Genomic DNA, 55,990 nt, shown 5'->3' with positions numbered 1-55,990 from the left:
CTTCGCCGTTCCCTTCTCGCCGCTGACGAGCAACCCGTCGATGTCGTCGTTGGCCGCCACCACGAGCAACGCCTGCTTGAACTCCGCCTGGCCGACGATCTCGCCGAACGAGAGCGCCTGCGTCCGGCCCTGCGAAGGTTTTTTGCCGTCGCCGAATACAACCATAGTTGCGTTAAGACAATAGAGGTTTAACAACGTTATGCCGAAGCTTGGGTTATATACGGCGACGGAGAACGAACTGGGAGCCGTCCAGCGAGCGGCGACTGAGGTCGACGTGGACCTCGTCGTCCGCTCGGAGGGGGACATCGACGACGGAACCGACGTGGACGCGTTCGTCGACGAACTCGAAGACGCCGACGCGGTCGTCCTCTGGCTGCACGGCGGGGAGGACAGCATGCCCGGCTACGACCACGCGGTCACACGACTCGCGGACGCGGGCGTCCCCCTGGTCGTCAAAGCCACCGGCGACGCCTTCGCGTTCGAGGACACGACGGTCGCAGACGCCGATCGCGAGCGCGTCTCCGAGTATCTGGATCGCGGCGGGACGAGCAACATCGCCAACTGTCTGCGGTATCTCGCCGACGAGTACAGCGACGCCTCGCGCTCGTACGACGATCCCGTGACGCTGCCGACCGAGGGCGTCTACCATCCGGACTATCCGGCCGCGAGCTACGAGGAACTGGTCGAGACCTTCGAACCCGACCAGCCGACGGTGGCAATCTGGTTCTACGAGTCCCACTGGACGCACGAGAACACGCGATACGTCGACGCGCAGGTCGAGGCCGTCGAGTCGCAGGGGGCCAACGCTCTCCCGATCTTCTGTAATCCGGCGACCGACGAGGACGGGCAGTGGGACGCCGAGACCGTCACCGAGGAGTGGCTGCTCGACGACGACGGCAGCGCGCGCGTCGACGCCGTACTCTCCTCGTTCATGTTCTCGCTCTCGATGGACGAACGCGGTCGCAGCGCCAGTGACGAGGGCACCTCTGCCGAAGACGTGTTCCTGGATCGACTCGGCGTGCCCGTTATCCAGACCGTGACGACGATGCGCTCGCGGTCGCGCTACGAGTCCAGCGACACCGGCGTGATGGGCTTCGAACTCGCACTGTCCGTCGCCCTGCCGGAGTTCGACGGCAACGTCGTCACGCACCCGATCAGCGGCAAAGAGCGGACGGCCGACGAGGCCGACATCGGGAGCGCTCCGAAACAGCACTTCCCGATCGACGACAGGGTCGACCACGCCGCCCGGCTGGCGGTCAACTGGGCACAGTTGCGTCACACCCCGAACGAAGACAAACAGGTCGCCGTCGTCCTCCACAACTATCCGCCGAGCGACGACGGTATCGGAACCGCGTTCGGGCTCGACAGCCCCGAAAGCACGGTCAACCTCCTGGGCGAACTCGGCGAGCGCGGGTACGACTTGGACGACGAGTTCCCGGCGGACGGCCAGTCGCTCGTCGAGCAACTCACCGCCCAGCTCACCCTCGACGACCGCTGGGTCGCGCCCGAAGACGTCCGCGAGCGCTCGGTCGATACCGTCGCGCCCGATCAGTACGCCGAGTGGTTCGATCGCAAGGACGAACGGTTCCGGGAGCACGTCGTCGACGAGTGGGGCGACCCGCCGGACCGCCCGTTCGCCATCCCCGGCGTCGAGTTCGGCAACGTCCTCGTGACCGTCCAGCCCCCGCGCGGGTTCGGCATGGACCCCTCGAAGGTGTACCACGACTCGGACCTCCAGCCGCCCCACGACTACGTGGCCTTCTACGGCTGGCTCCGGAACGTCTTCGAGGCCGACGCCGTGGTCCACCTCGGGACCCACGGCTCGCTGGAGTGGCTCCCCGGAAAGACCGTCGGGCTGAACGGCGAAAGCGCGCCCGACCAACTCATCGAGGATCTCCCGAACGTCTATCCGTACATCATCAACAACCCCGGCGAGGGAACCCAGGCGAAACGGCGCTCCTACGCGGCGATCGTGGACTACCTGACGCCCGTAATGTCGAACGCCGGCACCTACGACGACCTCGCCGAACTGGAAGAACTGGCCGACCGCTACCGCGAGGCCGGGATGGAGGACGCCCGGAGCGACGATGGCCAACAGCTCGAAGACTTGATCCGGGAGAAAGTCGCCGACCTCGACCTGGCCGTCGAATTGGGGATCGCCGGCGAGATAGCCGAGAAAGCCGACGTTCGCGGACCCGACGAAGCCGGCACGACACTCGCTGAAGGAACTGTCGAGGGCGACGACCTCGCTATCGACGACCTCGTCGAACGCATCCACGAGTACCTCACGGACGTCAAGACAACGCAGATTCGCCTGGGGCTTCACACGATGGGCGAACCGCCGGCCGACGAGCGCTTGGTGGAGTACCTCGTCGCACTCACGCGCCTGGAGAACCCCGGCGCCCCGAGTCTCCGTGAAGCCGTCGCGGGCGTCCTCGGCGTCGACTACCAGCGCATGCTCGACGAACCCGGGACCTACGACGAGGACCTCGGAATGACCTACGCCCAGGCGGCCGACGAGGTGTACGAGACGAGTCTCGACCTCGTGACGACCCTGGCCGACCACGGCTTCGACGTGCCCGAGAGTGAACTCGACGGCGGGGACTCGGAGGTGAACATGAACCTCCTCGTCGTCGACATCGACCCGCTCGGTGACGCTCGTGCGAACTCCGGTGCCCACGACGACCTCCGCGAAGTCCTCGCGTTCATCTGCGAGGAGGCCCAGCCACGCGTCGCGGGAGCCAGCGAGGAGATTCCGCGGACGGCAGACGCGCTCGCGGGCGAGTACGTCCCGCCCGGCGGCTCGGGTGCGCCCACGCGCGGCGGCGTCGATCTCCTGCCGACGGCCCGGAACTTCTACACGCTCGACCCCCGGAAGGTCCCGGCCAAGAGCGCCTGGGAGGTCGGCAGTGAGGTCGCCCACGGCGTCGCTGAGCGTCATCACGACGAGGAGGGCGAGTATCCCGAAGAGATCGGCGTCGTCGCCTGGGGGACGCCGACCGTGCGCACGCGGGGAGAGACCATCGCCCAGGTGCTCGCGCTGATGGGCGTCGAACCGGTCTGGACCGACGCCGGTCGCATCGACGACGTGGACCCGATTCCGCCCGACGACCTCGGACGCCCGCGAATCGACGTGACGACGCGCGTCTCCGGGCTCTTCCGCGACGCGTTCCCCCAGGCCGCGAGCGTCGTCCACGACGCCGTCGACGCGGTCGTCGACCTCGACGAGGCCCACGAAATGAACTACGTGAAAAAACACGTCGAGGAAGACGCCGAGGACCTCGAAGCCGAGGGCATGGACGCGTCCGAGGCCGAATCCGCGGCGAAACACCGCGTGTTCACGACCCGGCCGGGCGGCTACGGCGCGGGGACGAACAAGGCCGTCGACGAGGGCAACTGGGAGGACCGTTCGGACCTCGCGGACGTCTACGTCCAGTGGGGCGGCTACGCGCTCGGGTCGCGCGGGACGGTGTCAGAAGCCCACGACGCCTTCGAGCGCCGGCTCGGGAACGTCGACGCGACGGTCAAGATCGAGGACACGGCCGAACAGGACGAGTTCGACAGCTCCGACTGGTACGCGTTCCACGGCGGGTTCGTCTCAGCCGTCGCCGAGACGGCCGGCGAGGAGCCGGCGTCCTACGTCGGCGACTCCTCGGACCCCGACAACGTGGACGTGTACACCAACGAGGAGAAGGTCCGGAAGGCGATGCGCGCCCGCGTTCTCAACCCCGAGTGGCTCGATTCGATGGAAGAACACGGGTACAAGGGCGCCGGCGATCTCTCGACGACGGTCGACGTCGTGCTCGGCTGGGACGCGACGACGGGCGTCGTCTCCGACACGCTCTGGGAGGACGTTGCGGACCGATACGCGTTCGACGCCGACCGGCAGGACTGGTTCGAGGACGTGAACCCGTGGGCGCTGGACTCGATCACCGACACGCTCCTGGAGGCGATCGACCGCGGACTGTGGGACGCCGACCAGGCGACGGCCGACAGGCTGCGGGACGTCAACCTCCAGGTCGACGGCGAACTGGAAGGACGTGCGACGCGCGGTGTGAGCGGAGCGAACGGCACGGACGAGCGAGCGGCCGAAGGCCGCGAGCAGGACGAAGAGGTGACTTCAGATGACGACTAACCGAGACGACGCGACCGACGAGACCGACTTCGAAGCGTACGCCGACCTCGGCGCGACGACCGAGAACGCGATGGACATTGCGGAGACTTCGATGGATCGGGTCCGCGAACTCGTGCCCGACGAGACGCTGGCGGACCGCGTCCGTCAGAAGTCCGTCCACGCGACCGGCGACCCCGAGTTCCAGCACCTCGTGCGATTCTCCGGTGGGACCGACGAGGACCAACCCGTGGTCGCCGGCGCGCATGCGGTGCTGGACGAGCGGCCGATCGTCACCGACATCACGATGGTCAAAGCCGGCGTCACCGGTCGCGGACACGACTGCACAGTGCGAAAGGCCATCGGCAACGGTGCCGAACTGGCCGCCGAGACGGGCATGACCCGAACCGCGGCCTCCGTCCTGGAACTCGACAAGGAAGGGGTCTACGACGACGCCATTGCCGTCGTGGGCAACGCCCCGACGGCGGCGCTCGCGCTGGCGGACTGCATCGAGGACGGAACGCGGCCCGCGGTCGTGGTTGCGACGCCGGTCGGGTTCGTGAAGGCAGCGGAGAGCCGCGAGCGCCTCCGGACGGTCGCCGACGAGCACGGCGTGCCAGCCATCACGAACGTCGGCCGCCGAGGCGGTAGCGGACTGGCCGCCGGGCTGACGAACGAACTCGTTCACGTGGCGAGTGACGCCCGAGACGGGGAGGTCGAACTACCGGAATGACCGACACCGAGAGCGACTACGACCTGGATTCGGGACCGGACCCGGCGACGCTGGCGGCGAGCGCTCCGGAGCCCGAGGAAGACGGCGGTCCACGCGTCCGCGCCGTCGGCATCGGTCCCGGCAACCTCGACTTCTTGACGCCGCGCGGTCGTCGGGCGATCGAAACGGCGGACGTCGTCGTCGGCTTCGAGACCGTCGTCGAGTTCGTCGCGGACATCACCGACGCAGAGCTGTTGACCTGTGGGTACCGGGACGAGGCCGACACCCTCGCAACGTTCGCCGAGCGCGTGGCCGATGGCCAGCGCGGAACGGCCGTGTTGATGGGCGACCCCAATCACTCCGGCTATCAGTTCGTCGGGAAAGTCGAAGCGGTCGTCGACGACCCAGTCCGCGTGATTCCTGGCATCTCCTCGCTCCAGATCGCCGCCTCGCGTGCGCGGACGCCCATGGAGGACAGCGAGTTCGTCACGCTCCACAAGAGCGGCGACCTCTCGCCGGACCTGGCGCGACTCCGGGACGCCGTCGGTGATCGGCACCTGCTCGTGCTTCCGCGACCGTTCGACCTGATGCCCGGTGATCTCGGTGCCGAGTTGCTGGATGCGGGCGGGTCGGCCGACCTGGAAACGCTGGTTCTGGAGCGGCTCACGCACGACGGCGAGTCGATCACCCGAACGAGTTTGGGTGAACTCGCCGAACACGCGGGTGGCTCCGATCCCGACGACTCGCCGTTCTCGGATCTCTCCGTGCTGGTCGTGCGAGCGACGTGAGGGTCCGAGCGGCGTCTTCGCCGCGACTTATCGAACGACGCCTTCGCCGTCGGTCGCGAGCGAGCGGTGATTCTGGACGAGCGTCTCCTCGAACGAGGCGGGGCCAGACGACTCCTCGGCTGCGAACGCGCGCTGTCGGTCTAGTTCACCCTGGATCGCGTCGGTGACGAGTGGGTGATCACCGAGGGGATCGGCGTAGGCGATGCCGCCCCGGCCGAGTTCGAGTTTCGCCGGAATCCGTGACTCCGTCGTCTCGTTGGCGGTCAAAAAGAGCGGGACGGCGACGGCGGTGCTGGTCGAGACGTTGTATCGGACACATTCGACGGCAGGATTCTGCAGGAGATAACAGGTCACGACGTCGGCGTAGGCGGATTCGTCCGCGATGCGGGCCGCGTGATACTCCGTCGTCTGCCGGTTGTACGGCTGGGAACTGCTCCCCTGACTCACGAGGACGAGCGTGGCGTCGTCGTCCGGTGCGACGAGTTCGCCCGCGCGTTCGACGATGAGTCGCGTGAGGACGGGACTCCGACCGATCGGTTCACAGTACCGAACTGTCCCGGGCAGGGCTGGGATGGCTCCGGGGAGAACGTCCGTCGTCTCGCGACTGTGAGCCACCGTCGCCGGCACGACGAAGCATCGGTCCGCCTGCAGTGCCTCGAATTCCGCCCGAAGTTCCCTCGCCGGTTCTTCGGCGTAGGTCACCGCGTGCGCTGCGTCTACGGCCCCACGACGTTCGAGCCTACTGGCGTGCGTTCTGAGCGTCTCCGGTGCGTGCGTCCCCTCTCGACCGATGAGTACGAGTGCGTCCTTTGTCATAACAGCCTCTGTAATACAACCCAACTTTTCTTACCACAATCGAGCTTGTATATTGGGTCGACAGTGAGTCCCAAATAAGTTGTGGTCACCCGACCGCCGAGGGGACGGGAGCCCATCGTCGACTCTCGTGCTCGTGGTCCAACTGAGTTTGCGGTTGCTGGATACACCAGTTGGCCCGAACGTGTTCGGGGCCGTTCTCGGGGGGCAGGAACGCTCCTTTTGCTGTTTATACTACACTCGGCAATATTCAGCTGTCATGAGCGATCAGATGAGTGCGCCCGGAACGGGGTTCTCGCGTCGTGATTTCGTGAAAGCAACCGGTGCCGCTGGCGTCGCCTCTGTCGCGGGGTGTCAGGGCCCAACTGCAGACTCACAAGAGACCATGAACCAGAACACGTCTTCGTCGTCGACCGCCACGGCCGCCGAGCAGCTCCCGGCTGCGGCTCCGCCGCAGGTCGTCGATCTCGCCGCCCAGAACAACGAAGTGACCCTCTCCTCGGAACGCCGGAGCCTTCAGGCCCACCCGGGCGAGGACATGGGTGGACCGATCAACCTCCCCGAAGTGTGGGCGTTCAAAGCCGACGACCGCGAAGCGAGCGTGCCCGGCCCTATCCTGCGTGCCCAGGAGGGTGACACCGTCGAGGTCACCCTCGACAACACCGACGGAATGCATCCCCACACCGTCCACTTCCACGCAGTCCAGAAGACGTGGGAGGACGACGGCGTCCCGACGACGACGGGGATCACTGTCAACCCGGGCGAGACACACACCTACGAGGTCCCCGCGAACGTCCCGGGCACCCACCTCTATCACTGTCACTACCAGACTCACCGGCACATGGAGATGGGGATGTTCGGCATCCTCCGGGTCGATCCGGCGGGCTACGAACCCGCCGACCGCGAGTATTTCCTCACCATGAAAGACTGGGACTCCCGGCTCTCCCGGACGTACGGTGGCGAGGACGTCAGCTACAGCCCCCGCAACCGCAAGCCTGACGCCTTCACCGTCAATGGCCGGTGTGCACCCCGCACGCTCCACCCCGAAGACGGCTCGCCGCTCGTCGTCAGCCAGGGCGACACCGTCCGCGTCCACCTGGTCAACGGCGGGTACATGTCTCACCCGATGCACACCCACAACCACCGGTTCACACTGGTCGAGAAAGACGGCTCACAGATCCCCGAGGCGGCTCGATACGAACAGGACGTGACCAACGTCGCGCCAGCCGAGCGTCACACCGTCGAGTTCGAGGCCGACGCCGATCCGGGTATCTACCTCATGCACTGCCACAAGGTCAACCACGTCACGAACGGACTGGACGCCGCCGCGTCGTATCCCGGCGGGATGCTCACTGGCATCGTCTACGAGGAGGCGATGGACTCGGAAATTTTCAGCAACTTGATGGACTACGCCGGCTACGACGGCTGATCGCTCGCGCGGCTCGATCGCCGTCGAAAACCGGCTCGTCCAGCAGCCGTCCGCTGCTCAGACACGACGTGCACCGCGGTCTGTCGGACGCTGTGCGGTGTCCGGATCAGATGACGAAAAACCCGTCCCGATCTGTGTATCGGTGAGGCAGGAGAAGCCGGGTCGCGGGGACAGAGCAGGCGACTATGCGCTCTGTTCTTCGGCTTCCGGCTCGGTGACCGGGACCTCGACGCTGTCCTGAAGTTCTTCGACGTTTTCCTCGACGTTCTCCTGCAGATCCTCGAAGCGGTCCTGGAGGTTGTCGAGCTGCTCCTGATAGCGTTCGAGCTGGTCCTCGAACTGGTCACCGAACGACTCGGCCTGGTCGCCGATCTGATCGCCGAGCTCCTCCGTCTGCTCTTCGAGCTGCTCCTGGAACTCCTCGTACTGGTCCAGGGCGTTCTCGAAGGCGTCGACGGTCTGCTCTTCGAGTTCCTCGTTGGCGTCGACGAGGATCTCCAGCTGGTCGTTCAGCACGTCGAGCGCGTCCTCGACGCCCTCGTCGTAGGTGTCGATCCCCTCGGCGTAGTTGTCGTCGATGGCGTCGAGCGCGTCCGCGTGCTGGTCGAGCAGCGTCTCGAACCCGTCGTTGACGGATTCGCGGATCTGATCGACGGTCTCGTCGTCGCCCGGGGTCGCCGACTCGACGGTGTCGAGCACCTGGTTGATGGCGTCCTGCGCGAACTCGACGGTTCGCTGCTGTGCCTCCTTCTGGGAGTCGACCGTCCCCCGGATCGTCTCGTTGACGTCCGCGGGAACTTCCAGCGTCTTCTCGACGACTTTCTGTCCGTTCTTGATCGTGTCGCGCTGGACCTTGAAGATCGCACCGATCGGTGATGTGTTGTCGCTCATTGGTCTGACCTCGTGTGATTCTACGCGTTCTTCCCCCCTCTACTTGTTGCCAGTAATATACGGGTCTATTAAGTCAACTGTGTAGAATCGTGAAATTATCTCGCCGCCGCCGTTCCGTCCGGAACTGGCCACGCCCCTTTTGTTCGCTTTGCGAAGTGTCGTAGTTTTTTAAAGGATACTCACTGACAGTACAAGTGAGACTATCAGCGTGCTGGCACCCGAGAGGGCGGCCGCTGTGGCACGCGTGAGTCGAATCCGAGATATGAGTGACGAAGTACCCACAGACGCCGACGTCGGCCGTGACGGGTCGAGCTCGGCCGACGCTGGCGGCGTCGGCCCGCGATCGAGCGGACTGAACGCCACGGAAGTCGATCGACTGTTCTCGGTCCTGGAAACGGCAGTCGACGAGGGCAACCAGCTCGACACGGAAGCGACCGACCGGCTGCTGTCCGTCCTCGAAGCCGCCGTCGTCACGCCGACGCAACTCGATACCGAGGAGATCGATCAGTTGTTCTCGGTCCTCGAATCGACGGTGATGCAAGCACCGGACACGGAGAGCGCGAACCAGGTCCTTTCGGTGCTCGAAGCGGCGATCACCGATCCGGTCCAGATCGATGGGACGGAGAGCGAGGGACTGCTCTCGGTGTTAGAGGCAGCTCTCGTCGACCCGACCGATCCGGCCCCGGCGACAGAGGACGTCTTCTCGCTGCTCGATTCCGCTCTCGGTAACGCGACCGACGGTGAGGAGTCCAACGGCGTCGCCTCGCTGTTCAGCGCGGCCGGACTCGATCCGGACGACGTCGATCGGACTGCTGACAACGTGTTCGCCCTGTTCAATCCGGCGAGCAGACGCGATGCGGACTCGGACCAACCGGCGGCCGACGGCTGGGACCCCAATCAGGACGCGAACGGCGACTGGTCGAACGAGAACGTCGATCCGTATCGGATCGCACGCATCGCCGCCGCGGCTACCCAGCGTAGTACGGAGTACTCGTTGCGGTCCGGCATCCGAACCGGGACGAGCATGGTCCGAGCGGCCTCTACCGCCGAGTCGCCGGCCGACCTCATGGACGAGGTCTCGAAGATCGCGTACAAGGAGATGTCCCGCCTGGGGCTGGACGTGGGCGACTCCGTCGAAGCGGACGAAGAGTGGGGCGGTGCGTCTCGCGTCCAGACGAAAGACGTGCTCCAGGAGCGGGGCTCTCGCCTCCTGGAGATGTCCGCCGACGTCACGTACGACGAGGAGGTACACCCCTCTTATCCGCGGATTCTCGACAGCATGGCGGCCGACGAGGCGCGCATCCTGCGGCTGCTCGCGACCGAAGGTCCCCAGCCCTCGATCGACGTGCGTGACGTCGGCTGGGTGCCCATCTCCTCGGAGTTGATCGGCGCGGGGCTGACGATGATCGGGAGCGAAGCCGGCCTCAGCCAGGAGGATCGCACCCACGCGTACATGAACAACCTCTATCGACTGGGCCTGCTCTGGTTCTCCGACGAACCGGTCGACGACATCAAACGCTATCAGGTACTCGAAGCCCAGCCCGCCGTCGAAGCCGCCATCGAGCAGGCCAAACGCGCTCGGACGATCTATCGGAGCGTCCACCTGACGCCCTTCGGCGTCGACTTCTGTCGGGTGTGCATGCCGTTCGAGGTCACCGCCGAGGACGCGTCGAGCGTCTACGAGACGCCGGAGCGCGTCGAGGAGTGACCACGCCGTCCACCCTGTGACCAGCGGTGACGTGGTGTGTGCGTGTTTGAACCTGCCTGAAGACCAGTGTGTCGCGTCGGCGGACCGCTGCCGGATGGCGAATCCGACGTTTCCTCTGGGTAACCCGGTTACCGATCGGTTCGGGAATCGTTTTAGGTTACCGACTGTAACGTAGTAACGTAGAAATATTCCACCGTCACACGACACGTGAATCCCGATGACGACGAACACCAACGAAACCGACGACCGCCTGCCGACGAGTGGACCCGACACGGAGACGTACGACCGGTACAAAGCAGTGGCCACTGACGACGGTGACCTCATGATCTACGACGAAGAGATCGGCGCCGCGTGGCTCCAATCGTCTACCCCGGTGACACTCGACGACTGGCGGTGACGCCGCACCTGGTCGCGGCTCACCCCTGCAACGACCTCCTGTCCAGACCTGTCACCCTTTACTGTCGCGTTCTGTAAACCCGGTATGGCCGGCCGCGATTCTCACCCGGACGACCGATCCCTGCGGGAGCTCATCCGGTTTTACCTGATCGACCACCGCACACCGATCGGGAAACTCGTCGACGTCGGGGTCCTGGTTCTGGACCTCGTTTTCATCGCCATCGTCGTCGTCGAAACGTATCCGCTGACCGAGACGGCCGAGGCGTATCTCTGGCTCACCGAAGTCACGATCGCGAGCATCTTCCTCGTCGAGTACTTGCTCCGACTGTACAGCGCCCGGAACCGCTGGGGGGAGTTCACCGATCCGTACACGATGGTCGATCTCGTGTCGATTCTCCCGACGTTCGTGGTCCTGGCAGCCCCCGGACTCGTGGCCTCGGCCACGGCGATCGGGCTCTTGCGACTCGCCCGCGTGGTGCGCGTGCTCCGGTTCTTCCGCTTTACCAAAGACGAGCAGTTCTTCTTCGGGACCGTCGAACTCGGGACGCTCCGTGCGATGAAACTGCTCCTCACGGTGCTGTCGATCTTCTTTCTCTACGCCGGCTTTTTCTACAACGTCGAACACGCGGCGAATCCGGCCATCGACACGTTCGGCGACGCGTTCTACTTTGCGGTCGTCTCGCTGACGACAGTCGGGTTCGGAGACATCACGCCCGTCACGCGGACGGGCCGCTGGGTGACTGTCTCGGCCATCTTGATGGGAATCATTCTGCTTCCCTGGGAAGCCAGTCGGATCATCAGAGCGTGGACGGACGACGGCACCGTCGACGTGACCTGTCCGGAGTGCGGACTGACGGGCCACGATCCGGACGCCTCCCACTGCAAGGCCTGCGGGAACGTCATCTATCAGCAGATCAAATCGAAGCGGTGACGCGACGGCGCGGTCGACGACTGACCGGGGTTACGACTGCTCGCGCGCTGCTGCGATGTGTTGGCGCGCTTCTTCGGGCGTCATCCCTCGGACGCCACAGGCGCACGACCGCAGCTCAGGGTCGGTCAGGTCGTTTACCTGTTCTTCGCGCGTGCGTTCGAGCGCGTCGCGTTCCGGATCGTAGTCGTAGTACACGCGGTAGTTGATCTGGACGACGCCCTCGATCTGGTGGTCCGCTTCGGGATCGGGATTCGCGATCGCCTCGGCGTGTTCTGCCTGCATCTCTGCTTTCCACTGATCCAGCGTGGCCTCCGGGTCCCGCTCGTCGGTCATACGTCAACCGAGAAGTCCCGTCGGAAAAAAGTCCGTGTGTTCCCGCCCACTTCTCCACGCCAGCGTTGACCCCTGCAAGAACTGCCGCTATGGGCCGAAAACTATGAATTCGTGTTCCTTGAGCGGGGGCTACGCTTAAGAGTGCGGCGTACAACCGCCCACGTAAGTCATGGCAGACGATACGCCCGTCAGTGAGATCATGAGTTCCCCGGTCGAGACGATCGAGCGGGAGACCACCATCGACGAAGTGGCCCGCGTCTTCGCCGAAGAGGGGGTCGGCTCCCTCATCATCGGCGACGATCCGATCGAGGGCATCATCACCGAACACGACGTCGTCAAAAGCATCGGCAACGGGCAAGACCCCGCGGAGACGTCCGTCGAAGAGCTGATGTCCGATCCCGTGGTGACCATCCGTCCCCACGACACCGTCGAGAACGCGGGCGACCGCATGGGGAACAACGGCGTGAAGAAACTCCCCGTCACCGAGGAGGGCATCCCGGTCGGCATCGTCACGACGACCGACCTCGCGCACTTCCTCCCGCACCACCGACTGGAGATGGCGAGCCAGCCGGAAGAGGACGTGCCGGACGGCGAGTTCGAGTAACGACCCCCGCGGCATCACCTCGTCGACTACCCTGGACGCGGCCCGGGCCTCGCCTTCGCTGCACCAACGCTCCCCCCGACCGACTGGTAGCTTCAGCGATGAACTTCGCAGATGGCCGGAGTTCGAGCGTACGACTGTCTCTGCCAGTTGTTCGAACCGATCGCTGACGACGCTGTACACGTTCGTTTCACGGCTTCACCGAACCGAGATCGAATCCTCCTCTTAAAGCTCCGGGTATGGCTGGCGCAACCCCCATTGAAACGACACACGAATTGTCAGTTGCTGGTGGCTGGACTCCCCAACAGAGTTTCCGTTCCACTGGCATCGCTCCCATCGCTTCCAAGTGGGGTTCTCCCCTCCCATCTCTCCCGAGTGTGACTCCGTGAGTTAACACGTCTGACTGGGTCGCAGTCGCGGGCCTCGGCTGCCGGCTCCTGTTACCCCGGACGAAACCCACCGTGAGAAGAGATTACTGCGTGCCGTTCCAGCGTTGTCGGCAGTCTTCGTCACAGAAGTGTGCAGACTGGACCTGGTCGTCTTCGATCCACGTGATGACGCGGTGGTTCGGTGAGCTGACGATCGGTTCCTCACAGGTCCTGCAGGTGGGGGCGTCGTCTTCCGATACGTCGTCGCCGAGATCAGATGTTGGGTCAACCATTGTTGAATCCTGTGCGACCGACCTACTTAATCCCACATATCGGCGGTGAGTGGTCGGCTGAAACCGGATTATCTTTCGTGGAGTTACTCGGATCGCGCGTAGCCAGGGTCGAAGATCTGGGCGGACATCGGTGCCGGGTCGCCCTCGGTGAGGTTGTACTCGGAGAAGTCTTCGACGCCGGCCTCGCGGAGGAGTTCCTCGTCGTAGACGTAGTTGCCGGTGAACTCGGCCGGGTCGCGGTTCAGGATCTCCATGACCGTGTCCGAGACGATCTCCGGGGTGCGCCAGTCGTCTTCGGTCCCCATGCCGAAGTAGCGCGTCGCGCGCGTGTCGATCGCCGTCACCGGCCAGAAGGAGTTACAGCCGATGTCGTGTCCGCCGAGTTCCTGTGCCAGCGACAGCGTGATGAAAGACATCCCCATCTTCGACCAGGAGTAGGCCGCCTTTCCGGGCGCGCGGTCGATCTTGACCGGCGGCGCGTTCGTGAGGATCCAGGCGTCCTCCTCGACGTCCTTGAGGTGGTCGATGAAACCGCGAGAGACGAGGTACGTGCCGCGCACGTTGACCTCGTTCATGAGGTCGTAGCGGTTGGCCGGCATGTCCTCGACGTTCTGCATCTGGATGGCCGAAGCGTTGTTGATGACGATGTTGATCTCGCCCATCTCGTCGATGGCCTCCTCGATGGCGGCGTTGACGTTGTCCTCGTCCCGGACGTTCAGCTGAATGGCGTGCGTGTCGACGCCCTTCTCGGCACACTCCTCTGCGGTCTTGTGGATCGTCCCTTCAAGGTCGGAGTCGGAGTCGTCGACCGTCTTCCCCGTCGAGACGATGTTACAGCCCTGCTCTGCGAGCGCGAGTGCGAGCTGCTTCCCGATGCCTCGCGTCGTCCCAGTGATAAATGCTGTCTGGCCGCTGAGATCTGGCTTGTCTATCATCTGTGTTTGCTACACACTCCCAACGTACTAATAGTTCCTTGAACGGCGCACTCTACCACTGCGAGTGGAAAAGCGGTATTACCCCGCCGCCAGTAGCCCCGGTCATGCGAACCGTCGTCGTGGCGAACGCCAAACGACTCGTCGTCTGGTCTCTCGCCCTACTCGTCATCGGTGCGACCCTCGGCGTCGCCTGGGCGGCCACGCCACACCAGCCCCGACCCGGCTCTGTCGCTGCAGCGACCGACGGGACGAACGTGACCGTCACGGAGCGATCCGGCAGTTACGTCATTCGAGAACCCGGCGGTGACCCCGCAACCGTCGCCCTCGTGTTCTATCCCGGCGGGCACGTCGCCCCCGAGGCCTACGTGCCGGTGCTCGCGCCCTACGTCGAACAAACGGGGGTGCGAGTGTACGTCCCGAAGATGCCGTTTACGCTCTCAGTGCTCGATCCAGACAGAGCGGCCGCGTTCCGCGAGCAGGCGCCGGAGATCCGGACCTGGTACGTCGGCGGCCACTCGCTCGGCGGGGCGATGGCCTGCCGGTACGCCGGCAACGAACCGGACCAGGTTGACGGCGTCGTCCTGCTCGGCTCGTACTGTGACCGATCGCTCAACGGGACGGGACTTTCGACGCTTCAGGTGCTCGGCTCGCGCGACGGCGTCGTGACGGGCGCGAAGGCCACCGCGAGCGACAAGTTCCTGCCGTCGAACGCCACCGTCATCACCATCGAAGGGGCGAACCACACCCAGTTCGGGAGCTACACCGGCCAGAAGGGAGATCTCAGCGCGAACATCAGCTACGAGGTCGCCCACCAGCGAATCCGCGACGTGCTCTGGGCCTGGAGCGGGTCCGAGAGCGACGCCATCCCGGCACCGGAAAACGGCACGCTGGTTCCCGAACCCAACGAGAACTGACTTCTCAGCGGTCCTTCGTCACCGACTCGCCGGGTTTGGTCACTGCGCCCGCCGAGAGTTTGGTCCCCGCGTTCAGCGACGTGTTGATCGCCGTCTTGGCGCCGTCGCCGGCGACGACGCCGAACTTCCGCCGGCCCGTCGAGACCTGCTCGCCTTTGACCATGAGCGTCACGTCCGCTTCGTCGTGTCGGAGGTTCGCCACCTGGGTACCTGCACCGAGGTTCACGTCGCGACCGAGCACGCTGTCGCCGACGTAGCTGACGTGGGGCACGTTCGATCCGGACATGACGACGGTGTTTTTCACTTCGACGCCGTGCCCCACCTCGGTGTCCTCCGCAAGCAACGTCGCCCCGCGAACGTACGCGTTCGGGCCCACGTGCGCGCCGCTCCGGACGAGTACCGGTCCCTCGATGACGACGCCCGGTTCGATGACCGCTCCGTCCTCCACGACGACGGTCCCCCGGAGTTCGGCGTCACCGCGCACCTCCCCGCGAACCGCAGACTCCATCTCGCCGAGTTTCCACTCGTTTGCCTCCAGGAGTTCCCATGGCCGCCCGACGCCCATCCACCGGTCGATGTCGACCGTTCGGACGTCGAACTGGTCGATGACTCGCTCTAGCACGTCGGTGATCTCGTGTTCCCCGCGCTCGCTCATCGGGACGTCGAGCCACTCCCGGGCCTCGGACGGGAAGACGTACGCGCCGACGTTGATGCGATTCGACGGCGGGTCCGCCGGTTTCTCGACGATCCCGGTCACAGAGTCGCCGTCGATGGCGAAGACGCCGTACGGCGTGGGGTCTTCGACCTCGTACGTCCCGACCGCGGGCCCGCCCGAAAACAGATCGGCGAGGCCGGCGGGGTCGTAGAGGTCGTCGCCGTTCAGCACGGCGAACTCCCCGTCGAGATGCTCCCGGGCAGCCTGCACCGCGTGGGCCGTGCCGAGTTGCTCCTCCTGGACAGCGTAGGAGACTGGCACGCCGCGGTAGCTGTCGCCGAAGTGCTCCCTAACGACCTGCTGTTCGTACCCGACGACCAGAATCAGTTCGTCGACGCCGGCTTCGACCGCGGCGTCGACGGTGTGTGCGACGAGTGGCCGATCGGCGACCGGCAGCATCGGTTTCGGCAGCGACTCGGTCAGCGGACGCATCCGCGTTCCCTCCCCGGCGGCCAGAATCACAGTCTGCATACTCGGCCCGTCCGCTGGCTCCTAAATATGCCTACCGACCGTTCGTCACCGTAGCGACTCCCTTCCGTTCGCCCCCGCTCTGACATGCGCCGTCTTCCGGTGTGTTTCTACACCGATTCGTCCGACTCGTCGTCCAGGTCGGTGCTGTCCCCTCGATCGCTGTACCCCTCTCGACCGACCGCGTCGCTGTCGACCATCGTCAACACAGACTGTCGCACTCCGCCTTTCGACTCGTAGGTCTCCTCACCGAGCGGTCCGAGTATCTCGCGGAGCGGTTCCGATCCGTCGACGAGATCGACCGACGCGTCGCCGTGTTCCGCGAGCAGTTCCTCGAGCGAAATCGGATACTCGTACGCGTCGAGCGCGTCCGCGAGTTCCTCGCCGAACGCGACTCCACTCTCCCGATCGTCCTGGCTTTCGTTTCTCTCTGACATGGTTGGGTTGGCAGGCTTCAGTTGGTGACGCCACCGGTGGCGTCTCCGAAAAACCGCGTCAACAGATACCTGTCTACGCCACGGGATCAGCGCAGTTGTCGCCACGGCTGGCACGTGCAAGCCGGAGGACCGACGCGGCACCGAGCGCGACAGAGGCGGGATTTGGCTGTGGCTCGCCGATGGGGCGGCTCGCCGGACAAATCGCTGAATGGAAGGGGCGGGATTTGAACCACGTCGCCACGTTCCGGGTCACTCCCTTCAGTCGCTTCCCGGGCTGCGTGTCGCCTCATTCAAATCCCACGTTCAACTTCTGCACAGCGATCGCACTCGGCGATAAAACGCCTCGCGGGTGCTGTAAAAAGTGGAAGGGGCGGGATTTGAACTCGCCGAGACGCTCGTGCTCGCTCACTTCGTTCGCTGTGCGCGCTGCGTCTCGTCTGCTCAAATCCCATCATCCATCACGCGATATCGATGTGGCTCGCCGATGGGGCGGCTCGCCGGACAAATCGCTGAATGGAAGGGGCGGGATTTGAACCACGCGAAGCCCTAAGCGGGGTAACCCACGGCCGGGGTTCTGGCACGTCCGACCGTCGGCGCTCTACCACTGAGCCACCCTTCCAAACACCCGAATCTATGGATGCGAGCGGTATCAAGCCTCCGGTGACCCCGATCGGTACCCGCTCGTTTCCCCGTTGGAACCACTACTCTGCCCCAGCTCCAGGTCGTACTCGCGGGCCTGCGCTTTGATGCGCTCGGCGTCAGCGACGACGTGTTCACCGCGGTCGTACAACACGCGGCCGTCGACCATCGTGAAGACGACGTCGTCGCCGTGGGCCGCAAAGACCAGATGCGACAGGACGTCGTTCACTGGCGTCGTCCGGGCCGCGTCCGTCCGCAACCCGACGACGTCGGCTTTCCAGCCCGCTCTGAGTTTGCCGACCTGCTCGAACCCGGCCGCGCGGGCCCCGTTGGCGGTCGCCATCTCGAAGATCGTCGCCGCTGGCGTCGTCGTCGGGTCCAGCGTCTCGACTTTCTGGAGGAGGCTCGCCTGGCGCATCTCCGTGAACGGATCGAGCGTGTTGTTGCAGGGCGGGCCGTCGTTGCCGAGCGCGACGTTGATGCCGCGGTCGAGGTAGTCCACGACCGGCGCGACGCCCGAGGCGAGTTTCATGTTCGAGGACGGGCAGTGACAGACGTGCGTGCCCGTGTCTGCGAGCACTTGCCGTTCGGACTCGTCGGTCCACACGCAGTGGGCCAGGACGACGTCTTCGCCTGTCAATCCGACCTCGTCCAACCAGTGAATGTTTCGTCTGCCGGTCGCTTCCTCGACGGTTTCGACCTCGTCGCGGTTCTCGCTCGCGTGGGTGTGAATCCGGACGCCGTCGTAGGCGTCGGCCAGGTCACGGACGCCCCGCAGACAGGCTTCGGTACACGTCACTGCGAACCGTGGCGTGAGCGCGTACCGAATCCGGCCGTCCTCGTTCCCGTGATACTGCCGAATCAGTCGCTCGCTCTCGGCGAGCGCGTCCTCGGTCGACTCTTCCAGTCCCGGCGGCGAGTTCTTGTCCATCAGAACTTTCCCCATCCGGGCGCGGATGCCCATCTCTGCCGCCGCCTCGAACGCCGACGAGGCGTGGTCGACCGACAGGTGGTCGATCACCGTCGTCGTCCCCGATTCGATACACTCCAGGTAGCCGAGTTCGGCCGCGAGTCGCATGCCGTCGGCACCGAGGTCGGCTTCCATCGGGAGGACGTACTCGAACAGCCACTCCAGGAGTGCCCGATCGTCCGCGATCCCTCTCCCGAGCGATTGGACCGAGTGGACGTGTGCGCCGACCATCCCCGGCGCGACGACGTCGAACGCCCGTCGCTCGCGGTTCGGGTACTGATCGAGCAAGTCCGCTGCGGACCCGACTGCCTCGATGCGATCGCCGGCGACGACGACCGCCCCGTCCTCGATGACCGTGTCGGCGTCGGCGACGACGGTGCCCCGGAGTAACATCCCCTCGTCAGTACTGGACTCGTGTAGAAAATACCTTGGTCGATTGCGCGTTGCGAACCGGTTCGGTTCGCCACGGATATGGTTAGTTACTGAGTGATCGACGAAGACGGCAGCCTTATGCCTTGACACACCATACCAATGATCGTGCGAGAGCACCGGGAACAAGCCGGACGACCTGGTCCAGATCGCCGCATTCGGCGGGACGCATCAGGTTAGGGGCAACAACCGAACTGCCCGTAACAGGGCAACAAGGATACTGCTCCGAAGGAGAACCGCACCGGTCCAGTGCCACTCCACCCGGACCGAGTGGTGGAAGGCCAAGTAACGGACGTCACGTGAGTGGCGTTCGTGAACCTGGGAGACCAGCACAGCCGTGCGGACCGGGGAAAACATCTCCCGTCCGGGTTCTAGCTGGTGTTCTCGCCCCCGGTTCGATTTTATCCAGGCCAGGAACCAACAGCGCCTCCTGTCTGAACCACGTAGCCCGACGCATGTGTGGCCGCACCTCGCTGTTTGCCCCGCGAGCGGAACTCGAATCCCGATTCGACGCGCGCGTGCCCGACGACTACAGACCACGGTACAACGTCGCACCCTCCGATCCGCTCGAAGTCATCACCGCCGACCAGCCGGACGTCGTCCAGCGATTCGACTGGGGATTCATGCCTCGCTGGGCCGATGCTGACGATCAGGGGTTCATCAACGCCCGGGCGGAAACCGCACACGAGAAGCCGGCGTTCAGCGACGCCTGGGAGTCCCGGCCCTGTCTCGTGCTCTCCTCGGGCTTCTACGAGTGGAAAGAGACCGGCAGGGGACGGAAACAGCCGTATCGGGTCTCCCGCGAAGACGACCTGGCGTTCGCGATGGCCGGGCTGTGGCAACGGTGGGAAGACGACGGCGACCGCCGCCAGACTGTGACGATACTCACGACGGACCCGAACGAACTCGTCGAACCACTGCACGACCGCATGGCCGTTGTCCTCCCACGCGAGGCCGAAACCACCTGGCTGACCGCGGGGCCGGACGAACGGGCCGACCTGTGTCGCCCGTATCCGAACGACGACCTCGACGCGTACCCCATCTCGACGGCCGTCAACGATCCGTCGAACGACTCACCGGCCATCGTCGAACCCGATCGATCCGAACAGACCGGTCTCGGAGAGTTCGGTAGCTGACCGGTCAATTCTCCCGGCGTCTGGTCACCAACAGTGCGAATCCGACGAGTGCGATCCCGGCAACTGCGCCGGTAAAGCCGGGCCCCTCGGCCGTCGTCGCCTGTGCCGTCGTGCCTGCCGGCTCGTTGCTGGCCGCTGCCGGACTGGCCGTGACCGTCTCGGTCGTGGACGCTCCCGCTGACGCGTCCGTTTCCTCGGTCGTCGGTGTGTTCTCGGTGGTGGTCGGCCGCGCGGTCGTGTTCGTCGTCCGCTCGTCCGCTTCCGTCGGTGTCGGCTCCACGGTGGTCGCGAGCGGTGGTTCGGAGACCGGCGTCGTCGGCTCGCTCGGTTCCGTCCAGGGGTCCCGGACGTACCCCCGGGCCTCCGCATCGTAGTTGTACGCGCTCACGCTCACGTTGGCACCTGGCAGCACCTCGGACAGATTCAGCGGCAGGGCGAACGTTCGGTTCGCCTGAACGGTGGTTTCGATCGACTGGCTGAACATCTCGTTCTCTCGAACCCGGAAGTTGAGGATGGTCCCAGGTGCGACAGTGGTGGTGCCGTTGACCGTCGCGTTACTGGTCGGCGGGAGCCGTAACTGATCCTCCTCGCCGGCTTCGATCGTAACCGACCGCTCCGTGAACTGCACCGTCGCTTTGACCCGTTCGTCGCTCGAGATTACCTGACTGTCCTCGTCGAGCTCGAACGTGGCCTCGTATCGGTCGTCTGCTCGCACCGTTGCCCGACCGTCGGTGAACTCGAGTGCGTCCGGGTCCATCGTGACGTACACCGTGTCGTTTTCGGGGGCCGGAATCACGTGGAACGCGTCGTTCTCGAAGCTCCGACCGATGGCGACTTCCGGTGGCTCCCTCGCCCAGTTCTCCTTGTCAAGTTCGAGCGAGAACGACGTGTTCGGTGACTGGACCAGTGACCGGAACCGTTCGGTGTCGTCTTCGCCGGGCTGTGCGTCCAGGATACCGAACACGCCCTGCGTGTGAACGGTTGCAACCAGTACGTCGCCCATCGCTACGCTGTCCGTCTCCGTCAGGTTCATCTCTTTCCGTGACTCGCCGAACTGCTCCCCGGGCGCGGTCCCGAACGCGAGAGAAGACACGGACGGTTCACTGAGAACGAGCAGGTCGATGTCCTGGAGTTCCCCGTCGGTTCTGACTTTCAGATCGTAGGTCGCTGGCTCGATCGGCTCGTCCAGCGGTTCAGTCGTGAGGTTGACGCGCTCGACGTCGTCGCCAGCCTCGGCGCTCCAGGCTTGTCGTTCACCGCTCCCCGTGTGATTCCCGGCGAGGTACGTGTTCATCCTGAGCGACACCTCCCCGTCGAAGTCGTCGTCGTCGAACTTGATCACCGCGCGATACCCCTTGTCAGCCGTCCCGGCGATGAGCCGTCCGCTCTCTCCGTGACCGATCGTGATGTTGATCGTCGCGCGATCACCGACTGTCTCCCTGACAGTACCCTCGGCGAACGACGCTTCGGACGCCGCCGAGAGCGCCACGGGCGACGTCGCCGCAGGTGCCGTGCCGTCGGTTTGGAGGGTCTGTGAGACCGCCTCGCCGTCGTGCTGGCCCGGTGCTGCACCGACTGCGGGGCTGCTCGTTGCGACGAGCGAAAGAAGGAGAAGCGATACGAGGGCCGGAGTGAGGTTCGTCTCTGTCATCGTTTGAAGCGAATGCGTCGACCAGCAGTGATCGTGCCTTCTCTTCACTCGCTTCCCGCTTTGTTACACGACTCCTACCATCTCGTAATCTTTCTATACCGGCTTGTTTCATCATCTCGGTGCCACGAATCGCGTTTCAAGGAGACCCTGTACGCCTGTAATCTGGCGGTACGACCCGCTCCGAGAGATCGCGGGGAGCGTCACGACGAAAAATAGCGATCAGCAGGCCTGCGCAACGTGAACGCGTTGTGACCGGGTCGAACGGTCGGAGCCGGTCAGAGACGGCTGGCTTAGTACGACCGTTCTTTCGGTTCGTAGGTCTTGTCCTCGCCTTCGAGGATGACGGGCTTGTAGTAGAGTTCCGGGCTGCCGTCGTTCCAGGCGATCATCGTGTGCTTGATCCACTCCTCGTCTTTGCGCTCCTGGTGCTGTTCGCGCCAGTGGGCGCCGCGGAACTCTTCGCGGGCCAGTGCGCCGAGCGTGATACACTCGGCCACGTCGATGATGTTGCGCGTCTCGATCGTGTGGATGAGGTCCGTGTTGTAGGTGCGCGACGGGTCACGGACGTAGACGTCCTGATACCGCTCGCGAGCGACGCGGAGGTCTTCGAGCGCCTCCTTGATGTTCTCCTCGCGGCGGAAGACGTTGACGTTGTCCGTCATCGTCTCCTGGACGTCCGCACGGACTTCGGCGTGGTTGACGCCGTCGTCTTTCTCCAGCAGCTCGGTGACGCGCCGTTCCTCGGCGTCGACGTGGTGCTGAATGACTTCCTGGGGCTCGACGAGTGCGCCGTCGGCGGCGACGTCCGCGTCGCCAGCGTCGACGGCACCCGGGGAGACCGGGGTATCGAGGTCGCTCTCTTCGCTCTTTGCCGAGAGGCCGGTCGGGATCTCCGCTTCGCCGAGGTCGCGACCGCCCGCGTGTGCGCCGGCGCGGCCACCGAAGACCAGCAGTTCCGGCAGGGCGTTGCCACCGAGACGGTTCGCGCCGTGCATGCTGACACAGGCACACTCGCCAGCGGCGTAGAGACCGTTGATACAGGTCTCGCCGTTCTCGTCGACCTCGATGCCGCCCATCGCGTAGTGCTGGCCGGGCTTGACCGGCATCGGCTCTTCGAGGCCGTCGACGCCCTCGAAGTCCTCCGCGAGGTGGAGGATGTTCTCCAGGCGGTCGAGGATGCGCTCTTCGCCGAGGTGGCGCATGTCGAGGTGGACGTACTCGTCGTTGATACCGCGACCTTCGTTGACCTCAGTGAGTTCGGCGCGGGCGACGACGTCACGAGAGGCGAGTTCCCCTTCGTTGTTCGCGTACCCGTACTCGAACATCAGGCGTTCCCCCTCGTCGTTGTAGAGGATCCCACCTTCGCCGCGGACACCCTCGGAGATGAGGACCCCCGTCGACGGCAGCGTCGTGGGGTGGAACTGGATCATCTCCATGTCCTCGACCGGGACGCCGGCGCGGTAGGCCATCGCCGGCCCGTCGCCGGTGTTGGCCACTGCGTTGGTGGTGTGGTCGAAGGCCTGTCCGAGGCCACCGGTCGCGAGGATCACGCCACCGGTCGCGCGGAAGCCGGCGATCTCGCCGGACTTGATGTCGTAGGCAACGCAACCGTGACACACGCGGTCCTCGGGATCGTCGTGGTCGGTCACCGCGAGGCGGGTCACGTACCACTCGTCGTACACCTCGATCCCTCGCTTGACCACCTGCTCGTACATCGTGTGGAGCATGTGGTGGCCGGTCTCTGCGCCCGCGTAGGTCGTTCGCGGGAAGGAGAGCCCACCGAACGGACGCTGGGAGACGCGACCGTCGTCCTCGCGGGAGAACGGCATACCCCAGTGTTCGAGGTTGATGACTTCCTCGGGCGCGTTCTTCGCGAACGTCTCGATCGCCGGCGCGTCGCCCAGGAAGTCCGACCCCTTCATCGTGTCGTAGGCGTGGTCTTCCCAGGAGTCGGCGTCGCGGAGCGCGGCGTTGATACCGCCCTCTGCCGCGCCCGTGTGACTCCGAACCGGGTGGAGCTTCGTCACGATGGCCACGTCGGCTCCTTCTTCGTGGGCCTCGATTGCCGCCCTGAGGCCTGCGCCGCCACCGCCGATGACCAGAACGTCGTGTTCGTACATTATTGTATCACCAGAATTTCAGGTTGTTCTTGACTGCTTCGCGTTTCAGTTCCTGGATGTGCTCGGTGAGCGGGATGTCCTTCGGACACACCTCGGTACAGGAGAACTGGGTCTGGCAGCGCCAGACGCCGTGTTCCTGCTCGATGATGTTCAGCCGGTGCTGTTTCATGTCCTCGCCCTCGCGCTCGTCCATCGCGAACCGGTAGGCCTTGTTGATAGCCGCCGGGCCGAGGTATTTGTTGTCGCCCGCTGCGATGTTACAGGAAGACATACACGCACCGCACCAGATACAGCGCGTGGACATCTTGATCTTCTCGCGGTTCTCGCGGTCCTGGCGCTGTTCTTCCAGGTCGCTCACGCTCGGCGTGTCGTTCGTCTGGAAGTACGGCTCGACGGACTCCATCTGGTCGTAGAAGTGCTGCATGTCGACGACCAGATCCTTGACGACGTCCTGATGCGGGAGCGGTTCGATGCGAACCGGGTCGTCGAGGTCCGAGAGCTGGGTCTTACAGCCGAGACGCTGGCTGCCGTTGACGAACAGCGCGTCAGAGCCACAGATCGCCTGCCGACAGGAGTGTCGGAAGGTCAGACTCGAATCGAAATGGTCGCGGGCGTAGATGAGCGCGTCGAGCACGGTCATCCCCTTGAAGTACGGGACGTGGAACGTGTCGAAGCGCGGTTCCTCTTTACCCTCGACTTCCGGGTCGTAGCGGAAGACCTTCAGCTCGATCGTCTCGTCGGCGTCGCCGAGTTCTGCCTTGGCCTCCTCCTGGAGGTCCCGCTGTTCGGCGCGCTGGCGTTTGCGCTCCATGCGCTGTGCCTGGGCCGGCGACTCCTCGGCCTCTGCTTCGCTTTCCTGTGCCTCTGTTTCGGATTCTTGAACTCCTGTACTCATTAGATGATCCCTGCCATGACGAGCGCCGTTCGAGTCCCCTGCGCGATCAACACCAGGCTGGCGACGACGAGTACCCACTTGACTGCCTGCTTCTGGCCGCCGTCGAGGCCCTGGTTGATCAAGGCGTTGAACACGCCGTTGACGCCGTGGAAGGTCGCGGTCACGAGGAACGCGACCATCGTCCCGAAGTACCCGACTTGACTCATTCGGGCTTGGGTCCCCATGAACGTAATCTCAGCGGCGTGGTTCACGAAGTGCAACAGCATGAAGTGGAACGCGAGCACGCCGATCAGGAACACCGCTGTAAGTCGCTGGAGGAACCAGCGAGCGTTGCCACGATCGAACGAGGAGTAGTGCTCAGCCATCTCAGAACGCCCCCGAAACGAAGGTTGGAACGCTCGCGACGACGATGGCGCCCGACAGCACCAGCGACGCGTAGAAGCTCTTGTCCTGTGCCTCAAGTCCGATGCCGAGGTCGACGAACAGCAGCCGAATTCCGTTGAGGATGTGGAACACCGCAACGGCCAGCAATCCAACCTCGAGCACGCGAACGATCGCGAGGGCTTCAAGGCCCCGGATGGTCTGCGTGTAGGCTGTCGCCCCCTGCGTCGCGGTGCTCAACACCGCGATGTGGGTGAACAGATAGCCGACCAGCACCCAGCCGGTGAACTTGTGGAAGATCCATGCCCACATGCCGGCCGAGAAGTCTTTCCACCGTCCGAAGTCCTCGACGGTGCCCCGGTCGTACGACTGACTCATAACGTTCGGAGCCAAGGACCGGGGGTGTTTAGTAGTTTCTACATGGTCCTGCACCGTGTCGACAAAACCGCCTGTAGAACCCCTCTTGTTCCACCATTCCACGCATCGAAACGGCAGGATTAATTCACGCTATCTTCTGATCGAACGATGTTCGAGAGACTGGAACACGCGGGCGACTGTCGATCGACGTGTCGCGCCACTCCCCGAATCAGTGCCGACGGAAAACCAGTGACACGTGAGGACGAAACTTCACGCGAAGTCTCGTCGGTGCCACCCACCAATCGAGAGCACTTTCCCACAGCGCTCCCCCATCCTGTGCTGGCAGCGCCATCACCGTTGTAAATTGCTCCATAACCGCCGATACCGGAACGGTAGTTACCACGTAACGGCACGATGGTTCCCGATTACGCCCGAATCCCGTCGGAATCAGTTCCACTGACTCTGTCAAAACCCACGCTCGTCTATCCCGCTTGCCGAGTCAACTGGACGAGTGAGAGGACGAAAAGGCACGTGATGGTGACACAGAATACCAACAACCGGTAATCTTCCAAGAACCCGCCCGTTGGGACGCTTGCGAGGACCACGAGGCCACTACAGGTCGCAAGGAAGAGGTAGTACTGCGCCCAGTCCCCGTTCCCGCGTCGTCGTTGCTGCGTGTCGTGGAGGTAGCGTGCCAGATCAGTCGCGTGGGCCCCGGGTCGTATCTCCTTCCGGTCGGCGTCGAAGTCAATGACGTCGACCGCATCCATCCGGGGAAGGTGGTTCTGGTACAACCCGATGTAGACGCGTTTCCGCTCGGTCGACGTGACCTCCGACACGTCTTTGTCGTTTTCACTGCTCGCGACGTACTCGGCCATCTCACCGAGTTGAACGCTTTCAGACGGCGCCGACAGGAGGTGCTGGAGCACGTGTCGTCTCCGCTGATTGCTCAGAATGTCGAACGCGTCGTCGAGCGAAAGCTGAGACGAACCCTCGATGCCGACGCGGCCGCCTCTGGCGTCGCCCGCCACCGATCCGTTTCTCTTCCCAACTGTTTGCTCGTTGCTCCCTTTCGCTTCACCGCTCCCTTCCCACTGAAGCATGTTGTTTCAAATTTGGATTGTCACCTGTGTAAACTCTTTCCTAGTTCGATTCTGTTTCTCTACATAGGATATTTATTATTTTCTCGGCGATACATCTCTCGGACGTGTAAACTGGCAGGATATGTCGCAATCGGTGGGCTCGGATCGGTAGGCGAGCAGGCTAACGTGGACCCGGCGCCGCTCGGGAACGACTGGGGCTACGTCTTCGATGGGCCGCCCGGGTTCGCTGCCTGCTGGTCGCGTTCCACGGCGCGGAGCGTCCGACCGTCGAGTCTGACCAGGTGGCAGAGCGGATTACCGGGGTACACGAGTGGGTTCTCTAACACGCCGACGAGGACGCCGGTGAACGGTGCGAGCACGGTGTCCGACTCGGATTTGAAAGGGTTCGTGATGGTACAGATCCGGTCACCCTCGTAGACCAACGACCCCTGGTCGTAGTGCATCTCGACGAGCCCACCGGCGTCGGCCCGCAGCCACGTTTTCTCTTTGCTCCCGTCGATGACCGTCCGCCAGCCCGGCCAGTGGACTGCGTCAGTCGGGTGGAGGCCGTACTCGGCCAGGACGCTCACGACGCCGTCCAGCGCCCGGTCGATGAGAGAGCGCTGGAACCGGTGTGCCTCACCCATCTCGACGGTGATCGTCGGCACGCCGGCGTCACTGGCTTCCCGACGGAGCGACCCGCTCGGGCCGGTACTCGAAATGATGACGTTCGATGCGAACGCCTTCGCCAACCGACTGACTTCGGGATCGTCCGTGTCTGCTCGGACGTGGAGCATGTTTGTTCGCCCACGCGTGGACGTGTGGAGATCGATGCCCAGATCGCACGGTTCGATGAAGTTCTCGAAGATGCGGGCTGCGATCCGCTTCGCGTTCGTGCTCCCCTCTGAACCGGGGAACGATCGGTTGAGGTCCCTGTCGTAGATCGGGAGATACCGTTCCTGTGCCATGAACGCGGGGACGTTCAGGACGGGGAGGCAGACGAGTGTGCCTTCGAGTCCCCCGTGGTCCCACTCCTGGGCGACCTCGCGCACCACCTCGACGCCGTTGAGTTCGTCGCCGTGCACCGCCGCGCTGAGAAAGATCTTCGGTCCGGGTTTGTCGCCGTTGATGATCGTCACGGGGATTCGGATCGGGTCCCCGAGGTAGGTCTGGCTGACGCTGTATCGGATGTCCGCTGTCTCTCCGGGCTCCACCCGTCCGCCGTTGTAGGTGAAAGCCGCCGAGTCACTCATGCCCCGCTCTCGGTGAGGGAGGTATAAAAACAGTCGACAAACCTCGACTGCGAGAACCGCCAATGTCAACGCCATGTCGCGAAAATTCGACGTTTTCCGGCCGGCAACAGCAGGCCTTTTTCCGGGGCCAGTCCAAGCCGTGTTATGACTGACAGCGCTGATCTCACCGTCGGGGTTCTGAGTCTCCACAACAGCAAGGAAACGAAAGCGATTCTCAACGCGGTCGCCGACCTCGGATACGGCACCGAGTGGCTCCGGGCCGAGAACACGGCCGTCGACATCCAGGACGGAACCGCCCGCCTGGAACCGGACGTCGACGTCATCGCGAACAGACTCCTCCTCTCGAAAGACGAGCACCCGGCTGAAGGGCTGGGGCTGGCGCACACCTTCGAGCATCTCGCACCGATGCTCAACCCGCCGAACGCGACGTTGACGGCGATGCACAAGTTCGCGACGGGCGTCGCACTCGCTCGCCAGGGGATTCCCGTGCCGGACGCGCTGCTCGCGCTCTCGGGCGACCGGTTGAACGCGGCGCGCGAACGGTTCGGTGACGAGGCCGTCTACAAGACGGCGATCGGAACCCACGGCGGCGGGGCCTGGAAGGTCGACCTCGACGATCCGGTGAACCCGCAGGTCGGCTCTCGGCAGGCGTTCCTCCAGGAGTTCCTCGAACACGACGAGACCCAGCACAGCGACCTCCGCGTGTACGTCGTCGGCGACGAGATCGTCGGCGCCATGAACCGCTACGCGCCGGACGGCGAGTGGCGCACGAACGTCGCACTCGGCGGCGAGGTCGAAAACGCGACCGACCAGATCGACGAGGAAATCGCCGACATCGCGCGACGGTCGGCCGACATCGTCGGCCTCGACTACGCTGGCGTCGACATCGTGGAGGGGTCCGACGGCTGGTACGTCCTCGAAGTCAACCCGACGGCCGGCTTCAAGGGGCTCTTCCAGGCGACGAACCGGAGCCCGGCGCCGTACATCGCCAAACTCGCCATCGAGCGGGCCGGCGGCGACGTCGACGACGAGAAGGTCGAGCAGTTGGCGGCCTCGCTCGACGACTCCCGGCCAGCGTGCATGCCTCGACCCCAGAAGAGTAGCCAGACGAAACCGGTCGTCATCGGCTACATCGAGGAAGTCGTCGTGAGCGGGACCCGCGGCTCGGAGACGGTCATGGCGAAAGCCGACACCGGGGCGACCCGGACCAGCATCGACTCCCGACTGGCCGCCGAGATCGGCACCGGCCCGATCAAAGACATCGTGACGGTGAAATCGGGGAGCGTCAAGAAAGGCAAATCCCGGCCGGTCGTCGACCTCGTGGTCGGCGTCGGTGGCACTCAGCACACCGTCACCGCGAGCGTCGAAGACCGCGATCACATGGAGTACCCCGTGTTACTCGGCCGGGACATCATCGAGAACTACCTCGTCGACATCAACCGCCGCGCCGACGAGAAAGGGGGCGACCGGATCGAGAAAGAACTCGAAGAAGAGGAGTAAGCTCGGCGCCACCGTCGTACGCGGTTCTCCCTGGCCTGTGCTGCCGTGTGACCGAGCGCGCTAAGTTCACCTTTCGACGAACTTCCCGTCGCCGGTGACGTACAGCCACTTACTTACTAACCATGCCGGCGGCGTTCACGCGTCACATGTACGAGACAATCCTCGTTCCGATGGACGGGAGCGATGGATCGAACAGGGCAGCAGAGCACGCGCTCGAACTCGCCGACCGGTTCGACTCGACGCTCCACGCGCTGTTCGTCGTCGACACGCGGCGGTACGGCGAACCCGGTCTCAGCAGCACGGAGATCGTCGTCGACGAACTCGAAGACCACGGCCACACCTTGGTCGACGAATTCGCCGATCGCGCGGACAACATCGACGTCGAGACCGAAACCCGGGTCTGTCACGGCGTTCCCCACGACGAGATCATCGAGTACGCCACCGACGTCGACGCCGACGTCATCGTGATGGGCTATCAGGGCCACACGCACCGCCAGAAGATCGGGAGCGTGGTCGAACGCGTCGTCAGGGAGGGCAGTCGACCGGTCTTTACCGTCTGAGGGCCGTCACTCCGAACTGAGTACCTCGGTGACGTCCTCCTCTGCTCGCCAGAGATAGAGACTGGCGTAACTCCGGTACGGTGCCCATCGCTCAGCCCGTTCGACCATCTCCGCCCGGCTCATCGATTCGTCGAAGACGGTCTCCATCCCTTTCCTGATGCCGAGGTCACCGATCGGGAACACGTCCTCGCGGCCGAGTGAAAAGATGAGCTGCATGTCCGCCGTCCACGTTCCGACGCCCGTGACCTCGGTGAGTTCGGCTCTGACCTCGTCGTCGCTCATCTCGGCGAAGTCGGCCTTGCTCCAGCCGCGGTCGACGAACGCTTCGGCGATGTTCTTCACGTACTGGACTTTCTGTCGGGACAGCCCTACGTCCCGGAGAACGTCTTCGTCGGTCGCGAGCACTGTTGCTGGCGTCACCTGAACTGCCTCGAACAGTCGCTCGCGCGTCGCCGCAGCCGACGCCATCGAAACCTGTTGGCGGAGCACAGAGGTGACGAACCGCTGGTAGAAATCCTCGGCGGGCTCGATAATCAGTTGGCCGTGTGCCTCGACGAGCGGTCCGAGATACTCGTCGCCAGCCAGCGTCTCGTGTGGATCGGACACGGCCGACCCCAGGTACCGAATCGAGAAATGCGTTTCTAACAGTCGGCGAGCCAGTGTGACGACTCCGACTCGATCGCCTCCGCGCGGTCCTCGTCGGTTTTCCTGACGTCCGGCTGCTGTTCGATGATCTCCGCCGGATTGCCGGCGACCGTGGCGTTCGCCGGGACGTCCTCGGAGACGACGGCGCCCGCGCCGATCGTTGCACCCTCCCCGACGGTGATCGGGCCGATCAGCGTCGCGTTCGCGCCGACCGTCGCACAGTCCTCGACGGTCGGATGTCGTTTCTCCCTGCGCATCGATTTTCCGCCGAGCGTGACGCCGTGATACAGCAACACGTCGTCGCCGATCTCGGCGGTCTCGCCGATGACGACGCCGGTGCCGTGGTCGATGAACAACCGATCGCCGATGGTCGCGGCCGGGTGTATCTCGACGCCGGTCAGAAAACCCGCCAGTTCCGAGAGAACGCGAGCGACGAGTCGATGGTCGGTCTCCCAGAGCACGTGCGCGATCCGATACAGCCAGACCGCGTGCACACCTGGATACAGGAGTGCGACCTCGAGGGTACTCTGTGCAGCCGGATCTTTCGCGAGGGCTGTGCGGACGTCCTCGATGACGTGCGTGCGGATCGTGTCGAGTCGTTCGAACATTGTTAGGGGTTGGGGGTCGTGGAGTTCGGTCGGTCTCGGTTCAGTGACTGTAACGTTTAGTTCCCGTGCCGACGGCGAGGAGAGAATCAGCAACAGCGACAGCGTCGCTCGATACGTGCGAGTGGCTGCTCCCGGTGCAGACGGACCGAACGGCGCGAGCGAACCGTCATGTTACTGTGTACTCGTGGGTCAGACCACATAAATGCTGCCGAGAGCGGTGCGACGTACGGCGGTCGCGGTGCTCGCAGTCGAGCCGCGAAAGAAAGTCGAGTCCGTTGCTGGCCTCAGAAGCCTTTGCCGAGGAGTTCGCGGGCGATGATGTTCTTCTGGATCTCCGTGGTGCCCTCGTAGATCTGGAGGATCTTCGAGTCGCGGTAGAAGCGCTCGACGTCGAAGTCGTTGACGTAGCCCGACCCGCCGTGGACCTGGACGGCCTCGTTGGCGACGTCGACGGCCACGCGGGAGGCGTACTCCTTGGCCATGGAGGCGAGTTTCGTGATGTCTTCGCCCTGGTCGACCTGCCAGGCGGACTTGTAGGTCAGGTTCCGCGCCGCCTCGATGTCGGTGAACATGTCCGAGAGCTTGTGCTGGATGGCCTGGAACTCGGCGATCGGACGGCCGAACTGCTCGCGTTCCTGCGCGTAGTCGAGCGCGCGCTCTGCGGCGCCCTTTGCGACGCCGACGCCCTGTGCGGCGACCATCGTCCGGGTCTCGTCGAAGAACTGCATCTGCTGGAGGAAACCCATGCCGCGGTTGCCGATCAGGTTCTCCTCGGGAACGCGGACGTCGTCGAAGATGAGTTCGGCCGTGTCCGAAGCACGAATGCCGAGCTTGCCCTCGATCTTGTCCGCTGTGAATCCGTCGCGATCGGACTCGACGACGATCTGGGAGAAGCCGTTGTAACGACCCTCCGCCTCGGGATCGGTCTGCGTGAGGACGACGAAGTAATCACCGATCGAACCGTTGGTGATCCACATCTTGTTGCCGTTGATGACCCACTCGTCGCCGTCTTTCTCGGCCTGCGTGGACACGGAGGAGACGTCGGAGCCGGTGTCGGGCTCTGAGATGGCCGCGCCCATGATGGCGTCACCGGACGTGATCGGTTCGAGGAAGCGCTCTTTCTGGTCTTCCGTCCCGAAGCCCATGATCGCGTCGGCGCCGAACGACGACGACTGGATACACAGGGCGATGCCGGGATCTGCGGCGAACAGTTCCTCGGAGAGGATCGCCACGTCGAGCGCGGAGTAGCCCGCGCCACCGTAGTCCATCGGGATGTTCGCGCCGAGCATCCCCATCTTGGCTGCCTCGTCCATGACTTCCTGGGGGTACTTCTCGTCGACGTCGTACTCCGTGGCGACCGGCTCGATCTCGTTCTCGGCGAACCGCTTTACCTCACTGCGGAGTTGCTCCTGTTCTTCCGTAATCTCGAAATCCATGTCCGGTTCTTCGCAACAGAACTATAATACTTTGTTGCAATCTCGAACTAGCGAGTTAAAAACTGTTTATAATGTTGTAGACAGGAATCGCCGGACTGCAGCCTTCTATCTCGGTACTGTTAGCTATCTCACGAAAACGTATAACTGAAAATACAATATCGGCGTGGGCGAACTGCTCAGTACCCTTTGCCGAGGAGTTCGCGAGCGATGATGTTCTTCTGGATCTCCGTGGTGCCCTCGTAGATCTGGGTGATCTTCGAGTCGCGGTAGAACCGCTCGACCGGGAAGTCGTCGACGTAGCCGGACCCGCCGTGGATCTGGACGGCTTCGTTAGCGACGTCGACGGCGATGCGGGAGGCGTACTCCTTGGCCATGGAGGCGAGTTTCGTGATGTCTTCGCCCTGGTCGACCTGCCAGGCTGCCTTGTACGTCAGGTTGCGCGCCGCCTCGATCTTCGTGTACATGTCGGCGAGCTTGTGCTGGATGGCCTGGAACTCGGCGATCGGGCGACCGAACTGCTCGCGCTCCTGGGCGTACTCCAGGGCCGCGTCGGCAGCGCCTTTGGCGATCCCGACGCCCTGCGCAGCGACGCCGGTCCGGGTCTCGTCGAAGAACTGCATCTGCTGGAGGAAGCCCATGCCGCGGGTGCCGATCAGGTTCTCCTCGGGGACGCGGACATCGTCGAAGATGAGTTCGGCCGTGTCGGAGGCGCGAATCCCCAGCTTGCCGTGGATCTTGTCCGCTTTGAAGCCGTCGCGGTCGGACTCGACGACGATCTGGGAGAAGCCGTTGTACCGGCCGTCGGCGTCGGGGTCGGTCTGACACAGGACGACGAAGAAGTCGCCGACCGTCCCGTTCGAGATCCACATCTTGTTGCCGTTGATGACCCACTCGTCGCCATCTTTCTCCGCCCGCGTGCTCACGGAGGAGACGTCAGAGCCGGTGTCGGGCTCGGAGATCGCTGCGCCGCAAACGGATTCGCCTGCGGCGACAGGCTCGAGGTACTTCTCTTTCTGCTCTTCCGTCCCGAACTCCATGATGGCCTCGGTGCCGAAGGAGGCAGCCGAGATGCAGAACCCGATGCCGGGGTCGATCGAGAACAGTTCCTCGGCGATGATGATGGTTTCGAGGGTCGAGTAGCCCGCACCGCCGTACTCGATGGGGATCTGGGACCCGAGCAACCCCATCTTGGCCGCTTCGTCCATGACCTCGTGCGGATACTTCTCTTCCCGGTCGTACTCGTTCGCGACCGGCTCGATCTCGTTTTCACCGAACTTCCGGACTTCGGACCGGATCTGTTCGAGCTCGCTTGGCAGTTCAAAATCCATGCCTGGGTGTGAGGGAACATGACATTATAATCTTTTGCAATCAATAGAAAACTTGTAAACTGTTGTTGCCCGTCACTGAAACACTGTTAATTTGTACACTTATCGTTTAAACCGCGAGCACACTGTTAATCGTTGGCATGTGGAACGAAAACGTTGAAAGCCCCCCATGGAGAGAATAACAATGTTCGACTTATGCAACTCGAGGACATCGAGACCATCGCGGTTCTTGGCGCAGGCAACATGGGCCACGGGATCGCAGAGGTCGCTGCACTCGCGGGATACGAAGTTCGACTTCGTGACATCAAAGAAGAGTTCGTTCAGAGCGGCTACGAGGACATCGTCTGGAGCCTCGAAAAGCTCGCCGAGAAAGAGCAGATCAGCGAGGAAGAGGCGCAGGACGCCGAAGACCGCGTGACGCCGCTGGTCGACATGGAGGAAGCCGTCGGCAGCGCCGACGTCATCATCGAGGCGGTGCCCGAGAAGATGGAGATCAAGCAGGACGTCTACGGCGAGGTCGAGGAGTACGCGCCCGACCACGCCATCTTCGCGACGAACACCTCGTCGCTTTCGATCACGGACCTCTCGGAGGTCAGCGAGCGTCCCGAGCAGTTCTGCGGGATGCACTTTTTCAACCCGCCGATCCGGATGCAGCTCGTCGAGGTCATCTACGGCGAACACACCGACGACGAGACCATCGAAGTCATCGAGGAACTCGCCGAGGACTTCGGCAAGTCCCCGGTCCGCGTCCGCAAGGACTCGCCAGGCTTCATCGTCAACCGCATCCTCGTGCCCCTGATGAACGAGGCCTGCTGGATCGTCGAAGAGGGCGAGGCCACCATCGAGGAAGTCGACTCTACGACGAAGTACGACGTGGGCCTTCCGATGGGCGCGTTCGAGCTGGGTGACCAGGTCGGCAACGACATCACCTACCACGTCCTCGAGTACATGAACGAGGTCGAGGGCGAAGAGTACGCACCGTGCCCGATGCTCGAAGAGAAAGTCGAGAACGAGGAACTCGGCAAGAAGACCGGCAAGGGCTTCTACGACTACGAGGACGGCGACGGCGCCGACGTCCCGACCGACGAGATCCGCGAGGACGTCAAAGAGCGCCTCCTGGCGACGATGGCCAAGGAAGTCGCCTACCTCGTCGGCGACGACGTCGCGCCCGCAGCCGACGTCGACGAAGCGACGATGCTCGGCGCCGGGTTCCCGGACGGACCCGCCAGCCTCTGTGACGACTACGGGCTCCAGACGCTCGCCGACACGCTCGACGAACTCCACGACGAGACGGGCGAAGCCCGCTACGACGCCCACGACTACCTCTACAAGGCCGCCGACGAGGGCGGCTTCTACGGTGGCGCCGACGAGGACGAGGACGCCGAGAACTTCGACCTCATCGAATTCGAGCGCAGAGACATCGACGTCCCCGAGGGGCACAGCGAAAAGCAGGTCGCACACATCACCATCGACCGCGCCCACCGGATGAACACCATCAGCCTCGAACTCCTCGCAGAACTCGACGAGGCAATCGACATCGTCGAGGACGAGGACCAGCTTCGTTCGATCCTCGTCACGGGCGACGGTGACAAGGCGTTCTCGGCAGGCGCAGACGTGCAGGCGATGGCGACGAGCGCCGACCCGCTCGACGCGATCGACCTCTCCCGGACCGGCCAGCAGACGTTCGGTCGTCTCGAAGAGTGTCCTGTGCCTGTGGTCGCCGGTATCGACGGCTACTGTTACGGTGGCGGCATGGAGCTGTCGATGTGTACCGACATCCGCATCGCCTCCCAGCGCTCTAGCTTCGGCCAGCCCGAGCACAACCTCGGCCTGATCCCAGGCTGGGGCGGCACCCAGCGCCTCGCGAACCTCATCGGCGAGAGTCGCGCGAAGGAGATCATCCTGACCGCGGACCAGGACTACAGCGCCGAGGACATGCAGGAGTACGGCTTCGTCAGCGAGGTCGTCGACAACGACGAACTCGAAGACCGCGCCTTCGAGCTGGCCGCCGAACTCGCCCAGGGTCCGCCGCTGGCCAACGAGTTCTCCAAGAAAGCCATGCTCAAGGGCCGCGACGACACCGAAGCCGGGCTGGAAGTCGAAGCCCAGGCCTTCGGCCACCTCATCGGCACCGACGACATCATGGAAGGCATGACCGCCTTCATGGGCGACGGTGAGCCCGATTTCGAAGGTGAATAATCGGGCGAACGTCGTCAGATCGGCGGTCTGACGGAAGCGACCCCGACTTCCAGGGCGAGTAGCGCCCCACCAGCGTCCGAGTTTTCCTTTACTTTCACCGTGGCTGGTCTAGTATTTTGTGTGGCAGTGGCATTTCTGGTCGACAGTCATTTCGATCACGGCGGCTCTGACCGACAACTGCAAGTCCATCACGTTATCCCGGTTCGATGCTTCCGAGAGGCGAGCGGAGCTGACGTTTCAGAAGCCCATCATCTTGATAGTTTAATGCTGCTCTGTAACGAGTGCCATCCGAAAGCCGACCATAGGCTCATTGAGTCCGAATCCAGTGTCGAACGCCCTGGGAACAGACACTGTCATCCTCACCCAATACGAGGATGAAAAGCAGGGTTTATTACTTGCCCACTCTCAGCTATGAATGCGCACCGTTGGTGTAGTCCGGCCAATCATCTTGGCCTTTCGGCAAAGTCGCGGCACTCGTGTCCGCCTTTGGAAGACAGCCGAGGACCTGGGTTCAAATCCCAGACGGTGCATTCTCAACTTTCCTACTGGATAGCCGCTGTGCTGTGACTCATCTCTGTCTCGCAATCCGCGATCCGGCGTTCTCTTCGACTTTCCCGGGTAGGTTTCGATGCGGGTGACGACGCCGATCGCACTCGGACACAAATGTTTGGAGGGCGAGTAGTGTTTATATACTGTCAGCAACGGGTACGATTCAAGACCTGTTACTGACCCTGGTATATTTAACGACAGATACGTAAGCAAACAGCATGTCACCACCCGACACCTCTCAACATTGGCGGGAGGCTGAGGAGGAGTACACGGACGAGGTCATTGGGAACACGACGATTCCCCAGTTGTTCGAGGAGAGTGTCGAGCGAAACGCCGATCGTGATGCCCAGATGTACAAGGGTGGGATCTATCCACGGTCGCTCACGCCGGGGATTCTCCCGGAGCCGAAACCCGGTGAGTTCACGACGATCAGCTACGAGAAGATGGCCCAGATCGTTCGCCGACTCGCGACCGGGTTCCGTGAACTCGGGCTAGAGCCCAACGAGCGCGTCGGCATCCTCTCGAACACTCGGATGGAGTGGGCGCTGTCGGACTTCGGATTGCTGGCGGCTGGTGGCGTCGTCACGACCGTCTACACGGAGTCGTCGCCCAAGCAGATCAGGTACCTGTTGAACAATCCCGGTGCGATCGGCGTCGTCGTCGAGAACGAGCATCTGCTCGACCGTATCATCAAGGTGCAGGACGACCTCAGTCTCGAGTTCGTCGTCGTGCTGGACAACCTCACGAAATACGAAGACGTCGACCAGATTTACACGCTGGACGAGGTGTACGACCTCGGTGCGGAGCACTTCGACGAGGACGAGTACTACTCGATGGTCGAGTCCCGGAACGTCCACGATCTGGCGAGTCTCATCTACACCTCGGGAACGACGGGGAAACCGAAGGGCGTGAAGCTGACTCACCACAACTTCCGTGCGAACATCAACCAACTGCGCAAACGAGCCGGTCCGAGACCGGACAAAGGTGACGACGTGCCGGTGATGGACGCCGGAAAACGCTCGATTTCGTTTTTACCGCTGGCACACGTCTTCGAGCGGACGGTCGGGCACTTCTACATGTACGCGTCGGGAGTGACGGTCGGGTACGCGGAGAGTCCGGACACGGTCAGCGAGGACATCAAGAAGATCGAACCGTACGGCGCTGCCAGCGTGCCGCGGGTGTACGAGCGCATCTTCGACGAGATGCGCGACCAGGCCAGCGGCTCGGATTTCAAGGAGAGCATCTTCGAGTGGGCCGTCGACGTCGCTCGCGAGTACGGGAAGACCGACGACCCGGGGCTGTCGCTCAAACTCAAACACGGCATCGCCAACCAGCTGGTGTACAAACAGGTCAAGCAGCAACTCGGCGGCAACACCGGCTTCCTCATCAGCGGGGGCGGGAGCCTCGACAAACGCCTCGCGGAACTGTTCGACGGGATGGGCGTTCCGATCTACGAGGGCTACGGGCTGACCGAGGCCTCGCCCGTCGTTTCGGCGGCTCCAACAGAGGATCACCGGTGTGGGACGCTCGGAACGCCCGTCGCGGACGTCGAGATCAAGATCGACGATTCCGTCGTGTCACAGGATCAGTTCAGCCAGGCCGAGGGTCAGGTCGGTGAACTCCACATCAAGGGCCCGAACGTCACGGAGGGCTACTGGGAGATGGAGGAAAAGACTGAAGAGGCGTTCACGCCCGACGGCTGGTTCAGGACCGGTGACATCGTCGAAGCCCGTGACGACGGGTATCTCGTCTATCACGACCGCTTGAAGAACCTGCTCGTGCTCTCGACCGGGAAAAACGTCGCACCCGAACCGATCGAGAGCGAGTTCTCCACGTCCTCGCGAATCGAGCAGATCATGGTAATGGGCGACGACGAGAAGTTCGTCAGCGCGCTCATCGTGCCGAACTTCAACGCGATCCGTCGGTGGGCCAAGAACCGCGACATTAGCCTGCCGAACACCAAAGAGAAAGTCTGTGAGAACGATCAGGTGAGCGAGTGGGTCAACGAGGACGTCCAGCTGGTCAACCGAAACCTGGAGAAACACGAGACCATCAAGCAGTTCGAGCTCGTCCACATGGAGTGGACGCCCGAAAACGACATGCTGACGCCGTCGCTGAAGAAGAAACGGCGAAATATCAAAGCGGAGTTCAGGGACAAAGTCGACCGCATCTACGACGAGCAGAGCGAAGCGGCGACGGCCGACGACTAGTCTCTCACCGCATCAACGAGGACAGCACGCGCGACTCGGCTTTTCTGAGGTGTTCGTCGACGGTGCTGGGCGCACACCCGAGGGCGTCGGCGATGTCCTCGTGAGTGGCCTCGCGGGGGATCTCGTAGTATCCCTCCTGGATCGCCGTCTCGAACACTTCGTGTTGGCGTTCGGTGAGGATCGAGAGGATGTCCTCACGGTCGGGTGAGTACTGCCCGGCCTGCTCGACGGCGAAGCGAACGCCGTCGGGCGTCTCGCCCAGGGCCTGCCGGAGCATGTCGTGTGTCCCGACGATCGTCGTCCGGAGTCCGCCCTGGTTGGTGTATTTCAGGGGCGTGTCGATGATGAGCGCGTACTTCTGTGCGAGCGCCATCAGACTCCCGGCCGGTTGTCCCGGTGGAACGTGGAGGTAGAGGTGAAAGACGTCCTCTTGGACGTCGAGGACGTCCCAGGCGAGCACGGAGTTCGACTCGTCAATCGACTCGCTCAGTGCTTCGTGGTCGCCGCGGAGTCGGTAGAGCAAGACGCCGGTCCCGTCGCCCAGCGCGTTGACGTGCATGAGCGACACGCGCGAGACGTCGGGGTGGTCGGCGATGACCTTCCCGGCAGGATGAATGGCTCCGTTCTCCGGTGTGATCGTGAAATCGAAGTACCTCATGTAGCGCCCCCTTCAGCGACCGAATGTCATCGTTCCTTTCGTTCCCGACACATTATGTGTTTCGGCACACATCTCACTTGCCGCCAGCACAACGGACGCTCTCCCGCGGCTGCGCGAATGCTCCCGGCGCCTGTCACTCCGACGCGTCTTCCAGTGCGACCATCGGGCGTGGATAGTCGCTGCCGAGTTCGACGCCGTGTGTTCGTTGGGTTTGCGTGTCCATTCGCCACGGCTCGTGGACGTACTCGGGCGGAAGCCCGTCGAGTTCGGGCAGCCACTGCGTAACGTACTCGCCCGCTGGATCGTACCGATGGGCCTGCCAGAGCACGTCGAATCGCTTGTCGCGGGAGTCGTTGCCCGTGCCTGCGACGTAGGCCCAGTTCCCCCAGTTGCTGCAAACGTCGTAGTCGATCAGTCGCGACTCGAAGTACGACGCGCCCGTCCGCCAGTCGAGGCGGCGGTCGTTCGCGAGGAAACTCGCGACGTTCTGGCGGCCCCGATTCGACATGTACCCCGTGGCGTTCAACTCCCGCATGTTGGCGTCGACGAAGGGAACACCCGTCTGGCCGTTCGCCCACCGAGAGAACGCGTCCTCGTCGGTGTGCCACTCGACGTCGCGGTCTCGAATCCCGCCCGGCCGAAAGAAGGCCGCGCCGTGTTTTGCGAACTGGAACTGGAAGAAGTCGCGCCACGCGAGTTCGAAGCCGAGCCAGTACGTCGAGTCGTTCTCGACGCGCTCGCGTTCGTACCGGTCGATTTCGGCATAGATCTGCCGCGGCGAGAGACAGCCGTGTGCGAGCCAGGGAGAGAGTTTCGAGGAGTAGTCGGCACCGAGGAGACCGTTCCTGGTCTCCTTGTACTCTCGGAGGCAGTCGCGGTCCCAGACGTACTCCGCTAGGCGGTCGAGCCCGGCCGTTTCCCCGCCATCAAACGCGTAGACAGCTCGCTGGTCCCGCCCGAGTGGGGCGTCGTCGAAGCCGAGTGCGGCCAGCGTCGGTATCTCGCTTACGTCGAGCGTCGAGCTGGGGACCTTGTTCGGGCTCGGGAGTGGCTCTCGGGGTTCGATCGTCGCTTCGACGTCCTGTCGCCAGGGCGTGAACGTGTCGTCGATGTTCTGAACCGGTGTTGGGAGGTCGGCCGGATGATACAGCGTGTGCGTCCACGCGGTCTGCAGGGCCCGGCCCTGATCGCGTAATGCGGTCCGAACGGCGGTTTCGACGTGTCGTTCCTCGGGTGCGGGAAGCGTCTGCGAGTAGACGGCGTCGGCGTCGTATTCGCTCGCGACGGCCGGAAGCACCGTCGACGGACGGCCGTATCTCACGACCAGTTCGCTGTCCAGCCCCCGTAGCGTGGCACGGAGGGCCTGGACGCTCTCCCGGAGAAACTGGGCACGTCGGCGGCCGGTCTTCGGGAACCCGAACGTCGTCGTCGCGAACGCGTCGGGATCGAAGACGAAAACCGGGACGATGCGGGTTGCCGACTCGAGTGCCCGCGTGAGCGTGGCGTTGTCGTGGAGTCGGAGATCGGACCTGAACCAGACGACTGCTGTGTCTTCTGTCATCGGTGGGGAGACCGGGAGTCGGTCTCCTGCTAGTTGGTCTGGATGGACATCAACGTAGTTACTCCGTGACCACGGTCACGGTGCGCGTCCGCGGCCCGTCACACTCCACCAGCAGCACGGACTGCCAGGTTCCCACGTCGAGTTCGCCGTCGACCACGGGAACCGTGACGCTCCGGCCGAGCAACATCGATCGGAGGTGCGCGTCGGCGTTCCCGTCGAGTCGGTCGTGATCTCATCCCTCCTCGGGGACGATGTCCGCGAGCGCCCGCTCGATGTCCCCGAGCAGCCTCGGCTCGGCTTCGTTCACGCTCACACCTGCTGTCGTATGGCGAACGAACACCGTACAGGTACCAGTCGCGTCCTGCGGCACTGCGTCGTTCACCTGTTCTGTGATGTCGACGACCGTCAGTCGGTCGTCCGTACTCACTTCGACGGTCGCGTTACCACTCATACAAAGACGGACGATCGACCGGCGCTTGAATGCTGGGCTCGGGGTTACTCCTGGCGGTCCGAAGGACTCGTCTGTGACCAGAGTCCCTCGAACAGCTGCCGGTCCTGGGAGTTGACGTGGTAGGCTGCCGACGCGACGAGAATGAGGAGATACGTCGCTGCGACGGCGGGCGCACCAACGGCACCGAGCAGCGGCGTCCCGATAGACGCCGAGAGCACCGTCCCGAACCCGAGGATACCGAGAATGAGATAGTATTCGGCCCAGGTGATGCCGTACCGTGGGACGACCTCCATGTACGTCGTGATCTCGGCGGCGCGATCGCGGAGCCGCACCTCCTTCGAGTCAGTGTCGTAGTTGACGATCCCGAGGTCGTCGAGTTTCGGGAGATGCGTCTGGTGGAGCGAGACGTACACGCTCCGTCGTTTGTCTCGTGGCGCCGGTGACTCGCCGGTTTCCCGGGTCGCAACGTCCTCGGAGAGATCACGGACGCTCAACGTCCCGCTGTTCTCCCGAAGACACTTGATCGCCAACCGCCGCCGGTCGTTCCGTAAGATGTCGTGTATCTGACTTGCTTCCAGTGATTCCTTCGTAGTAGTTTGGGCGACCATACTCACCTCCCGGATTCGTTCGGTTTGCACGCACGTCCCTGCGGCTGCTCGTGGCTGTCCCTTACGATTCGTACCACTTATCTTATTCTATAGACGGATTTCTCCAGTGTTAATCTCTCCTAACAACTCATTACCCTATATAACGAACAGATTAATATGGGTGGACAGAATACCTCAGATAACCACAATTGGTTGGTGGGGTTACATGAGTGGGGCAACACAGGAGCCCGTCTCCGGTCGGGGGGCCGGCGTCGGGCCAGACAGTCCGTCGACAGTGGAATCGGAAACGGCGCAGTCGCTGCGTCGAGAAGATGCGTTCGAGGTTCTGAGCAACGCACGCAGACGACACGTCATTCACTATCTGCTGCAACAGGAGGATCGGGTGACGTTACGGGACCTCTCGGAACAGATCGCAGCGTGGGAAAACGACGTGGAACCGGTTGACGTCTCCTCGAAGCAACGCAAACGCGTGTACACTGCACTGCGTCAGTCGCATCTGCCGAAACTGGACGACAAGGAGATCGTTCACTTCGACGCGGATCGTGGGACGGTCCAACCGACCGATCGCCTGTCGGATCTCAAGGTCTACATGGAGGTCGTTCCAGAACACGAGATCCCCTGGAGTCACTACTATTCGGGGATCGGTGTGATTTCGGCGTGCGTCACAGTGCTGTCGTGGACGGGACTCGTCCCGTTCAGTGAACTCCCCGGCCACCTCCTGGCGGGCTTGACTGCCGGCCTGGTGTTGGTGTCGGGTCTGGTCCACGCGTACGAGACCCAGAAAAGCCACCTCGGGTCTGACGGTCCGCCGCCGGAGTGCCGACGCTGACGGATCCGAAACCTTTCGCTACTGGTTCCCCGTGTAATTGCTGATTACGGCCGTTCTCGGGCCGTTCGACGTCTCTCCGTCTGCCCTTCGCTTTCGTTCACGGCCTCCATTCTTGATTTCAGCATTGGATTGCTCGGTTCCAGTATGTGTATACAAAAGGACGTGTGGCCAGTACGATGGGACAACACGCACTGATGAGGGCACAGTCGGTCGGGTTGTCGGATTCAGTGACGGGGGACCATGGGGTGCGTGGGACCAGCCGCTCCGGCAGGGAGTGGCATCGAGAGTGAGACCTATGACAGACAAGAACATCGAACTCACGCGACGCAAAGTATTGGGCGGTATTACGACAGTCGGCGTTGCAAGCGCGGCTGCGGGTGCGGGGACGTTTGCACTGTTCTCCGATTCAGAGAGTACTACCGATCAAACAATTAGTACTGGGACCGTGGATCTGAACGGGAGTGAACCGACAGTACAAAGTCTCACTGCGGAAGATCTCGCGTCGACTTCGACGTTTAGCGGCAAGTTCGAGACGACCTACGAAGGAAGTCTCAACGGGGACATCTACCTCGGTATGACCATCACCGATGACTCCGACTACGATACTGATGGTGATGGTACAAACGAAATCGATCCACTATCCACAAAAGTAAATCTTGAAACCGGTGGTGACAACGTCGTTACAATTGGTGCCAAAAACGATGATGGCACCATTGACGGTGAAACCGATGTTATGACTAAAGGGGAATCAAGTGGCGATTCTGGAACTCTACCGACCGAAGTCGCAAACGAAATCAACACGAGCGCCGAACTCAACAATCCGAATCCAGATACGCTGCAGTCTCTTTCCAGCCAGTTGAAAACAGACGAGAACGATAATCCGACGTTCAAATATCTGACCGACGTCTCGGAGAATACAACTATCAATATCCAATTGAAGTGTAAGATCTCGGACCTCGGTAATGACTACCAGGGGAAGGAGCTAGTCCTCAATCTCCACATCTATGCTGTTGAGACAGGTCAGGACCCGACCTACTTGTAATAACGACCACAATTCCTTTTAGTACTTGCCGTGAGCACGAAACGCCAGGCCGTCGGGTTCGCTGTGTTGCTCGTAGTAGTTCTGCCGTTTCTGTTGGTTGCGGCCCCCGACCTCGCAGGGGCGGACCACAGTTATGTGGTTCTGTCATCCAGCATGTCGCCATCGATCAACGCTGGTGACGTGGTGTTCGTCTCCGAAGACGACCCAACGAAAATTCGCGAGAACGATGTTATCACGTTCAATCCGAGCGGTGGACCGCTCTCGGAGCGCGATGAACTCATCACCCATCGGGTCGTGAACGTCACCGAGAGCGATGGAACGCTGTATTTCGAGACGAAGGGCGATGCGAACGATTCGCCGGACGCTGAACCAGTCCCAGCAGAGAACGTCGTCGGACGGGTCACGTTCACTATCCCGTTCATCGGTCACGTCGTCTCCTTTGCGAGCTCGGGCGCAGGCACGTTGTTGCTAATCGTCGTTCCGGCCGTGCTCCTCGGACTACTGGAACTGCGGGACCTGTACCGCGCGACGGAAGCCGCTGACTCCGACTCTCCGAAATAGGTCCCACCAATGTCACTAAACCGAATCGCACTGCTGGTCGTGATCATCGTGTTCCTGAGCGTAGCCGGAGCTGGAGTGGGACACACCACTGCGTCGTTCAAATCCGAGATGACGACAACGGGGACTGTCGAAACCAAGCCGGACTTCACGATGACGGCGAAGAACTTCAGCGTTGCTGGGATTTCTACTGTCCGGGACGGAGACACGAGATACACCGTCCGTGTGTCGGTTCCGGCGACTGCCGAGGTTCGCTCTGACCAGTTCGAGTTGACAGTCGGCGATGGCGGCCACCAGGTCAAGCCGGTCAAGGCTGCTTGCAATCAGGTGTCGACTGAACGAGTTATCTGTACGCTGGAAGTAGCGGGCGCTGATCTTCGGGGTCACGCCGGACAGTCTGGGGCAGTTGCGACCACCGTTCGAGGATGGTGGGAATACGACCGCGATTTCGTGTCCCACGGCCGCATCGAACTGATCGATACCGAAGGCAGTCACGGGCCGGTCAGCGACACGAGTGCACAGACTGCGACGGTGAAAGAGTCGAGCAGTTCTGATCTCAGCACCGTTAATCAGTCACAGGGGTCGGCCAATCAGTCAACGCCTGTCGCGACGTCTCTGTCCGGGACAAGTACTGCTACGGACCAGACAGTAAACGGCACAGACAACGAGACGACTGCATCCAACCTGAGCGTTAATTCCACTGGTTCGACTACCGGTTCGGCGGGAGGGGCGAACTCAACCAATCCAGGCTCGAACGAACAGTCTTCAGCAACCGACGACAGCACGGGTAACAGTGATACCGCGGAGGCCACGTCGTCACCAACGGGCGAGACACAGACCTCGGCGTCAGCCGACGATTCGAAAACTGTGTCCGAAAGTACTCCGACATCGTCGACTGACGACCAATCCGCCTCGAAGAGCGACTCCGCAGACGGATCTACGGGTGAGACGACGAGCGACAGTGACGGAGATGCAGATGCCGACACCTCGCCTCCGACATCGACGAGTTCCGATAGTACTGATTCGATGACTGATGGAGAGGGTTCGGACACGACCGAGACACGGACTGCATCGAAAAGTGAGGGTTCGGACACAGATTCGGCTGACGAATCCACTGATTCCGGGACGGATTCGACGACAGTTACCGAAGGTGAGGAATCGATTGATTCGGGGACTCGAACGACGGATTCGGATACAACGACGGAGTCCGATTCGACAGGGAGTACTGATAGCTCGACAAGTGGAAGCGCTACAACATCAGATACGGACTCTGACTCGGATGACCAGACGAGTGACTCCGAATCTACGCAAACCGAGGATACATCCGGTTCGGGTGAAGAGGAAGGTACCTCGGATGGTAGTAACTGAAAAAGAGGTCCTGTCAGAGTTGCCGGTCAGGCAAGCCACTCGTCGGGTTTCGTGTCGTAATCGACTTCGGTGGCGGCGATGTCCTCGACCTCTTCCCAGTCTAAATCGCGGATCTCGATTTCCTCGCCGTCGAAGCGGATGAGTTTGCCGCGCTCTTCGGGTTCCGGCTCTCGGTCGCGTCGTTTCGCGACTTCGATGTCGTGCTCGTCGAGTTCCTTGACGATGGTCTTCAGGTTCACGGGCCGACCCCAGAGGTGGAAGACGCGTTCGAGCGTCTTTTTCGCCTGCTCGATGTCGAGCATGACGCCGTTGTACTTGTGGGCCAGCAGCAGTTCGTTGCGGTTGTTGTAGTTGCCGTCCTGGACGACGATGGTCGGTTTCCCGAAGTTGGTGAACCGCAACATCAGCTTCTTCTTGACGTCCTCGTAGTCGGTGCTGGTGACCCGGTAGTCGCCGGTCGACTGCGTGAACTCGTAGGTGAAGTAGTGGTTGTCGTCCACGAACTCCTGGGTGAGAAACTGATCCAGGAAGGTCACGTCGTTGTGACTCTCGCGAATCTCGCGCATCCGGTCCCAGCCGCGGGTGTAGTCGACGTCCGCGAGCGCCTCCGCGATCGAGTCGTACCGGGAGTCGTCGAACATGTACCGCGAGGTCCGTTCGAGTTCCTCCTGGCTGACCCGGCTGACGAACCCGCGGTTCTGCGGTTCGACCAGCGAGTAGTGACGTTCGGCCAGTCCCTCGTAGGTCAGCACCTTCCACGGGTACTTCTCGACGTCGAGCTCGCCCTCTCTGGCGCGGTCGAGTTGCGTCGCGTCGACGCGCGGGTCCTCGGGATCGAGGTCGTCGAGCGAGTTCGCGTCGATGGCGGTGATCTGCTGATCCGGGGCGATGAGGCTCTGCACCTCATCGAAGTCCACGCGGTCGTGGAAGTTCCGCCAGGTGATCCCGTCGACGCGGAGGATGTGTTCGACGACCTCGCGACGGTTCGTCGTGTTCTCGACGTACTGCCAGAGTTCGAGGCCGAGTTTGTACGGGTTGAGCCCCGGCGAGCCCAGCACCTGCGCCATGTGGTCGGCGTAGTTGATGAACTCGTCAGCGCCGGCGAAGGCCTCCTTCGTCATCATCACCGACTCCCAGTAGGCGGCCCACCCTTCGTTCATCACCTTCGTCATCTTCTGGGGGGCGAAGTAGTACGCCTCCCGGCGGAGGATCTCTAAGATCTCTCGCTGCCAGTCGGTCATGCCGACGGCCTTCTCGGCGTCCTCGTCGTACTGCATCCCGTGTTTTCGGAGGAAACCGAGCACGTCCTTTTCGGGCTCTTCCGGGAAGGTGACGTCGTCGTCGTCGGGACGTTGGGCTTCGAGCCACTCCTCGTCGAACACCTGGCCTTTCACCTCGTCGGAGAGGTCGAGTTCGTCCAGTTTGTCCGAGAGGTCCTCGACGTCCTCGTCGGCGTCGACGAACTCGTCGGGGTGTTCGGTCTCGACGGGGGCGAACCGCTCGTGCTGGTCGATGTTGTCCTCCAGGCAGAGGACGTTGTCGATCCACTTCTCGACGGCCGCACGGTCGATGTCCGGGTCGAGCATGTACTCCCGGATGGCGTCGGCGTGACGCGCCAGCATCGCGGCGGCGTCGGGGTCGTCCGCGAACATCCCGAACCACTCGTTGTTCTGGAAGAAGTCCGCGTGGGCCTCGACGTGGGTGATGACCGCCTTCTGGTCGGCCATCGTGTTCGACTCCTGGAGGAAGGCGTGGCTGGGGTTGTCGTTGTTGACGATCTCGAAGGCCTTCCCGCCGAGGAACTGGCTCTGTTTCTGCTGCTGGTCGTACTGCATCCCCCAGCGCCAGTGCGGGTAGCGCTGCTGGAACCCGCCGTAGGCGATGAGTTCGTTCATCTCGTCGTAGTCGACGATCCAGTAGTTCACCGGATACGGCGCCAGCCCCAGTTTGTGGGCCAGGTTCGAGGCCTCCGTGACCGGTTCCTCCAGGCTCTCGGCGATCTTCTTGGCTTCGTGTCTGTCGGTCATTGCGCTTCCTCCTCCGTGGACAGGATGGTGTAGATGGCGTCGACGACGTCCTCCGGGCTGGAGACGTAGGCGACGGCGACGTCGCCGCTCTCTCGGAAGTGTCGCTCGACTTCTTCGGCGTGGGTGGCGTTGATGGCGTTCCCGCTCGGTTGGGTCTCCACGTAGGCGTGGAGGTTCGCGGGGATCTGCTCCATCAGCGGGATGACCTGCTCTTCGGTGTCGTTCGAGGAGTTCTCGGAGTCGCCGGCCGCGAACACGTAGCGGTTCCAGTCGGCCCAGGGGTACTCCTCTTCCAGGATCGCCGCCGCGAGTTCGTACGCGCTGGAGATGCGCGTCCCGCCGCCCGAGCGGATGCCGAAGAACTCGTCGCGGTCGACTTCCCAGGCTTCGGCGTCGTGGGCGATGTAGACGAACTCCGCGTGGTCGTACTTGCCCGTGAGATACCAGTCCAGCGGCGTGAACGTCCGCTCGACGAGTTCGCGCTTTTTCTCACGCATCGATCCGGAGACGTCCCGGATGTTCACGACGACGACATTCTTTTCGCGCTCTTCGATGATCTCGGGGTAGCGGTAGCGCTCGTCCTCGCGACGGAAGGGAATGCTGTCGACGCCGTCCCGTCGGATGCGCTCTGCCGTCGAGGACTGCTCGACGTTCGCCTCCATCTCCTCCATCGACGTCCAGGTGGTCTTCTCGTCGGAGCTGAGGTCGGCGTACTCCTCTTCGAGCCAGGCCTTCGACACCGGGATGTTCTCGCCGCGGGCCCACTCGAACACCGAGGACGGCCCCATGCCGTCGACTTTGAGCGCCTCGCGGACGTACTCCCGGTCGAAGTCCATCGCCAGTTTGCGCTTGAGGCCCTTCTTGAACAGGCGCTCGAAGTCCAGCGTCGAGGAGGGACCCGTCCGGGTCATGTCCGTGAAGTCGCCTTCCTTCTCTTCGATGACCTTCTTCCCCTTGGGTTCGAGATCCAGACCGAGTTCCTCGTCGAGTTCCTGGGCGAACTCCTCGGGGTCCATCTCGTAGTACTCGTGTTCGCCGCCCTCTTCGCCGGGTTCGCCGTCCTCGTCGCCGTCGCCGGGCTGTGGCTGCGGTTCGCCGACGGGTTGGCCCTCTTCGGCGCCTTCGCCCTGGCCGACGCCGCCCATGTCGCGCTGGTCGTAGGCGAACTCCGGGAGGTCGACGATCTTGATGGGGATCTTCACCTCGTCCGGCCGCGACTGGCCCAGATCCCCGTACTGAATGAACTCCGCGAGGTCCTGCCGGCGCTCCTCGCCGACTTCACGGTACCGTTCGAGGTCGTCCTCTAGTCCCATTTGTAACTCACCTGGCTCATGACGTGTCGACTGGTCAGTTCGGCCGAGGCCTCGCTGTACTCGAACATCTCGATCATGTTCTGGATCGTGTCCTCCTTGACCGCGGCCGTCTGGGTCCCGCTCGGCGGGTTGTCCCACTGCTTGGGGTCGAAGTCCTCGAAGGTCCGTCGGACGTCCTCCCAGTCGTGGGAGCCCAGCACCGACTTGATGACGGGAATCTCCTTCGTGTTCACGTCCGACACCTGGAACTCCTCGTCGCGGTTGTGCCAGGCGTGGCGGTTGAGCGCCGTGATGATCTTGTTCGTCCGGAACTCCGTGACGGCCTCCGTGGGCTCGTTGCCGTCGTACTGGTCCTCGCTGAAGCGGCCGAGGTGCTCGATCTCGAACACCTTCATCTTCAGCGGGTCCGGGTCGACGTACTCGCCGCGATCGTTCTCGATCTGTTCGTCGGCCTCCCAGGCGTAGACGTGCTCGATGTACTCCTCGACGGTGTCCTCGTCGACGCGCTTGTCGCGCATCACGGCCTTGAGCACGTCCGACTCCTGCTGGCTGAACACGTGGTTTTTCACGGTGACCACCTGGTTCTCGAACTCCACGCGCTCGCTCCCGGAGAACACGGGGGCGTCAGAGAGCCCCTCGGCCATCGCGTTGAGGATGTCGCGGGGCATGATGACGTGTTCGACCGGGAGGTCGGCGTGGAAGCGGTCCTGTTCCTCGTGGAGCAGATCCGCGATGACATCCCGGGTGTAGGTGACGGGGATGCCCTGTTCGCCGTCGTCGGCGTCGTCGTCCCACTCGAAGTCCTCCATCTCGATCTCCTCGTCGCCCTCGCGGAGGTAGCCCCGATCGAACAGCAGCGCCTTGTCCACGAGGTCGAGCCCGTTGGGAACGTCCGTGTCGTCGAGCCGCGTCACGACGGCGTACAGGCCCGCCGCCTCGATGGCGTGGGGCGCGAGTTCCTTCTCGTTGACTTCGGCGTCGTTGTCCCTGACCCGGATGGACAGGGGTTCGCGAATCCAGGACTCGAGTTCGTCCCACGTCGTCGCCGTCCAGACCTCCGTCTCGTTGGTCAGCTCCCGCCGCAGAAGCTGTGCCTCCAGCGAGAGGTTCGTGAGGTAGATAAACTCGTGTTTGTCCAGCCGGCGCTTGAGCGCCTTGAGCGGGTCCTGGCCCTCGCGGTCGGCGTGTTGATTCAGCCGCGCTTCCAGATCCGGGTTCGAGATGATGATCATCTGGGTGTCGATGTCCATCCCGATGCCTTTGTCCAGTTTCACCTTGCCCTCGTCGGGGACGTTCAGGAGTTTCTGGAGCAGGTCGGCGTGCTGGGCGGCGTCCTCGACGATGGTGAGCAGGCCGTTGCCCTGGGAGAGCACGCCGTCGTAGGAGAAGGCCTGCGGGTTCTTCCGACCCCGGGAGTCGAGCTCCCGGAGCATGCCGGCCATCCAGGAGCCGACGAGGCGTTCTTTGGGGGAGCCGTCGTCCTCGCTGTGCAGGACGCCGATGCCCCGGCCGACGTCGACGACGAAGTTCTTCACCCGGAGGTGTTTGGGGTCGGTGACCGCCGAGAAGAGGTCCGTGACCTCTTGGCGGCGGTACTGCTCTTCGAGGTAGTCGTAGGCCTCACGGCAGAACGGGTCGAGCTGGCCGTCGACGCGGATCTCGATGTGGTCGTCGAGCCGGCCGTTGACCTCTCGAAGCAGGTCCTGCCTGACCTCCTGGGGGAAGACGGTGAGCGGATGGGACTGGACGGGACTCTCGTACCAGTCGTCCTCGTCGGTCGCCGGCACGTCGCCGTAGGTCATGCCGCTACTGGCCTCGCCGGCGCCAGCGACGTTCCACTCGACGGTGTAGCGCCGTCCGTCGTCGGTCTTCGAGAACTCGCGAAGGCCGTTGATGAGACACCGCTTGAGCTCGGACTTGCCCGTCGCCGTGGGGCCGTCGAGCCAGATTATCTTCTCGTCTTTACCCCGCGAGGCCGCGATCGAGCGCAGGTCGTCGACGAACTGGTTGAGCGTGTCCGTGTTCCCGAGGATGGCGTGTTCGCCGTCGTTGTGCGGGTCGTCGAAAAAGCGGTAGCGCTCTTTCTCCTCGCCTTCCTCGATGACCGTCCGAGTGCCCGCGGCCTCGATGGCCGAGAGCAGGTACTTCGAGGCGTGGGCGGCCAGCTGGGGGTCCTCCAGGACGAGGTCGACGTACTCGGCGAGGCTCATCGGCTCCTGGTAGGTCGCTTCCAGGGCGTCGTCGGCGGCGTCGATGAAGTCGTGTCCGGCCATTACTCTTCCATCTCTGCTTTGGCGACCTCGGCACCGGCGAATTCGAGCACCTCCTTTGCCCCTTCGCGGGTGTAGCCCTGTTCCATGAGCGCGTCGACCCACGCGTTGCGCTCGTCGTCGTCCATCTCGTTGCTCGACACCAGTGCCGAGAAGTTGATGTTGTGCTTCTTGTCCTCCCAGAGCTTGCGCTCCAGGGCGCGCCGCAGGCGGTCGTTGTCCTGCGGGTTGAACGTGTCACCCTCGCGTGCGCGGCGGGAGACCCAGTTCGACACTTCCTGACGGAAGTCGTCCTTGCGGTCTTCGGGCACGTCGAGTTTCTCCTCGACGCTGCGGAGGAACGTCTCGTCGGGTTCCTGCTCGCGGCCGGTGATCTCGTCTTCGACGGTGTCGTCGTCGATGTAGGCCATGACGTGGTCCATGTACTTCTCGCCCTGGCGCTGGATCTCGTCGATGTCGTAGGCCAGCGCGTGGCGCACGTCCTCGATGGCCCGGTCCTTGTACTCCTCGCGGACGAGTTCGAGGTAGCGGTAGTACTTCTCGAACCGGTCTTCCGGGATGGAGCCGTGGTTCTCCAAGTTCTCCTCGAAGTGGTTGAACGTCGTCAGCGGCGAGAGGAACTGGCGATCGCGGTGCATCGAGTCCATGATGGCCTCGGCGATCTCGTCGCCGATGAACCGGGGCGAGACGCCCTCCATGCCTTCGCCGATCTCGGCCATCTCGGCGGCCTCCTCGCGGAGCTTCTTGACGTCGACGTCCTCGGTCTCGTCGACCTCGCCGTTGTACGCTTTGGCTTTCTGGAGGAGGTCCACGGTGCCCGAATCGGGTTCTTCGATGCGGGTGAGGACGCCGAAGAGGCCGGCCATCTCCAGGGTGTGGGGTTCGACCTGGATGTCCGGGAGGTCGGCGTTGCGGAGCATCTTCTCGTAGATGCGCGCCTCCTCGGTGTACTGGAGGACGTACGGGAAGTCGATCCGCTTGGTGCGGTCGTTGAACGCTTCCATCTTCTCGTCGCCCTTCTTGTCCTTGTACTCGGGCATGTTCGTCCGCCCGACGATCACCTGGTCGATGTCGATCCGGGGGTTGTTCTTGGGCTTGATCGTCTGTTCCTGGGTGGCGTGCAGGAAGTCGTAGAGGAACTCGCGCTGGAGTTTGAGCAACTCCTCGCCGGAGAAGATCCCGCGATTCGCGTTACAGAACGCACCCGAGTAGTCGAACGCTCGCGGGTCGGACTCGCCGTAGATGGCGATCTTCGAGTAGTTGACGTCGCCGGTGAGTTCGGTCTCGTCCTGGTTTTTCTTGTCCTTGGGCTCGAAGGTCTCGATGCCCTGGCGCTGGTTCTCGTCGGCGACGAGCCTGATGATCTCGACGTGGTTTTCGAGGACGCTCTGGAGGTCGTCGTCGTAGTTGGCCAGCAACTTGTCCATGTAGAACTCGCTGGCCGGGTCGAGCGCCTGCTCGTTGCGGATCGTGTACGGCGCTTCGAGGATCTCGTTGATGTCCTCGATGATCGAGTCCCGCTGCTCCTGGGGCAGCAAGACGATTGGGTCCTGGTTCATCGGGGACCGGACCACGTCGTCGGCGGGGTCCTGATCCGGAATCACGTCACAGAGGTTCGTCCACCGGAACGTGTACATGCGCCCCTCGTCGCGCCGGGTGTAGTCCTCGTAGTAGCGCCGGATCTGGCGGTCGAAGTCGGACTTCCCGGAGCCGACCGGCCCCAGCAGGAGTTTGATCCGCTTCTCGGGACCGAGTCCGCGGGCACCGCTTTTGACTTTGTTGACGAACTCGTGGATGGCTTCGTGGATGACGCGGCCGTAGAACGTGTTTTCGCCGTTCTGGAGCGGATCTTCGGCGGCGAGTTCGTACTCGACGACGCCGGCGTCTTCGTCGTACTCGGTGCCGTAGTAGTCGAACATGTCAGCAACGCGCTGATGGGCGTTGCGGGCGATCCGCGGGTCGTCGTACAGCTGTTCGAGGTACCAGTCGAACGTGTGGGTCTCCCTGAGGTCCGATGGGATCGAGTCCTGGTACTCCCGACTCAGCTCTGCGAGGGTGTCCTTGTTACCGGTCATGCTATCGTGGACAGTGTTAGGGTGCGAGTCCGGCCACAACGTGTTCGGTCGGGCCCAACCCGTCTTCGCGGGCACGAGCCCGCGCGTTTCGGTGGTAGGTTCCACGGACCGCCCACGTCGCGAGGATCACACTCGGTCTGCGTGCCTGCAAACCGTCCGCGCGCCCGTCCTCGACGGGTGAGGGATTCGTGTGCCATGAGTGGCCATACCACCCCCGGATGCCAGCAAGCCGGTTGCCGTGTGGCAAAATAAAACACCGGAGCGGCTGGGGGCGGGGTGGGGGCGATGGTGGGGGTATGGGTGGGCTTACCACCGATACTATTTATTTATTGAGTCCTACGGATACATAAGGCTTCTCCCGGAACCGGGTTTTCGGCCCCTTTTTACGCTCTCTGAATCGCCGTAAAACTCGCGTACGACGGCCGATACGGGACGGTTTCTGAAACGGCCGTGGTTACCCCAGTTTATATACTCACGTCTGACATACGTCTGGTGCCGATACGAGCTGTCGGTTCTGCCAGCGTCGTTCGACCGCGCCACTCATTGGTCTCGCCCGGCTACGACCGGCAATGACCTTCGAGGACCTCGCTGACGGGTGGGTGGTGTGGAACGAGGAACCGACCAAGTGTATCCTCGCCTATCGACCGGACGTGTTCGACAGCACTGCCTTCCCTGCGCCCTGTTTGCCGACCATCTATCTCACGAAAGGGAAACGGAGTCGCAGGCCGGGCCGGGACCGTCCGGCGTCGGACGACCCCTGGTACGTAACGCTGTTCCTGGAGCCCGAAGTCGACCACGGGGGCGAGACGTACGAGTCCCGCGAGGCTGCCGTCGAGGGCACCAAGGACCTCGCAGCCCGCTTTGCGAAGGGGGAGATCGACGTGCACGAGCTGTATCAGGTCCCCCGCGAGGAGTATCTCGCAAAACTCGACGAGTTGACTGGCCAGCAGTAGTCGCGTTCAGGACGGACCGCTGCATCCGCGACCGAGCGCAGTGAGGTCGCGTTTTTGGTTCACCGGAAGAGCTTGCTCTTCCGAGCTCCCACTCGCAAGCTCGCGGAAAAAGGTGGGGCGGGACACTTAACCGGAGCGCGAGGCTACCGCCGACTATGTCGAAGGTCACGCTCATCGGGACTCGCCTCGCGGAGGTGGGATCCGAGTTCGTCTATCAGGGGGAAGCGGACGTCTGCGAGGGCTGTCCCTATCGCGATCAGTGCCTCAATCTCACTGCGGGCCAGAAGTACCGTGTGACCAGCATCCGCGAGAACGCGAGCACGCTCGACTGCGGCGTTCACGACACCGGCGTGACCGCCGTCGAAGTCGAGCCCGCCCCCGTGCTGGCGAACGTCGACTCGAACAGCGCCTACGCCGGCAGCAAAGCCGCCCTGGAAGGCCCGTGTCCGTACACCGGCTGTCCGAGCCACGAGTTCTGCGAGCCCGCCGGCGCCGAGTTCGACCAGGAGTACCAGATCAGCGAGGTCGTCGGCGAGCCACCCCACGACTACTGTATGCTCGACCGCGACCTGACGCTCGTCGAGTTCGCGCCGTCGAACGAAGACTGACTCAGTTCCGTCACATCTCCATCGTTCCGACGCGGTTCGCGGCGTAGCCGAACACGTCCTCGTAGCCGTACGCCGAGAGCAAGATGGGGTAGAACGGCTCCTCGGCGACGTACTCGCGCTCGTCGGCAGCGGCGTACGTCTGGCCCGCGGTCACGCGCGCGAAGTTCGTCGCGAACACCTCGTAGGCGTCGGCAGCGGCTTTCGGCATCGGCTCGGTGAGTCGATAGATCGGGCGCTCCTCGGTACCGCCGTCGGCCGTGGGAGCCACCGTTTCCGGCAGCGCGCCCGTCGCTGCGAGGAACTCACGCGTGATGTCGACCGCGTTCTCGGCGGCCGTCTCCGAACGCTGGTAGCCACACTCGACCTCCACCAGCCGGCGTGAGACCTCGAACAGTCGCCCTTCTTTGAAGTCACACGTCTCGACGACCGCGTCGACCGAGAGGTGTGGGCAGACGCGCCGCTCGAACTCGTGGACGCGGTCGACGAGTGCGAACTTCCCGCCGTAGGACTGCGTCGAGTGCAGCGCGAGGATCTGGCAGTCGGCGACTTCCTGGCTGAGGCGGTGGGCGAGGCGACGCTCGTGGGTGTCGCCGTCGGGATCGCCCGGGAACGCTCGGTTCAGGTCCTCCTCGACGTAGCGGGTGTCTGCTTCGATGGCCTCCTCGTTCGCGACGATGAACTTCACCGCGCGTTCGAGGTCTGGCTCCGCTTCGAGGAGTGTCTCGACGGCGTGGACGCCACAGGGCTCGTCGCCGTGGATACCACCGATCACCGCGATCTGGGCGGGACCGTCACCGACCGTTTCGACGCGCATTCGTAGTCGGTACTGGCCAGTCACCTGTCTTAGTTCTCACGGGTTCGCCTCCGCCGAGCGGTGGGTC

Annotated in this window: 49 protein-coding genes, 2 tRNA genes and 1 pseudogene (2 of these 52 only partly in view); 20 read left to right on the top strand and 32 right to left on the bottom strand. The window is 63.2% G+C overall.

Annotation, left to right across the window (positions count from 1 at the left end; translation table 11 throughout):
* A protein-coding gene (locus ACFR9U_RS19370; protein ID WP_247378790.1) for an ATP-binding protein crosses the window boundary here: on the bottom strand, window positions 1-165 show its start. It extends 1,983 nt beyond the left edge of the window; the window shows 165 of its 2,148 coding nt (coding positions 1-165); its start codon is at window positions 163-165; its stop codon lies beyond the left edge, outside the window.
* 34 nt (window positions 166-199) lie between these two features.
* Here ACFR9U_RS19370 and cobN point away from each other — a divergent pair, with 34 nt between their 5' ends.
* The 3 genes from cobN to ACFR9U_RS19355 are packed head-to-tail and all read left to right on the top strand — an operon-like array spanning window position 200 to window position 5,611.
* Window positions 200-4,135: a cobaltochelatase subunit CobN gene (gene cobN, locus ACFR9U_RS19365; protein WP_247378789.1), complete on the top strand. Its 3,936-nt coding sequence runs from the start codon at window positions 200-202 to the stop codon at window positions 4,133-4,135.
* Window positions 4,125-4,844, top strand: a complete 720-nt coding sequence (locus ACFR9U_RS19360) for a precorrin-8X methylmutase (protein ID WP_247378788.1) — start codon at window positions 4,125-4,127, stop codon at window positions 4,842-4,844. Before cobN ends, ACFR9U_RS19360 begins: the two co-directional genes overlap by 11 nt.
* Window positions 4,841-5,611 (top strand): cobalt-precorrin-7 (C(5))-methyltransferase, encoded by a 771-nt coding sequence (locus ACFR9U_RS19355; RefSeq protein ID WP_247378787.1) that lies wholly within the window; start codon window positions 4,841-4,843, stop codon window positions 5,609-5,611. Before ACFR9U_RS19360 ends, ACFR9U_RS19355 begins: the two co-directional genes overlap by 4 nt.
* Before the next feature lie 27 nt (window positions 5,612-5,638).
* On the opposite strand, the gene ACFR9U_RS19350 is transcribed toward ACFR9U_RS19355, so the two are convergent.
* A complete protein-coding gene (locus ACFR9U_RS19350) occupies window positions 5,639-6,427 on the bottom strand; it encodes a CbiX/SirB N-terminal domain-containing protein (protein ID WP_247378786.1) in 789 nt (262 codons plus the stop codon).
* 256 nt (window positions 6,428-6,683) lie between these two features.
* Between ACFR9U_RS19350 and ACFR9U_RS19345 the strand changes: the two genes are divergently transcribed.
* Window positions 6,684-7,853, top strand: coding sequence for a multicopper oxidase domain-containing protein (locus ACFR9U_RS19345; protein WP_247378785.1), 1,170 nt, complete (start codon window positions 6,684-6,686; stop codon window positions 7,851-7,853).
* Window positions 7,854-8,036: 183 nt separating this feature from the next.
* Here the strand turns inward: ACFR9U_RS19345 and ACFR9U_RS19340 are convergent, their stop codons facing one another.
* Window positions 8,037-8,744 carry a hypothetical protein gene (locus tag ACFR9U_RS19340; protein WP_247378784.1) on the bottom strand — a complete coding sequence of 236 codons (708 nt, stop codon included), beginning with the start codon at window positions 8,742-8,744 and terminating at the stop codon, window positions 8,037-8,039.
* Between the two features lie 262 nt (window positions 8,745-9,006).
* Here ACFR9U_RS19340 and ACFR9U_RS19335 point away from each other — a divergent pair, with 262 nt between their 5' ends.
* From ACFR9U_RS19335 to ACFR9U_RS19325, 3 genes are all read left to right on the top strand, one after another.
* On the top strand, window positions 9,007-10,452 hold the full coding sequence (locus ACFR9U_RS19335; protein ID WP_247378783.1) for an Abi-alpha family protein: 1,446 nt from the start codon (window positions 9,007-9,009) through the stop codon (window positions 10,450-10,452).
* Window positions 10,453-10,669: 217 nt separating this feature from the next.
* Window positions 10,670-10,849: a DUF7331 family protein gene (locus ACFR9U_RS19330; protein ID WP_247378782.1), complete on the top strand. Its 180-nt coding sequence runs from the start codon at window positions 10,670-10,672 to the stop codon at window positions 10,847-10,849.
* Window positions 10,850-10,933: 84 nt separating this feature from the next.
* Window positions 10,934-11,779: an ion transporter gene (locus ACFR9U_RS19325; protein WP_247378781.1), complete on the top strand. Its 846-nt coding sequence runs from the start codon at window positions 10,934-10,936 to the stop codon at window positions 11,777-11,779.
* A 30-nt stretch (window positions 11,780-11,809) separates the two neighbouring features.
* Here ACFR9U_RS19325 and ACFR9U_RS19320 read toward each other — a convergent pair whose 3' ends face one another.
* Entirely contained in the window at window positions 11,810-12,112 is a 303-nt protein-coding gene (locus tag ACFR9U_RS19320; protein WP_247378780.1) for a hypothetical protein, read from the bottom strand.
* Between the two features lie 169 nt (window positions 12,113-12,281).
* On the opposite strand from ACFR9U_RS19320, the gene ACFR9U_RS19315 reads away from it, so the two are divergent.
* The gene (locus tag ACFR9U_RS19315) at window positions 12,282-12,716 is read left to right on the top strand and encodes a CBS domain-containing protein (protein WP_247378779.1); all 435 of its coding nucleotides are present in this window, start codon (window positions 12,282-12,284) and stop codon (window positions 12,714-12,716) included.
* A gap of 469 nt (window positions 12,717-13,185) precedes the next feature.
* Here ACFR9U_RS19315 and ACFR9U_RS19310 read toward each other — a convergent pair whose 3' ends face one another.
* Both ACFR9U_RS19310 and ACFR9U_RS19305 read right to left on the bottom strand, forming a co-directional pair.
* On the bottom strand, window positions 13,186-13,374 hold the full coding sequence (locus tag ACFR9U_RS19310; protein WP_247378778.1) for a DUF7576 family protein: 189 nt from the start codon (window positions 13,372-13,374) through the stop codon (window positions 13,186-13,188).
* Window positions 13,375-13,457: 83 nt separating this feature from the next.
* Window positions 13,458-14,309, bottom strand: coding sequence for an SDR family oxidoreductase (locus ACFR9U_RS19305; protein WP_247378777.1), 852 nt, complete (start codon window positions 14,307-14,309; stop codon window positions 13,458-13,460).
* A 104-nt stretch (window positions 14,310-14,413) separates the two neighbouring features.
* On the opposite strand from ACFR9U_RS19305, the gene ACFR9U_RS19300 reads away from it, so the two are divergent.
* Window positions 14,414-15,223, top strand: a complete 810-nt coding sequence (locus tag ACFR9U_RS19300) for an alpha/beta fold hydrolase (RefSeq protein ID WP_247378776.1) — start codon at window positions 14,414-14,416, stop codon at window positions 15,221-15,223.
* 4 nt (window positions 15,224-15,227) lie between these two features.
* Here ACFR9U_RS19300 and glmU read toward each other — a convergent pair whose 3' ends face one another.
* The 4 genes from glmU to ACFR9U_RS19280 form a co-directional block, all read right to left on the bottom strand.
* Window positions 15,228-16,409, bottom strand: coding sequence for a bifunctional sugar-1-phosphate nucleotidylyltransferase/acetyltransferase (gene glmU, locus ACFR9U_RS19295; RefSeq protein ID WP_247378775.1), 1,182 nt, complete (start codon window positions 16,407-16,409; stop codon window positions 15,228-15,230).
* Window positions 16,410-16,516: 107 nt separating this feature from the next.
* Window positions 16,517-16,843, bottom strand: coding sequence for a DUF5789 family protein (locus ACFR9U_RS19290; protein WP_247378774.1), 327 nt, complete (start codon window positions 16,841-16,843; stop codon window positions 16,517-16,519).
* A gap of 514 nt (window positions 16,844-17,357) precedes the next feature.
* Window positions 17,358-17,462, bottom strand: a tRNA-OTHER gene (locus tag ACFR9U_RS19285).
* Window positions 17,463-17,492: 30 nt separating this feature from the next.
* The gene (locus ACFR9U_RS19280) at window positions 17,493-18,845 is read right to left on the bottom strand and encodes a 5'-deoxyadenosine deaminase (RefSeq protein ID WP_247378773.1); all 1,353 of its coding nucleotides are present in this window, start codon (window positions 18,843-18,845) and stop codon (window positions 17,493-17,495) included.
* Between the two features lie 491 nt (window positions 18,846-19,336).
* Between ACFR9U_RS19280 and ACFR9U_RS19275 the strand changes: the two genes are divergently transcribed.
* Window positions 19,337-20,017: an SOS response-associated peptidase gene (locus ACFR9U_RS19275; protein ID WP_247378772.1), complete on the top strand. Its 681-nt coding sequence runs from the start codon at window positions 19,337-19,339 to the stop codon at window positions 20,015-20,017.
* A 4-nt stretch (window positions 20,018-20,021) separates the two neighbouring features.
* Here the strand turns inward: ACFR9U_RS19275 and ACFR9U_RS19270 are convergent, their stop codons facing one another.
* The 7 genes from ACFR9U_RS19270 to ACFR9U_RS19240 form a co-directional block, all read right to left on the bottom strand.
* On the bottom strand, window positions 20,022-21,668 hold the full coding sequence (locus tag ACFR9U_RS19270) for a DUF7827 domain-containing protein (protein WP_247378771.1): 1,647 nt from the start codon (window positions 21,666-21,668) through the stop codon (window positions 20,022-20,024).
* A 290-nt stretch (window positions 21,669-21,958) separates the two neighbouring features.
* Complete coding sequence (locus tag ACFR9U_RS19265) at window positions 21,959-23,788, bottom strand: FAD-binding protein (RefSeq protein ID WP_247378770.1); 1,830 nt, start codon at window positions 23,786-23,788, stop codon at window positions 21,959-21,961.
* Between the two features lie 7 nt (window positions 23,789-23,795).
* Window positions 23,796-24,683 carry a succinate dehydrogenase/fumarate reductase iron-sulfur subunit gene (locus tag ACFR9U_RS19260; protein WP_247378769.1) on the bottom strand — a complete coding sequence of 296 codons (888 nt, stop codon included), beginning with the start codon at window positions 24,681-24,683 and terminating at the stop codon, window positions 23,796-23,798.
* Complete coding sequence (locus ACFR9U_RS19255; RefSeq protein WP_247378768.1) at window positions 24,683-25,048, bottom strand: succinate dehydrogenase hydrophobic membrane anchor subunit; 366 nt, start codon at window positions 25,046-25,048, stop codon at window positions 24,683-24,685. The genes ACFR9U_RS19260 and ACFR9U_RS19255 overlap by 1 nt, the downstream gene beginning before the upstream one ends.
* 1 nt (window position 25,049) lies before the next feature.
* A complete protein-coding gene (gene sdhC / locus ACFR9U_RS19250) occupies window positions 25,050-25,442 on the bottom strand; it encodes a succinate dehydrogenase, cytochrome b556 subunit (RefSeq protein ID WP_247378767.1) in 393 nt (130 codons plus the stop codon).
* A gap of 461 nt (window positions 25,443-25,903) precedes the next feature.
* Entirely contained in the window at window positions 25,904-26,524 is a 621-nt protein-coding gene (locus ACFR9U_RS19245) for a DUF7344 domain-containing protein (protein ID WP_247378766.1), read from the bottom strand.
* A gap of 197 nt (window positions 26,525-26,721) precedes the next feature.
* Complete coding sequence (locus tag ACFR9U_RS19240) at window positions 26,722-27,756, bottom strand: succinylglutamate desuccinylase/aspartoacylase family protein (protein ID WP_247378765.1); 1,035 nt, start codon at window positions 27,754-27,756, stop codon at window positions 26,722-26,724.
* 144 nt (window positions 27,757-27,900) lie between these two features.
* On the opposite strand from ACFR9U_RS19240, the gene ACFR9U_RS19235 reads away from it, so the two are divergent.
* Window positions 27,901-29,256, top strand: a complete 1,356-nt coding sequence (locus ACFR9U_RS19235; RefSeq protein ID WP_247378764.1) for a RimK family alpha-L-glutamate ligase — start codon at window positions 27,901-27,903, stop codon at window positions 29,254-29,256.
* Window positions 29,257-29,402: 146 nt separating this feature from the next.
* Window positions 29,403-29,816 carry a universal stress protein gene (locus ACFR9U_RS19230; RefSeq protein WP_247378763.1) on the top strand — a complete coding sequence of 138 codons (414 nt, stop codon included), beginning with the start codon at window positions 29,403-29,405 and terminating at the stop codon, window positions 29,814-29,816.
* A 6-nt stretch (window positions 29,817-29,822) separates the two neighbouring features.
* Here ACFR9U_RS19230 and ACFR9U_RS19225 read toward each other — a convergent pair whose 3' ends face one another.
* The 4 genes from ACFR9U_RS19225 to ACFR9U_RS19210 form a co-directional block, all read right to left on the bottom strand.
* Window positions 29,823-30,422, bottom strand: a complete 600-nt coding sequence (locus ACFR9U_RS19225) for a DNA-3-methyladenine glycosylase family protein (RefSeq protein ID WP_247378762.1) — start codon at window positions 30,420-30,422, stop codon at window positions 29,823-29,825.
* Window positions 30,423-30,457: 35 nt separating this feature from the next.
* A complete protein-coding gene (gene cysE / locus ACFR9U_RS19220) occupies window positions 30,458-31,069 on the bottom strand; it encodes a serine O-acetyltransferase (protein ID WP_247378761.1) in 612 nt (203 codons plus the stop codon).
* Between the two features lie 284 nt (window positions 31,070-31,353).
* Entirely contained in the window at window positions 31,354-32,505 is a 1,152-nt protein-coding gene (locus ACFR9U_RS19215; RefSeq protein WP_247378760.1) for an acyl-CoA dehydrogenase family protein, read from the bottom strand.
* A 176-nt stretch (window positions 32,506-32,681) separates the two neighbouring features.
* Window positions 32,682-33,833, bottom strand: a complete 1,152-nt coding sequence (locus ACFR9U_RS19210; protein ID WP_247378759.1) for an acyl-CoA dehydrogenase family protein — start codon at window positions 33,831-33,833, stop codon at window positions 32,682-32,684.
* 192 nt (window positions 33,834-34,025) lie between these two features.
* Here ACFR9U_RS19210 and ACFR9U_RS19205 point away from each other — a divergent pair, with 192 nt between their 5' ends.
* The 3 genes from ACFR9U_RS19205 to ACFR9U_RS19195 all read left to right on the top strand — a co-directional run bounded on the left by ACFR9U_RS19205 (window position 34,026) and on the right by ACFR9U_RS19195 (window position 38,788).
* Entirely contained in the window at window positions 34,026-36,029 is a 2,004-nt protein-coding gene (locus tag ACFR9U_RS19205) for a 3-hydroxyacyl-CoA dehydrogenase/enoyl-CoA hydratase family protein (RefSeq protein ID WP_247378758.1), read from the top strand.
* Window positions 36,030-36,448: 419 nt separating this feature from the next.
* Window positions 36,449-36,559 (top strand) — tRNA-Glu (locus ACFR9U_RS19200).
* Between the two features lie 237 nt (window positions 36,560-36,796).
* Window positions 36,797-38,788 (top strand): AMP-dependent synthetase/ligase, encoded by a 1,992-nt coding sequence (locus ACFR9U_RS19195; protein WP_247378757.1) that lies wholly within the window; start codon window positions 36,797-36,799, stop codon window positions 38,786-38,788.
* Between the two features lie 4 nt (window positions 38,789-38,792).
* Here the strand turns inward: ACFR9U_RS19195 and ACFR9U_RS19190 are convergent, their stop codons facing one another.
* The 4 genes and pseudogenes from ACFR9U_RS19190 to ACFR9U_RS19175 form a co-directional block, all read right to left on the bottom strand.
* Window positions 38,793-39,446: a helix-turn-helix domain-containing protein gene (locus ACFR9U_RS19190; RefSeq protein ID WP_247378756.1), complete on the bottom strand. Its 654-nt coding sequence runs from the start codon at window positions 39,444-39,446 to the stop codon at window positions 38,793-38,795.
* A 133-nt stretch (window positions 39,447-39,579) separates the two neighbouring features.
* A complete protein-coding gene (locus ACFR9U_RS19185) occupies window positions 39,580-41,007 on the bottom strand; it encodes a DASH family cryptochrome (protein ID WP_247378755.1) in 1,428 nt (475 codons plus the stop codon).
* Window positions 41,008-41,065: 58 nt separating this feature from the next.
* A pseudogene (locus ACFR9U_RS19180) lies at window positions 41,066-41,458 on the bottom strand (secondary thiamine-phosphate synthase enzyme YjbQ).
* Between the two features lie 44 nt (window positions 41,459-41,502).
* Window positions 41,503-42,066 carry a DUF7344 domain-containing protein gene (locus tag ACFR9U_RS19175; protein WP_247378754.1) on the bottom strand — a complete coding sequence of 188 codons (564 nt, stop codon included), beginning with the start codon at window positions 42,064-42,066 and terminating at the stop codon, window positions 41,503-41,505.
* Between the two features lie 205 nt (window positions 42,067-42,271).
* Between ACFR9U_RS19175 and ACFR9U_RS19170 the strand changes: the two genes are divergently transcribed.
* The 3 genes from ACFR9U_RS19170 (at window position 42,272) to ACFR9U_RS19160 (ending at window position 44,498) form a co-directional block, all read left to right on the top strand.
* On the top strand, window positions 42,272-42,895 hold the full coding sequence (locus ACFR9U_RS19170; RefSeq protein WP_247378753.1) for a DUF7344 domain-containing protein: 624 nt from the start codon (window positions 42,272-42,274) through the stop codon (window positions 42,893-42,895).
* 295 nt (window positions 42,896-43,190) lie between these two features.
* A complete protein-coding gene (locus tag ACFR9U_RS19165; protein WP_247378752.1) occupies window positions 43,191-43,937 on the top strand; it encodes a TasA family protein in 747 nt (248 codons plus the stop codon).
* A 30-nt stretch (window positions 43,938-43,967) separates the two neighbouring features.
* The gene (locus tag ACFR9U_RS19160; protein ID WP_345893375.1) at window positions 43,968-44,498 is read left to right on the top strand and encodes a signal peptidase I; all 531 of its coding nucleotides are present in this window, start codon (window positions 43,968-43,970) and stop codon (window positions 44,496-44,498) included.
* A gap of 587 nt (window positions 44,499-45,085) precedes the next feature.
* Here the strand turns inward: ACFR9U_RS19160 and ACFR9U_RS19155 are convergent.
* From ACFR9U_RS19155 to ACFR9U_RS19135, 5 genes are all read right to left on the bottom strand, one after another.
* Window positions 45,086-45,547 carry a hypothetical protein gene (locus ACFR9U_RS19155; RefSeq protein ID WP_247378751.1) on the bottom strand — a complete coding sequence of 154 codons (462 nt, stop codon included), beginning with the start codon at window positions 45,545-45,547 and terminating at the stop codon, window positions 45,086-45,088.
* A 342-nt stretch (window positions 45,548-45,889) separates the two neighbouring features.
* Window positions 45,890-47,890, bottom strand: a complete 2,001-nt coding sequence (locus tag ACFR9U_RS19150; protein ID WP_247378750.1) for a SpoVR family protein — start codon at window positions 47,888-47,890, stop codon at window positions 45,890-45,892.
* Window positions 47,887-49,203, bottom strand: coding sequence for a YeaH/YhbH family protein (locus tag ACFR9U_RS19145; RefSeq protein WP_247378749.1), 1,317 nt, complete (start codon window positions 49,201-49,203; stop codon window positions 47,887-47,889). Before ACFR9U_RS19145 ends, ACFR9U_RS19150 begins: the two co-directional genes overlap by 4 nt.
* Complete coding sequence (locus ACFR9U_RS19140; protein ID WP_247378748.1) at window positions 49,194-51,476, bottom strand: PrkA family serine protein kinase; 2,283 nt, start codon at window positions 51,474-51,476, stop codon at window positions 49,194-49,196. The genes ACFR9U_RS19145 and ACFR9U_RS19140 overlap by 10 nt, the downstream gene beginning before the upstream one ends.
* Window positions 51,476-53,548, bottom strand: a complete 2,073-nt coding sequence (locus ACFR9U_RS19135) for a PrkA family serine protein kinase (RefSeq protein WP_247378747.1) — start codon at window positions 53,546-53,548, stop codon at window positions 51,476-51,478. The genes ACFR9U_RS19140 and ACFR9U_RS19135 overlap by 1 nt, the downstream gene beginning before the upstream one ends.
* 569 nt (window positions 53,549-54,117) lie before the next feature.
* On the opposite strand from ACFR9U_RS19135, the gene ACFR9U_RS19130 reads away from it, so the two are divergent.
* Both ACFR9U_RS19130 and ACFR9U_RS19125 read left to right on the top strand, forming a co-directional pair.
* Entirely contained in the window at window positions 54,118-54,501 is a 384-nt protein-coding gene (locus ACFR9U_RS19130) for a DUF5820 family protein (RefSeq protein WP_247378746.1), read from the top strand.
* Between the two features lie 155 nt (window positions 54,502-54,656).
* Window positions 54,657-55,109, top strand: coding sequence for a UPF0179 family protein (locus ACFR9U_RS19125; RefSeq protein WP_247378745.1), 453 nt, complete (start codon window positions 54,657-54,659; stop codon window positions 55,107-55,109).
* Between the two features lie 10 nt (window positions 55,110-55,119).
* Here ACFR9U_RS19125 and ACFR9U_RS19120 read toward each other — a convergent pair whose 3' ends face one another.
* Together ACFR9U_RS19120 and ACFR9U_RS19115 are read right to left on the bottom strand one after the other, a co-directional pair.
* Entirely contained in the window at window positions 55,120-55,923 is an 804-nt protein-coding gene (locus tag ACFR9U_RS19120) for a M14 family metallopeptidase (RefSeq protein ID WP_247378744.1), read from the bottom strand.
* Window positions 55,924-55,988: 65 nt separating this feature from the next.
* Window positions 55,989-55,990, bottom strand: partial view of a DUF309 domain-containing protein gene (locus ACFR9U_RS19115; RefSeq protein ID WP_247378743.1) — a 2-nt sliver only. The gene runs 487 nt beyond the window's last position; only 2 of the gene's 489 nt are visible here; its start codon lies off the right edge, out of view; only part of the stop codon is in view: it crosses the right edge, with 2 bases visible at window positions 55,989-55,990.

Origin of the sequence: Halorientalis brevis (assembly GCF_042678165.1) — an archaeon.
GTDB lineage: Archaea > Halobacteriota > Halobacteria > Halobacteriales > Haloarculaceae > Halorientalis > Halorientalis brevis.
The sequence above is the reverse complement of the archived record's forward strand: the minus strand, read 5'-3'. Positions and strand labels throughout refer to the sequence as shown.

What these genes read in the sequence shown, in the direction of transcription:
- cobN (WP_247378789.1), top strand. Translation starts at nt 200, where the DNA reads ATGCCGAAGCTTGGGTTATATACGGCGACGGAGAACGAACTGGGAGCC.
- ACFR9U_RS19360 (WP_247378788.1), top strand. Translation starts at nt 4,125, where the DNA reads ATGACGACTAACCGAGACGACGCGACCGACGAGACCGACTTCGAAGCG.
- ACFR9U_RS19355 (WP_247378787.1), top strand. Translation starts at nt 4,841, where the DNA reads ATGACCGACACCGAGAGCGACTACGACCTGGATTCGGGACCGGACCCG.
- ACFR9U_RS19350 (WP_247378786.1), bottom strand. Translation starts at nt 6,427, where the DNA reads ATGACAAAGGACGCACTCGTACTCATCGGTCGAGAGGGGACGCACGCA.
- ACFR9U_RS19345 (WP_247378785.1), top strand. Translation starts at nt 6,684, where the DNA reads ATGAGCGATCAGATGAGTGCGCCCGGAACGGGGTTCTCGCGTCGTGAT.
- ACFR9U_RS19340 (WP_247378784.1), bottom strand. Translation starts at nt 8,744, where the DNA reads ATGAGCGACAACACATCACCGATCGGTGCGATCTTCAAGGTCCAGCGC.
- ACFR9U_RS19335 (WP_247378783.1), top strand. Translation starts at nt 9,007, where the DNA reads ATGAGTGACGAAGTACCCACAGACGCCGACGTCGGCCGTGACGGGTCG.
- ACFR9U_RS19330 (WP_247378782.1), top strand. Translation starts at nt 10,670, where the DNA reads ATGACGACGAACACCAACGAAACCGACGACCGCCTGCCGACGAGTGGA.
- ACFR9U_RS19325 (WP_247378781.1), top strand. Translation starts at nt 10,934, where the DNA reads ATGGCCGGCCGCGATTCTCACCCGGACGACCGATCCCTGCGGGAGCTC.
- ACFR9U_RS19320 (WP_247378780.1), bottom strand. Translation starts at nt 12,112, where the DNA reads ATGACCGACGAGCGGGACCCGGAGGCCACGCTGGATCAGTGGAAAGCA.
- ACFR9U_RS19315 (WP_247378779.1), top strand. Translation starts at nt 12,282, where the DNA reads ATGGCAGACGATACGCCCGTCAGTGAGATCATGAGTTCCCCGGTCGAG.
- ACFR9U_RS19310 (WP_247378778.1), bottom strand. Translation starts at nt 13,374, where the DNA reads ATGGTTGACCCAACATCTGATCTCGGCGACGACGTATCGGAAGACGAC.
- ACFR9U_RS19305 (WP_247378777.1), bottom strand. Translation starts at nt 14,309, where the DNA reads ATGATAGACAAGCCAGATCTCAGCGGCCAGACAGCATTTATCACTGGG.
- ACFR9U_RS19300 (WP_247378776.1), top strand. Translation starts at nt 14,414, where the DNA reads ATGCGAACCGTCGTCGTGGCGAACGCCAAACGACTCGTCGTCTGGTCT.
- glmU (WP_247378775.1), bottom strand. Translation starts at nt 16,409, where the DNA reads ATGCAGACTGTGATTCTGGCCGCCGGGGAGGGAACGCGGATGCGTCCG.
- ACFR9U_RS19290 (WP_247378774.1), bottom strand. Translation starts at nt 16,843, where the DNA reads ATGTCAGAGAGAAACGAAAGCCAGGACGATCGGGAGAGTGGAGTCGCG.
- ACFR9U_RS19280 (WP_247378773.1), bottom strand. Translation starts at nt 18,845, where the DNA reads ATGTTACTCCGGGGCACCGTCGTCGCCGACGCCGACACGGTCATCGAG.
- ACFR9U_RS19275 (WP_247378772.1), top strand. Translation starts at nt 19,337, where the DNA reads ATGTGTGGCCGCACCTCGCTGTTTGCCCCGCGAGCGGAACTCGAATCC.
- ACFR9U_RS19270 (WP_247378771.1), bottom strand. Translation starts at nt 21,668, where the DNA reads ATGACAGAGACGAACCTCACTCCGGCCCTCGTATCGCTTCTCCTTCTT.
- ACFR9U_RS19265 (WP_247378770.1), bottom strand. Translation starts at nt 23,788, where the DNA reads ATGTACGAACACGACGTTCTGGTCATCGGCGGTGGCGGCGCAGGCCTC.
- ACFR9U_RS19260 (WP_247378769.1), bottom strand. Translation starts at nt 24,683, where the DNA reads ATGAGTACAGGAGTTCAAGAATCCGAAACAGAGGCACAGGAAAGCGAA.
- ACFR9U_RS19255 (WP_247378768.1), bottom strand. Translation starts at nt 25,048, where the DNA reads ATGGCTGAGCACTACTCCTCGTTCGATCGTGGCAACGCTCGCTGGTTC.
- sdhC (WP_247378767.1), bottom strand. Translation starts at nt 25,442, where the DNA reads ATGAGTCAGTCGTACGACCGGGGCACCGTCGAGGACTTCGGACGGTGG.
- ACFR9U_RS19245 (WP_247378766.1), bottom strand. Translation starts at nt 26,524, where the DNA reads ATGCTTCAGTGGGAAGGGAGCGGTGAAGCGAAAGGGAGCAACGAGCAA.
- ACFR9U_RS19240 (WP_247378765.1), bottom strand. Translation starts at nt 27,756, where the DNA reads ATGAGTGACTCGGCGGCTTTCACCTACAACGGCGGACGGGTGGAGCCC.
- ACFR9U_RS19235 (WP_247378764.1), top strand. Translation starts at nt 27,901, where the DNA reads ATGACTGACAGCGCTGATCTCACCGTCGGGGTTCTGAGTCTCCACAAC.
- ACFR9U_RS19230 (WP_247378763.1), top strand. Translation starts at nt 29,403, where the DNA reads ATGTACGAGACAATCCTCGTTCCGATGGACGGGAGCGATGGATCGAAC.
- cysE (WP_247378761.1), bottom strand. Translation starts at nt 31,069, where the DNA reads ATGTTCGAACGACTCGACACGATCCGCACGCACGTCATCGAGGACGTC.
- ACFR9U_RS19215 (WP_247378760.1), bottom strand. Translation starts at nt 32,505, where the DNA reads ATGGATTTCGAGATTACGGAAGAACAGGAGCAACTCCGCAGTGAGGTA.
- ACFR9U_RS19210 (WP_247378759.1), bottom strand. Translation starts at nt 33,833, where the DNA reads ATGGATTTTGAACTGCCAAGCGAGCTCGAACAGATCCGGTCCGAAGTC.
- ACFR9U_RS19205 (WP_247378758.1), top strand. Translation starts at nt 34,026, where the DNA reads ATGCAACTCGAGGACATCGAGACCATCGCGGTTCTTGGCGCAGGCAAC.
- ACFR9U_RS19195 (WP_247378757.1), top strand. Translation starts at nt 36,797, where the DNA reads ATGTCACCACCCGACACCTCTCAACATTGGCGGGAGGCTGAGGAGGAG.
- ACFR9U_RS19190 (WP_247378756.1), bottom strand. Translation starts at nt 39,446, where the DNA reads ATGAGGTACTTCGATTTCACGATCACACCGGAGAACGGAGCCATTCAT.
- ACFR9U_RS19185 (WP_247378755.1), bottom strand. Translation starts at nt 41,007, where the DNA reads ATGACAGAAGACACAGCAGTCGTCTGGTTCAGGTCCGATCTCCGACTC.
- ACFR9U_RS19175 (WP_247378754.1), bottom strand. Translation starts at nt 42,066, where the DNA reads ATGGTCGCCCAAACTACTACGAAGGAATCACTGGAAGCAAGTCAGATA.
- ACFR9U_RS19170 (WP_247378753.1), top strand. Translation starts at nt 42,272, where the DNA reads ATGAGTGGGGCAACACAGGAGCCCGTCTCCGGTCGGGGGGCCGGCGTC.
- ACFR9U_RS19165 (WP_247378752.1), top strand. Translation starts at nt 43,191, where the DNA reads ATGACAGACAAGAACATCGAACTCACGCGACGCAAAGTATTGGGCGGT.
- ACFR9U_RS19150 (WP_247378750.1), bottom strand. Translation starts at nt 47,890, where the DNA reads ATGACCGACAGACACGAAGCCAAGAAGATCGCCGAGAGCCTGGAGGAA.
- ACFR9U_RS19145 (WP_247378749.1), bottom strand. Translation starts at nt 49,203, where the DNA reads ATGGGACTAGAGGACGACCTCGAACGGTACCGTGAAGTCGGCGAGGAG.
- ACFR9U_RS19140 (WP_247378748.1), bottom strand. Translation starts at nt 51,476, where the DNA reads ATGGCCGGACACGACTTCATCGACGCCGCCGACGACGCCCTGGAAGCG.
- ACFR9U_RS19135 (WP_247378747.1), bottom strand. Translation starts at nt 53,548, where the DNA reads ATGACCGGTAACAAGGACACCCTCGCAGAGCTGAGTCGGGAGTACCAG.
- ACFR9U_RS19130 (WP_247378746.1), top strand. Translation starts at nt 54,118, where the DNA reads ATGACCTTCGAGGACCTCGCTGACGGGTGGGTGGTGTGGAACGAGGAA.
- ACFR9U_RS19125 (WP_247378745.1), top strand. Translation starts at nt 54,657, where the DNA reads ATGTCGAAGGTCACGCTCATCGGGACTCGCCTCGCGGAGGTGGGATCC.
- ACFR9U_RS19120 (WP_247378744.1), bottom strand. Translation starts at nt 55,923, where the DNA reads ATGCGCGTCGAAACGGTCGGTGACGGTCCCGCCCAGATCGCGGTGATC.